The sequence below is a fragment of the Novosphingobium sp. genome, assembly GCF_039595395.1.
GTDB lineage: Bacteria > Pseudomonadota > Alphaproteobacteria > Sphingomonadales > Sphingomonadaceae > Novosphingobium.
In genome coordinates this window covers 55309-109512 of record NZ_JBCNLP010000001.1, presented here as the reverse complement: position 1 = coordinate 109512, position 54204 = coordinate 55309, and the positions used below count along the sequence as shown (strand labels likewise).

The 54204-nt window shown below is 65.3% G+C and carries 59 protein-coding genes and 1 pseudogene (1 of these 60 only partly in view); 32 read left to right on the top strand and 28 right to left on the bottom strand.

The genetic code is table 11. The features are described from left to right. The 3 genes from rsmG to ABDW49_RS00575 all read left to right on the top strand — a co-directional run. Positions 1 to 622, top strand: partial view of a 16S rRNA (guanine(527)-N(7))-methyltransferase RsmG gene (rsmG, locus tag ABDW49_RS00585; RefSeq protein ID WP_343608909.1) — the 3' portion only. It extends 56 nt beyond the left edge of the window; the window shows 622 of its 678 coding nt (coding positions 57-678); its start codon lies off the left edge, out of view; its stop codon occupies positions 620 to 622. A gap of 67 nt (positions 623 to 689) precedes the next feature. After that, complete coding sequence (locus ABDW49_RS00580; RefSeq protein ID WP_343608907.1) at positions 690 to 1481, top strand: ParA family protein; 792 nt, start codon at positions 690 to 692, stop codon at positions 1479 to 1481. Continuing rightward, complete coding sequence (locus ABDW49_RS00575; RefSeq protein ID WP_343608905.1) at positions 1478 to 2473, top strand: ParB/RepB/Spo0J family partition protein; 996 nt, start codon at positions 1478 to 1480, stop codon at positions 2471 to 2473. Before ABDW49_RS00580 ends, ABDW49_RS00575 begins: the two co-directional genes overlap by 4 nt. Positions 2474 to 2476: 3 nt before the next feature. On the opposite strand, the gene ABDW49_RS00570 is transcribed toward ABDW49_RS00575, so the two are convergent. After that, a complete protein-coding gene (locus tag ABDW49_RS00570; RefSeq protein WP_343608903.1) occupies positions 2477 to 2869 on the bottom strand; it encodes a hypothetical protein in 393 nt (130 codons plus the stop codon). 278 nt (positions 2870 to 3147) lie between these two features. Beyond that, positions 3148 to 3630: a GAF domain-containing protein gene (locus ABDW49_RS00565; RefSeq protein WP_343608901.1), complete on the bottom strand. Its 483-nt coding sequence runs from the start codon at positions 3628 to 3630 to the stop codon at positions 3148 to 3150. Between the two features lie 60 nt (positions 3631 to 3690). Here ABDW49_RS00565 and ABDW49_RS00560 point away from each other — a divergent pair, with 60 nt between their 5' ends. Next, positions 3691 to 5166 (top strand): PQQ-dependent sugar dehydrogenase, encoded by a 1476-nt coding sequence (locus ABDW49_RS00560; RefSeq protein ID WP_343608900.1) that lies wholly within the window; start codon positions 3691 to 3693, stop codon positions 5164 to 5166. A gap of 254 nt (positions 5167 to 5420) precedes the next feature. Here the strand turns inward: ABDW49_RS00560 and ABDW49_RS00555 are convergent, their stop codons facing one another. Next, positions 5421 to 6251, bottom strand: coding sequence for an ATP-binding protein (locus ABDW49_RS00555; protein WP_343608898.1), 831 nt, complete (start codon positions 6249 to 6251; stop codon positions 5421 to 5423). Positions 6252 to 6350: 99 nt separating this feature from the next. Between ABDW49_RS00555 and ABDW49_RS00550 the strand changes: the two genes are divergently transcribed. Further along, positions 6351 to 7292 (top strand): L-threonylcarbamoyladenylate synthase, encoded by a 942-nt coding sequence (locus ABDW49_RS00550; protein WP_343608896.1) that lies wholly within the window; start codon positions 6351 to 6353, stop codon positions 7290 to 7292. Between the two features lie 13 nt (positions 7293 to 7305). On the opposite strand, the gene ABDW49_RS00545 is transcribed toward ABDW49_RS00550, so the two are convergent. The 6 genes from ABDW49_RS00545 to ABDW49_RS00520 all read right to left on the bottom strand — a co-directional run bounded on the left by ABDW49_RS00545 (position 7306) and on the right by ABDW49_RS00520 (position 12859). Continuing rightward, positions 7306 to 8022 carry a head GIN domain-containing protein gene (locus tag ABDW49_RS00545; RefSeq protein ID WP_343608894.1) on the bottom strand — a complete coding sequence of 239 codons (717 nt, stop codon included), beginning with the start codon at positions 8020 to 8022 and terminating at the stop codon, positions 7306 to 7308. 356 nt (positions 8023 to 8378) lie between these two features. After that, positions 8379 to 8909: a CarD family transcriptional regulator gene (locus tag ABDW49_RS00540; protein WP_343608892.1), complete on the bottom strand. Its 531-nt coding sequence runs from the start codon at positions 8907 to 8909 to the stop codon at positions 8379 to 8381. Positions 8910 to 9151: 242 nt separating this feature from the next. After that, complete coding sequence (locus ABDW49_RS00535) at positions 9152 to 9508, bottom strand: hypothetical protein (protein ID WP_343608890.1); 357 nt, start codon at positions 9506 to 9508, stop codon at positions 9152 to 9154. A 122-nt stretch (positions 9509 to 9630) separates the two neighbouring features. Then, a complete protein-coding gene (fdxA, locus tag ABDW49_RS00530; RefSeq protein WP_343608888.1) occupies positions 9631 to 9969 on the bottom strand; it encodes a ferredoxin FdxA in 339 nt (112 codons plus the stop codon). Beyond that, on the bottom strand, positions 9966 to 10295 hold the full coding sequence (locus ABDW49_RS00525) for a S4 domain-containing protein (RefSeq protein WP_343608887.1): 330 nt from the start codon (positions 10293 to 10295) through the stop codon (positions 9966 to 9968). Before ABDW49_RS00525 ends, fdxA begins: the two co-directional genes overlap by 4 nt. Positions 10296 to 10297: 2 nt before the next feature. Continuing rightward, positions 10298 to 12859 carry a helicase-related protein gene (locus tag ABDW49_RS00520; RefSeq protein ID WP_343608886.1) on the bottom strand — a complete coding sequence of 854 codons (2562 nt, stop codon included), beginning with the start codon at positions 12857 to 12859 and terminating at the stop codon, positions 10298 to 10300. A 421-nt stretch (positions 12860 to 13280) separates the two neighbouring features. On the opposite strand from ABDW49_RS00520, the gene ABDW49_RS00515 reads away from it, so the two are divergent. Further along, positions 13281 to 14729 (top strand): M23 family metallopeptidase, encoded by a 1449-nt coding sequence (locus tag ABDW49_RS00515; protein WP_343608884.1) that lies wholly within the window; start codon positions 13281 to 13283, stop codon positions 14727 to 14729. Positions 14730 to 14986: 257 nt separating this feature from the next. Here ABDW49_RS00515 and ABDW49_RS00510 read toward each other — a convergent pair whose 3' ends face one another. Together ABDW49_RS00510 and ABDW49_RS00505 are read right to left on the bottom strand one after the other, a co-directional pair. Beyond that, a complete protein-coding gene (locus ABDW49_RS00510; protein ID WP_343608882.1) occupies positions 14987 to 15319 on the bottom strand; it encodes an iron-sulfur cluster assembly accessory protein in 333 nt (110 codons plus the stop codon). A gap of 63 nt (positions 15320 to 15382) precedes the next feature. Further along, the gene (locus ABDW49_RS00505; protein WP_343608880.1) at positions 15383 to 15814 is read right to left on the bottom strand and encodes a CBS domain-containing protein; all 432 of its coding nucleotides are present in this window, start codon (positions 15812 to 15814) and stop codon (positions 15383 to 15385) included. 55 nt (positions 15815 to 15869) lie between these two features. Between ABDW49_RS00505 and ABDW49_RS00500 the strand changes: the two genes are divergently transcribed. Beyond that, positions 15870 to 16289, top strand: a complete 420-nt coding sequence (locus ABDW49_RS00500) for a hypothetical protein (protein ID WP_343608878.1) — start codon at positions 15870 to 15872, stop codon at positions 16287 to 16289. Here ABDW49_RS00500 and ABDW49_RS00495 read toward each other — a convergent pair. From ABDW49_RS00495 to ABDW49_RS00480, 4 genes are read right to left on the bottom strand one after another with little or no spacing between them, the layout of a single operon-like run. Then, positions 16286 to 16654 (bottom strand): (2Fe-2S) ferredoxin domain-containing protein, encoded by a 369-nt coding sequence (locus ABDW49_RS00495; RefSeq protein ID WP_343608876.1) that lies wholly within the window; start codon positions 16652 to 16654, stop codon positions 16286 to 16288. The genes ABDW49_RS00500 and ABDW49_RS00495 overlap by 4 nt on opposite strands. Before the next feature lie 13 nt (positions 16655 to 16667). Beyond that, complete coding sequence (locus ABDW49_RS00490; RefSeq protein ID WP_343608875.1) at positions 16668 to 17150, bottom strand: DUF2497 domain-containing protein; 483 nt, start codon at positions 17148 to 17150, stop codon at positions 16668 to 16670. A 55-nt stretch (positions 17151 to 17205) separates the two neighbouring features. Further along, complete coding sequence (locus ABDW49_RS00485) at positions 17206 to 18663, bottom strand: TolC family outer membrane protein (RefSeq protein ID WP_343608873.1); 1458 nt, start codon at positions 18661 to 18663, stop codon at positions 17206 to 17208. Next, the gene (locus ABDW49_RS00480; RefSeq protein ID WP_343608871.1) at positions 18664 to 19284 is read right to left on the bottom strand and encodes a protein-L-isoaspartate O-methyltransferase; all 621 of its coding nucleotides are present in this window, start codon (positions 19282 to 19284) and stop codon (positions 18664 to 18666) included. A gap of 279 nt (positions 19285 to 19563) precedes the next feature. On the opposite strand from ABDW49_RS00480, the pseudogene ABDW49_RS00475 reads away from it, so the two are divergent. The 3 genes and pseudogenes from ABDW49_RS00475 to ABDW49_RS00465 all read left to right on the top strand — a co-directional run bounded on the left by ABDW49_RS00475 (position 19564) and on the right by ABDW49_RS00465 (position 22157). Then, positions 19564 to 21092: pseudogene (locus tag ABDW49_RS00475) on the top strand (fumarate hydratase). Between the two features lie 34 nt (positions 21093 to 21126). Further along, positions 21127 to 21393, top strand: a complete 267-nt coding sequence (locus tag ABDW49_RS00470; protein WP_343608869.1) for a hypothetical protein — start codon at positions 21127 to 21129, stop codon at positions 21391 to 21393. Between the two features lie 32 nt (positions 21394 to 21425). After that, positions 21426 to 22157 (top strand): metallophosphoesterase, encoded by a 732-nt coding sequence (locus ABDW49_RS00465; RefSeq protein ID WP_343608868.1) that lies wholly within the window; start codon positions 21426 to 21428, stop codon positions 22155 to 22157. Between the two features lie 76 nt (positions 22158 to 22233). Here ABDW49_RS00465 and rpsI read toward each other — a convergent pair whose 3' ends face one another. The 4 genes from rpsI to ABDW49_RS00445 all read right to left on the bottom strand — a co-directional run bounded on the left by rpsI (position 22234) and on the right by ABDW49_RS00445 (position 24740). Next, a complete protein-coding gene (gene rpsI / locus ABDW49_RS00460; protein ID WP_343608866.1) occupies positions 22234 to 22737 on the bottom strand; it encodes a 30S ribosomal protein S9 in 504 nt (167 codons plus the stop codon). Further along, positions 22737 to 23216 (bottom strand): 50S ribosomal protein L13, encoded by a 480-nt coding sequence (rplM, locus tag ABDW49_RS00455; RefSeq protein ID WP_068088181.1) that lies wholly within the window; start codon positions 23214 to 23216, stop codon positions 22737 to 22739. The genes rpsI and rplM overlap by 1 nt, the downstream gene beginning before the upstream one ends. Positions 23217 to 23397: 181 nt before the next feature. Then, the gene (gene cutA, locus ABDW49_RS00450; protein ID WP_343608864.1) at positions 23398 to 23709 is read right to left on the bottom strand and encodes a divalent-cation tolerance protein CutA; all 312 of its coding nucleotides are present in this window, start codon (positions 23707 to 23709) and stop codon (positions 23398 to 23400) included. Further along, on the bottom strand, positions 23706 to 24740 hold the full coding sequence (locus tag ABDW49_RS00445) for a COX15/CtaA family protein (RefSeq protein WP_343608863.1): 1035 nt from the start codon (positions 24738 to 24740) through the stop codon (positions 23706 to 23708). The genes cutA and ABDW49_RS00445 overlap by 4 nt, the downstream gene beginning before the upstream one ends. A 133-nt stretch (positions 24741 to 24873) precedes the next feature. On the opposite strand from ABDW49_RS00445, the gene ABDW49_RS00440 reads away from it, so the two are divergent. The 3 genes from ABDW49_RS00440 to ABDW49_RS00430 all read left to right on the top strand — a co-directional run bounded on the left by ABDW49_RS00440 (position 24874) and on the right by ABDW49_RS00430 (position 27170). Further along, the gene (locus ABDW49_RS00440; protein WP_343608861.1) at positions 24874 to 25245 is read left to right on the top strand and encodes a MerC domain-containing protein; all 372 of its coding nucleotides are present in this window, start codon (positions 24874 to 24876) and stop codon (positions 25243 to 25245) included. A gap of 19 nt (positions 25246 to 25264) precedes the next feature. Continuing rightward, positions 25265 to 26263 carry a sulfur carrier protein ThiS gene (thiS, locus tag ABDW49_RS00435; RefSeq protein ID WP_343608859.1) on the top strand — a complete coding sequence of 333 codons (999 nt, stop codon included), beginning with the start codon at positions 25265 to 25267 and terminating at the stop codon, positions 26261 to 26263. A 379-nt stretch (positions 26264 to 26642) separates the two neighbouring features. Then, positions 26643 to 27170 (top strand): hypothetical protein, encoded by a 528-nt coding sequence (locus ABDW49_RS00430; protein WP_343608857.1) that lies wholly within the window; start codon positions 26643 to 26645, stop codon positions 27168 to 27170. Between the two features lie 267 nt (positions 27171 to 27437). On the opposite strand, the gene ABDW49_RS00425 is transcribed toward ABDW49_RS00430, so the two are convergent. Then, positions 27438 to 28709, bottom strand: coding sequence for an alginate export family protein (locus tag ABDW49_RS00425; protein ID WP_343608855.1), 1272 nt, complete (start codon positions 28707 to 28709; stop codon positions 27438 to 27440). A 106-nt stretch (positions 28710 to 28815) separates the two neighbouring features. Beyond that, positions 28816 to 29676, bottom strand: coding sequence for a DMT family transporter (locus ABDW49_RS00420; RefSeq protein WP_343608853.1), 861 nt, complete (start codon positions 29674 to 29676; stop codon positions 28816 to 28818). A 111-nt stretch (positions 29677 to 29787) separates the two neighbouring features. Here ABDW49_RS00420 and ABDW49_RS00415 point away from each other — a divergent pair, with 111 nt between their 5' ends. Both ABDW49_RS00415 and ABDW49_RS00410 read left to right on the top strand, forming a co-directional pair. Continuing rightward, on the top strand, positions 29788 to 31176 hold the full coding sequence (locus tag ABDW49_RS00415; RefSeq protein WP_343608851.1) for a PLP-dependent aminotransferase family protein: 1389 nt from the start codon (positions 29788 to 29790) through the stop codon (positions 31174 to 31176). A 161-nt stretch (positions 31177 to 31337) separates the two neighbouring features. After that, a complete protein-coding gene (locus ABDW49_RS00410; protein ID WP_343608850.1) occupies positions 31338 to 33368 on the top strand; it encodes a TonB-dependent receptor in 2031 nt (676 codons plus the stop codon). Positions 33369 to 33432: 64 nt separating this feature from the next. On the opposite strand, the gene ABDW49_RS00405 is transcribed toward ABDW49_RS00410, so the two are convergent. Both ABDW49_RS00405 and ABDW49_RS00400 read right to left on the bottom strand, forming a co-directional pair. Then, positions 33433 to 33927, bottom strand: coding sequence for a hypothetical protein (locus ABDW49_RS00405; protein WP_343608848.1), 495 nt, complete (start codon positions 33925 to 33927; stop codon positions 33433 to 33435). Between the two features lie 60 nt (positions 33928 to 33987). Next, positions 33988 to 34899: a LysR family transcriptional regulator gene (locus tag ABDW49_RS00400; RefSeq protein WP_343608846.1), complete on the bottom strand. Its 912-nt coding sequence runs from the start codon at positions 34897 to 34899 to the stop codon at positions 33988 to 33990. Between the two features lie 112 nt (positions 34900 to 35011). Between ABDW49_RS00400 and ABDW49_RS00395 the strand changes: the two genes are divergently transcribed. The 4 genes from ABDW49_RS00395 (at position 35012) to ABDW49_RS00380 (ending at position 37437) form a co-directional block, all read left to right on the top strand. Next, the gene (locus ABDW49_RS00395) at positions 35012 to 35710 is read left to right on the top strand and encodes a pirin family protein (protein ID WP_068088204.1); all 699 of its coding nucleotides are present in this window, start codon (positions 35012 to 35014) and stop codon (positions 35708 to 35710) included. Between the two features lie 66 nt (positions 35711 to 35776). Further along, entirely contained in the window at positions 35777 to 36694 is a 918-nt protein-coding gene (locus ABDW49_RS00390; RefSeq protein WP_343608843.1) for a pirin family protein, read from the top strand. A 12-nt stretch (positions 36695 to 36706) separates the two neighbouring features. Continuing rightward, a complete protein-coding gene (locus tag ABDW49_RS00385) occupies positions 36707 to 37129 on the top strand; it encodes an OsmC family protein (RefSeq protein ID WP_343608841.1) in 423 nt (140 codons plus the stop codon). Further along, the gene (locus ABDW49_RS00380; protein WP_343608839.1) at positions 37126 to 37437 is read left to right on the top strand and encodes a hypothetical protein; all 312 of its coding nucleotides are present in this window, start codon (positions 37126 to 37128) and stop codon (positions 37435 to 37437) included. The genes ABDW49_RS00385 and ABDW49_RS00380 overlap by 4 nt, the downstream gene beginning before the upstream one ends. 267 nt (positions 37438 to 37704) lie before the next feature. Here ABDW49_RS00380 and ABDW49_RS00375 read toward each other — a convergent pair whose 3' ends face one another. Continuing rightward, entirely contained in the window at positions 37705 to 39531 is a 1827-nt protein-coding gene (locus ABDW49_RS00375; RefSeq protein ID WP_343608838.1) for an AMP-dependent synthetase/ligase, read from the bottom strand. A 308-nt stretch (positions 39532 to 39839) separates the two neighbouring features. Next, positions 39840 to 40895, bottom strand: coding sequence for a quinone-dependent dihydroorotate dehydrogenase (locus ABDW49_RS00370; RefSeq protein WP_343608837.1), 1056 nt, complete (start codon positions 40893 to 40895; stop codon positions 39840 to 39842). A gap of 463 nt (positions 40896 to 41358) precedes the next feature. Between ABDW49_RS00370 and ABDW49_RS00365 the strand changes: the two genes are divergently transcribed. From ABDW49_RS00365 to ABDW49_RS00330, 8 genes are read left to right on the top strand one after another with little or no spacing between them, the layout of a single operon-like run. After that, positions 41359 to 41841: an Rrf2 family transcriptional regulator gene (locus tag ABDW49_RS00365; RefSeq protein ID WP_343608835.1), complete on the top strand. Its 483-nt coding sequence runs from the start codon at positions 41359 to 41361 to the stop codon at positions 41839 to 41841. Further along, positions 41838 to 43340 (top strand): Fe-S cluster assembly protein SufB, encoded by a 1503-nt coding sequence (gene sufB / locus ABDW49_RS00360; RefSeq protein ID WP_343608834.1) that lies wholly within the window; start codon positions 41838 to 41840, stop codon positions 43338 to 43340. The genes ABDW49_RS00365 and sufB overlap by 4 nt, the downstream gene beginning before the upstream one ends. A 50-nt stretch (positions 43341 to 43390) precedes the next feature. After that, on the top strand, positions 43391 to 44143 hold the full coding sequence (gene sufC / locus ABDW49_RS00355; RefSeq protein ID WP_343608833.1) for a Fe-S cluster assembly ATPase SufC: 753 nt from the start codon (positions 43391 to 43393) through the stop codon (positions 44141 to 44143). Continuing rightward, the gene (locus ABDW49_RS00350) at positions 44140 to 44571 is read left to right on the top strand and encodes a hypothetical protein (RefSeq protein WP_343608832.1); all 432 of its coding nucleotides are present in this window, start codon (positions 44140 to 44142) and stop codon (positions 44569 to 44571) included. Before sufC ends, ABDW49_RS00350 begins: the two co-directional genes overlap by 4 nt. Beyond that, positions 44568 to 45305: a SufD family Fe-S cluster assembly protein gene (locus tag ABDW49_RS00345; RefSeq protein WP_343608830.1), complete on the top strand. Its 738-nt coding sequence runs from the start codon at positions 44568 to 44570 to the stop codon at positions 45303 to 45305. Before ABDW49_RS00350 ends, ABDW49_RS00345 begins: the two co-directional genes overlap by 4 nt. Further along, positions 45302 to 46513, top strand: a complete 1212-nt coding sequence (locus ABDW49_RS00340) for a cysteine desulfurase (RefSeq protein WP_343608828.1) — start codon at positions 45302 to 45304, stop codon at positions 46511 to 46513. Before ABDW49_RS00345 ends, ABDW49_RS00340 begins: the two co-directional genes overlap by 4 nt. Beyond that, positions 46510 to 47016: an SUF system Fe-S cluster assembly protein gene (locus ABDW49_RS00335; RefSeq protein WP_343608826.1), complete on the top strand. Its 507-nt coding sequence runs from the start codon at positions 46510 to 46512 to the stop codon at positions 47014 to 47016. The genes ABDW49_RS00340 and ABDW49_RS00335 overlap by 4 nt, the downstream gene beginning before the upstream one ends. 1 nt (position 47017) lies before the next feature. Continuing rightward, positions 47018 to 47383 carry an iron-sulfur cluster assembly accessory protein gene (locus ABDW49_RS00330; RefSeq protein ID WP_343608824.1) on the top strand — a complete coding sequence of 122 codons (366 nt, stop codon included), beginning with the start codon at positions 47018 to 47020 and terminating at the stop codon, positions 47381 to 47383. A 53-nt stretch (positions 47384 to 47436) separates the two neighbouring features. Here ABDW49_RS00330 and ABDW49_RS00325 read toward each other — a convergent pair whose 3' ends face one another. Together ABDW49_RS00325 and ABDW49_RS00320 are read right to left on the bottom strand one after the other, a co-directional pair. Next, positions 47437 to 47784 carry a hypothetical protein gene (locus ABDW49_RS00325; protein WP_343608822.1) on the bottom strand — a complete coding sequence of 116 codons (348 nt, stop codon included), beginning with the start codon at positions 47782 to 47784 and terminating at the stop codon, positions 47437 to 47439. A 169-nt stretch (positions 47785 to 47953) separates the two neighbouring features. Further along, entirely contained in the window at positions 47954 to 48388 is a 435-nt protein-coding gene (locus tag ABDW49_RS00320) for a hypothetical protein (RefSeq protein WP_343608821.1), read from the bottom strand. Between the two features lie 228 nt (positions 48389 to 48616). Between ABDW49_RS00320 and ABDW49_RS00315 the strand changes: the two genes are divergently transcribed. Continuing rightward, entirely contained in the window at positions 48617 to 49615 is a 999-nt protein-coding gene (locus ABDW49_RS00315) for an adenosine kinase (protein WP_343608819.1), read from the top strand. Positions 49616 to 49934: 319 nt separating this feature from the next. After that, entirely contained in the window at positions 49935 to 50132 is a 198-nt protein-coding gene (locus ABDW49_RS00310; protein WP_343608817.1) for a hypothetical protein, read from the top strand. Positions 50133 to 50135: 3 nt separating this feature from the next. Here ABDW49_RS00310 and purD read toward each other — a convergent pair whose 3' ends face one another. Further along, positions 50136 to 51425, bottom strand: a complete 1290-nt coding sequence (gene purD / locus ABDW49_RS00305) for a phosphoribosylamine--glycine ligase (protein ID WP_343608816.1) — start codon at positions 51423 to 51425, stop codon at positions 50136 to 50138. Between purD and xseA the strand changes: the two genes are divergently transcribed. From xseA to ABDW49_RS00290, 3 genes are read left to right on the top strand one after another with little or no spacing between them, the layout of a single operon-like run. Further along, positions 51424 to 52914, top strand: a complete 1491-nt coding sequence (gene xseA / locus ABDW49_RS00300) for an exodeoxyribonuclease VII large subunit (protein ID WP_343608814.1) — start codon at positions 51424 to 51426, stop codon at positions 52912 to 52914. The two genes, purD and xseA, sit on opposite strands and share 2 nt — an antisense overlap. A gap of 49 nt (positions 52915 to 52963) precedes the next feature. Further along, positions 52964 to 53164 carry a DUF2093 domain-containing protein gene (locus ABDW49_RS00295; RefSeq protein ID WP_343608812.1) on the top strand — a complete coding sequence of 67 codons (201 nt, stop codon included), beginning with the start codon at positions 52964 to 52966 and terminating at the stop codon, positions 53162 to 53164. Next, positions 53161 to 53991: a M23 family metallopeptidase gene (locus tag ABDW49_RS00290; RefSeq protein ID WP_343608811.1), complete on the top strand. Its 831-nt coding sequence runs from the start codon at positions 53161 to 53163 to the stop codon at positions 53989 to 53991. Before ABDW49_RS00295 ends, ABDW49_RS00290 begins: the two co-directional genes overlap by 4 nt. The last annotated feature ends 213 nt before the right edge of the window (positions 53992 to 54204 follow it).

The following is a 54204-nucleotide window of genomic DNA, read 5'->3' as shown; positions in this document are numbered from 1 at the left end:
TGCTGCCGCGAAGGGCAGGGCCGAGCGTCTGGTCGCCATGCTGGCCGAAGAGAATGAGCATCAGAACCTCGTCTCGAGCGGATCGCTCGCCGAAGTGTGGCGTCGCCATATCGTCGATTCCGCGCAGCTTCTGGCGCATCTGCCGTCCGCCGATGTTTCACGTGAAACATCGGGCCCATGGCTCGATCTGGGGACGGGGGCGGGGTTCCCTGGTCTGGTGATCGCGCTGCTGCGTCCGGACATGGATGTGTGGATGGTCGAATCCCGCGCGCGGCGAGTCGATTGGCTTCAGCGCGTTTGTGATGAGCTGCAACTGACCCGCACCAGAGTGATCGGTAGCCGGCTGGAGCTGGTGGATTCGCAACCCGTATCGGTGATTTCGGCCCGTGCCTTTGCACCATTGCCGCGTCTGCTCGAACTATCTGCCCGGTTTTCCACAAAGGCGACCACATGGCTGTTGCCCAAAGGGCGGTCGGCAGGGCAAGAATTGGCAGAGCTGACCGGATGGCAGCATATGTTCCACGTGGAACCATCGATCACCGATGGCGAAGCGGGGATCATCATGGGGCACCTTGAGGGGCCCACGGAAGGAAAACAGCGCGCAAAATCCAAACGTGCCTAAGAACCGGCCGCCCTATCCGCCGATGCAGATACCCATGGCGCTCCACGCCACAGACGAGGATAAACCGATGATCCGCGTTGCCATTGCCAATCAGAAGGGTGGAGTGGGCAAGACCACCACCGCCATCAACATGGCCACGGCGCTTGCCGCCACCGGCTGGAAAACGCTGTTGATCGATCTGGATCCGCAGGGCAACGCTTCCACGGGCACCGGCATTGCGACCGAACAGCGCGAATGGTCCTCCTATGATTTGCTGATGGGGGAGGCGCAGTTGAACGACTGCATTCTCCAGACGCGCATTCCGGGGCTCGATATCGTGCCCGCCACGGTGGATCTTTCGGGCGCCGAAGTGGAGCTGGTGGCGGTCGATCACCGTACCGACCGGCTGCGCCATGCCTTGTCGCTTGAGGCGGTGACGGCGGCGGGTGGCTATGACATCTGCTTTATCGATTGCCCGCCCTCGCTGGGCCTGCTGACTCTGAATGCGCTGACGGCGGCCGATACGCTGCTGGTGCCTCTGCAATGCGAGTTCTTCGCGCTGGAAGGTCTGAGCCAGTTGCTCCAGACCGTCGAGCGGGTGCAGCAGCGATTCAATGCCGAACTGGGCATCATCGGCGTGGCGTTGACCATGTTCGATCGCCGCAACCGCCTGACCGATCAGGTCTCCACCGATGTGCGTCAGGTGCTGGGCGGGCTGGTGTTCGACACGGCGATTCCGCGCAACGTCCGCCTGTCCGAAGCGCCCAGCCATGGGCTGCCGGCGCTGATCTACGACCAATATTGCGCGGGCAGCAAAGCCTATATGGCGCTCGCCCGCGAATTGATTGCCCGCCTGCCAGAACAAAGGAAAGCCGCATGAGCGAGGACACCACCCGCGCGCCCAGCCCGGAAGCCTCCGCCCCGCCCCGTCGCAAGCCGCCCGCTCTGGGCCGTGGTCTGCAGGCGCTGCTGGGCGAAACCCGGCGCGAGGAGCCGCTGGTGCAGGCCTCGCCCTCCAACGGCAGTCTGCCCGTCCGTGTGGAAAGCCATGAGGGCGTGCGGATCGATGGTGGGCTGGCGATGCTGCCGGTGTCTTCGATCGAGCCGCATCCCGATCAGCCGCGCCGCCATTTCGACGATGCAGCGCTGGACGAACTGGCCGCCTCGATCGCCGCGCGCGGGGTGATTCAGCCGGTGATCGTCCGCCCGCTGGGGCAGGGGCGTTTTCAACTTGTCGCGGGTGAACGCCGCTGGCGCGCTTCACAGCGTGCGCAGGTGCATGAGATTCCCGCGCTGGTCCGCACGCTGACCGAGCGTGAGGTGATGGCCCTTGCGCTGATTGAGAACCTGCAGCGCGAAGACCTCAACCCCATCGAAGAGGCGCGTGCCTATCAGCGCCTCGCCGAGCATGAGAGCATGACTCAGGCCGACATCGCCCGCATGGTCGACAAGAGCCGCAGCCATGTTGCCAACATCCAGCGCCTGCTCAGCCTGCCCGATCCGGTGATTCTGCTGGTGGAGAAGGGCGAACTCTCCATGGGCCATGCCCGTGCGCTGATCGGCGCCGAGGATGCCACGGCGCTGGCGACTCAGGCCGTGGACAAGGGTCTCTCCGTGCGTGATGTGGAAGGCCTGATCCGCCGCCGCAACAAGGGCGAGACGACCGCCGCGCCCCGCCGCGCGCGTGATGCGGGTGAAGCCGCGGACAATGCCGATATCGCCGCCGTGCAGGCCCATCTGGAAGATTTTCTGGGCCTGTCGGTGAAGATCACCGCCGATACCGATCCGCGTTCGGGCACGGTGACGATCCGTTATCGCACGCTCGATCAGCTCGATCTGGTGTGCCAGCGGCTGACGGGCGGCGGGATCTGATCCCTAGAGTTTGATCCGCTTGTCATACACCACACGGCGGTGCGGGCGCGGTCTGGCTGGCGGCGGGCAGGGGATGCACTCCATGCCGCCGCTGACTTCCACGGGCACCACATAGCCATAGGTGGGATCAGGCGCGCCGCCGGATTCGTAATAACGCAGCCATGCCTCGCAGCCCTGATCGATGGCGGCGAAATTGGGGTTTTCACCGCGAGTCAGGCGGTTGTGGCATTCGTTCAGCCAATTCATGCGCTGCTGCGGGGCGAAGGGCGCCAGATAGGCCGCCGTCATCGGTGCAGGCGGTGGGGGCAGGGGGCGTTCTATCGTCGCGGCGTGAGTCAGAGTTGGCGTCGCGCTCAGCAAGGCCAGAACCATCAATCGAACAGAAGGCGAAGGCATGGGCCATCTCCTCTTTTGCGGGATGATGGTTAACAGAATGCGCGCTTTTCTGGCGTTAGGAAAGAGAAGAGAGATAAAGCGAGGGCCGTCGCCCTCGCGCTCCCTTTAATGTCTGCGTTGCGCCTAGGGTTCGGCGTTGTGCTCAGTTTCGCTGACTCTGATTGCCTGCGGCGCGGAGAGGTTGGGCACAAGGGTCGGGTGCCACCACCCTTGCGTCGGGAGACGTCATGGGAGCGCGAGGGGGTAACCCCCTCGCATCTTTCTTCCCTCAAAACCTCTTAAATCGCCCCGGCAATTGCCAAAGCCAGAGCCTCGATCCCCTGAGCGTCTTCCTCATCGAAGCGCGCCTTCTCGGGGCTATCGAGATCGATCACCGCGATCACCTTACCGTCGCGCACCACCGGCACCACCAATTCCGACTGGCTAGCGGCGTCGCAGGTGATGTGGCCGGGGAAGGCATGCACATCGGCGATCAACTGAGTCAGGCCGCTGGCCGCTGCCGTGCCGCACACGCCCTTGCCGAAGGGAATGCGGATGCAGGCGGGCTTGCCGATGAAGGGACCAAGCACCAGCTCGCCATCGACATTGCGGTAGAAGCCCGCCCAGTTCAGCGTGGGCAGCATCTGCCACAGCAGCGCGGCCACATTGGCCATATTGGCCACGGGGTCGGGTTCGCCGTCGATGAGGGCTTGGGCGGCCTGGGTGAGGTCGCGATAGGTTTCGGCCTTGGGCTGGCCGGGGGTGGGGGCAAAGTCGAACATGGCGGATACATAGTGCTTCTGGTGCTTGCCGCCTAGGGCGTGCTGTCCTATCCAAAGCGGATGAGCCCTTTTCTTCGCAAATTGCTGATCGGCACGGGCATTGCCGTGGTCGGTCTCGGCGCCTTCACTGGCTGGGTGTGGTATGGGAATCCGACTTCGGAGCCCATCGAGCAGTTCGAGGGCACCAAGCCCCGCATTGTCGATCCGCAGCCCGAAAAGATCCCCAGCATCGCGGTCTTCAAGCCGATTGGCTGGGATGCGGGCGCTGCGCCTCAGGCCGCGCCGGGCATGCAGGTGACTCGCTTTGCCGAGGGGCTGGCGCATCCGCGTACCCTCTACACGCTGCCCAATGGCGATGTGCTGGCCGCGCTGACCGGCCCGCCCAAGGGCAATGATGCGGGGGGCATTATCGGTTTCTTCCAGCGCACGCTGGTCGGTTTCGTGGGCGGCGGCGACACCTCGGCGGATGAGATCGTGCTGCTGCGTGACAGCAAGGGCACCGGCAAGGCGGACCAGCGCTTCGTGCTGCGCCATGACGATCTGCACAGCCCCAGCGGCATGGCCTATGCCGATGGCAAGCTCTACATCGCCAATGACAATGCCGTCCTGGCCTTTGACTACAAGATCGGCGACACCACGCTGACCGGCAAGCCGCACAAGGTCATGGACCTGCCGGGTGGCGGCAATCACTGGATGCGCAATCTGCTGATGGCGCCGGATGGCAAGACGATGTTCGTCGCCATCGGCTCGGCCTCGAACATCGGCGAGCGTGGCATGCAGGCCGAGGAAGGCCGCGCCATGATCGAGCAGATCGACATCGAGAAGATCCCCACCGGCAAGTGGCCCGCGCGTCGCTATGCGGCGGGTCTGCGCAACCCCAACGGCATGGCCTGGAATCCCGCCACCGGCGAGATGTGGACCGTGGTGAACGAGCGTGATCAGCTCGGCCCGAATCTGGTGCCGGATTATCTGACCAACGTTCCTGCGGGCGCGCATTACGGTTGGCCCTGGTACTATTGGAAGGACAAGCAGGACGACCGCGTCGATGCGCCAATTCCGGAATATCTGACTGATTACGTTCGCAAGCCGGAATATGCGCTTGGGCCCCATGTGGCGGCTCTGGGGCTGGTGTTCGGGCAGGATGGCGCGCATCTGGGCGAGCAATATGCCGGTGGTGCCTTTATCGCCCGCCACGGTTCGTGGAATCGCCGCCCGGCGGTGGGTTACGATGTGGTCTATGTGCAGTTCGACGATCACGGGAATCCTCAGGGCCTGCCCAAGCCGATTCTGACGGGCTTCCGCGATGCCAAGGGCGCGCACGGCCGCCCCGTCTGGCTGCAGTGGGCCAAGGATGGCGCCCTGTTGGTCAGCGATGATACGGCGGGGATTATCTGGCGCGTGTTCGCTCCGGGGGCCAAGCCTGCGGTGGCGCCCAAGCCTTTGCCGACCGAGCATCTGCCTGCGCCCAAGGATCTGAAAGACCCGAACCGGCAGTATAGTGCTGATTTTCAGGCTGATTCGAAGGTTAAGCAGTAAGGAATAAGTGCGAGGGTGTTACACCCTCGCGCTCCCATTAATGTCTACGTTGCGCATCGGGTTCGGCCATGGGGCTAAGGTCGCTGCGCCGCAGGCATGAAGGATGAAAGGCGCCGGGGCTTACTGCCTGCGGCGCCTTTTCATTGCTCTGGTGGAGAGTTCAGGCACCACGATCGGGCGCCCCTGCCCATGCGTCGGAAGACGTTCCGGGAGCGCGAGGGGGTAACCCCCTCGCATCTTCTTCCTTCCAAACCTTAAATCTGCTTCCCCACCCGTCCTGCCAGCTCCGTGATATAGTGCGAAGCGATACGCCCCGACCGCCCACCGCGCCGCTTCGACCATTCCAGCGCGTCGGACACTTCCCATTCCAGCCCATAGGCCGCCGCATAGCCTCGGATGATCCCGAGGTAATCATCCTGGCTGCAATTGTGGAAGCCGATCGACAGGCCGAAGCGGTCGGCCAGCGCCAGTTGGTCATCCACGGCGTCACGCGGATTGATCGGGTCGTCCTGCTCGGACATATGGCGCGAGACGATAGCACGGCGGTTGGCGGTGACCGCCAGGCGCACATTGCGCGGGCGGGCTTCCACGCCGCCTTCCAGCCAGCTTCGCAAAGCGCGGGGGCCTGCTGAATCGCCTTCCTCAAAGCCGAGGTCGTCGATGAAGACAAGGAAGGGGCGGTCCACATCGCGCAGCACGGTGAACAGCGTGGTGAGCGAGGAAAGGGCGTCGGGCGCGACCTGCACCAGCGCGAGGTCGGTGCCCTGGTCCTCGCGGGCATGCCGCAGGCTGGCGCGCAGCAGGGCGGATTTGCCCATGCCGCGCGATCCCCACAGCAGCATGTCATGCGCGGCGTGGCCATGGGCGTGGCGCAGGACGTTGTCGACCACCTTGGCCTTCTGCTCGTTCACGCCATAGATCAGGTCGAGCGAGGGCGCTTCGATGGCGGGCACGGCGCGCGGCTGGATGCCGTTCCACACATAGGCGGGGGCGGCGGACCAGTCGATGGGGGTGGCGGCGGGGGCGGCGATGCGCTCCAGCGCGGCAATGACGCGCTCGATCTGGGCAGTGAGTTGATCGCTCATGGTTCTCTCTTCGCAGCGGGGGCGTTCACCTTGCAAATTCGTGAGCGTAGGGGAAGCCTCTCTCTTGGAGCTTGCGATGCCTGTGCCTATAGCGATGCGATGAGCATCCCTATCCTTCTGCCCGCCGATGAGGCCGGGCTGGCGCAGGCCGTCGCGCGTCTGACTGCGGGTGAGCCCGTCGCCGTGCCCACCGAGACGGTTTATGGTCTGGCCGCGCGCGCGGATCGCGCCGAGGCGGTGGCGGCGATCTATCGTGCCAAGGGGCGGCCCGATTTCAACCCGTTGATCGTGCATGTCAGCGATGTGGCAGCGGCCGAAAAGCTGGCCGTGGTGGATGTGCGGGCGCGGGCTTTGGCGCAGGCTTTCTGGCCGGGCGCTTTGACGATGGTGCTGCCGCGCCGGGACGGGGCTCCGCTGGCCGAGGCGGTGACGGCGGGTTTGCCCACTGTGGCGCTGCGTTGCCCGGCGCATCCGGTGATGCGGCAGGTGCTGGCGCAATCGGGGCTGGCGCTGGCGGCGCCCTCGGCCAATCGCAGCGGTGGCGTCAGCCCGACGCGGGCCGGGCATGTGGCTGAATCGCTGGCTGGCCGTATCGGGCTGGTGCTGGATGGTGGAGCCTGTGCCCAGGGGCTGGAATCGACCATTGTAGCGCTGCGAGAGGGCGGGGGGTGGCAGGTGCTGCGTCCCGGCCCGATCACCGCTCAGGCGATCTGTGAGGCGCTCGGGGAGGACGAACTGGCGCCGTCGGGGGATGCAGGCATCGAAGCGCCCGGCCAGATGACCAGCCACTACGCCCCCGGCAAGCCTGTGCGCCTGAATGCGCGGGACGCCGAGGCTGATGAATTCCACATCGGCTTTGGTGCGATTGCCGGGGCGATGAATCTGTCGCCCTCCGGCGATCTGGCCGAGGCGGCGGCGAATCTTTACACGGCGCTGCATGCCTCGGCACAGGCCGATCAGCCGCGCGTGGCTGTGGCGCCCGTGCCGAACAGCGACATCGGCGAGGCGATCAACGATCGCCTGCGCCGCGCTGCCGCCTGACGTGTAAGCGTTTTTAGGGCACGCACACCACCTTGCCGGTGCCCATGGCATGGACCTCGCACTTGGCGCGGCCCTTCACATGCACCGAGCCTGTTCCCAGAATGCTGGCCTTGATGTCGCCGTCCGAGGCGAACTCGGCATCGCCCGTGCCGGCGATGTTGATCTCCGCCTTGTCGACCTTCAGATCGGCCATATGCGCGTTGCCGGTGCCCGCGATGTTCAGTTCAAGCCCGCTCGCCGTGCCGCCCGCCTTGTAATTGCCGGTGCCGGCGATGTTCACCTCCAGCTTGGCAATGGCGATATGCGGCGTCTCGATGTTGCCCGAGCCTGCGACCGAGATCTTGGCATCCTGAGCCAGCTCTTCAGCGTTGATCTGGCCCGAGCCGGCCATCGTCAGCGCATTGGGGGCGGGCATGGTCACATCCACAGTGATCGGCCCGTTGTTGCTGACACCCGACTTGCGCAGAATGCCCAAAGTGCCATCCTTGAGCGTGAAGCGCAGCACATTGTCAGGGTCGCTGTCGACATGGATCGCCAGTCTGTCGCCCTTGTGCAGGCGCACCGTGTCCGGGCCGAGCAGCACCAGCTCCTTGGCCTCACCATGAGTCAGGTCCAGCTCGGAGAGCGGCTTGCCCTTCTCGCCATTGATCGAAATATCGGCTGAATCGCAGGCTGAAAGCGCCAGCATCAGCCCCAGCGGAACGAGCGCGCCAAATTTGCGGATATCCATCTTGTGGCTCTCCTGTGGTGTGTATTGGTAATGTAATACACATGGGGAGGAAGGGCAAGAGAGGGAAAAGACGAATGCGAGGGCCATCGCCCTCGCGCTCCCTTTAATGTCTGCGTTGCGTTAAGGGTTCGGCGTTGCGCTCAGCTTGCGGCGGTGCAGGGAGTTTGGGCACGACAATCGTGAGCCACTGCCCTGTCGTCGGGAGACGTTATGGGAGGGCGAGGGCCCGGAGCCTTTCTCTTGAGAAAGGCGACCAACAAGGACTCCCCCCTCGCATCTTCCCTTTTTCCAAACCCTGAAACGAAAAAAGGGCCACCCTTGCGGGCAGCCCCTTCTTCACACCTTGATCCGAAAAATCAGACCACGGCGGCTTCGTAGTACTTCGGCGCATGCTCATTGAGGATCACGAGGATCTTCTTGAGCGCTGCAGGCTCGTCAGTCTTTTCCATGGCGGCCAGTTCACGGGCGAGGCGGCTGGAAGCAGCCTCGAAGATCTGGCGCTCGGAGTAGGACTGCTCGGGCTGATCGTCGGCGCGGAACAGGTCGCGGGTCACCTCGGCGATCGACACGAGGTCGCCCGAGTTGATCTTGGCTTCATATTCCTGGGCGCGGCGCGACCACATGGTGCGCTTGACCTTGGGCTTGCCCTTCAGCGTATCGAGCGCCTCGCGCAGCGTCTTGTCCGAGGACAATTTGCGCATGCCGATGGCTTCGATCTTGTTGACGGGCACGCGCAGAGTCATGCGTTCTTTTTCGAATCGCAGCACATAAAGTTCAAGCTTCATGCCGGCGATTTCCTGCTCGAGCAGTTCGATCACCCGACCGACACCGTGCTTGGGGTAAACGACGTAATCTCCAACATCGAAGGCGTGAGCCCTGGCGGTCATCTATCGTCCTTTCGCGCGGCAGAGATGCAGACAAGGGGTTGACTCTGCAAGAGAATGGCGCCGTAAAGGCATGGGAGCCCACAGCGCCTCGTCAACAAAGGTCAGCAAATCTGCCTTTCATGGTGTTTGGGTTTCGACCCGGATATGCGATGGCTGTAGACCGGTTTTGGGAGACGGTTCCAGTCGCGCGGGTTATTATATAACCCATCTGCAACAAAATTGCCAGAGGCAGAACGCAACTCTCAGCGAAAACGCGGAGTAGGGGCCAGATTGTCCATCTCCGGCATGCCGGCTCCGGGCATGGCGGGGGCCATGGAAAGCGTCATCAGCCGCTCAAGCTGGGCCAGCGCTTCGGTGCCCGGCAGTTGGGCGGCGCCGCTGGCGACCTGACCCGACATCTGCCTCACCAGCGTGGCCATTTCGCTCAGCAACACCATCTGGCGTTGGTAGAGCGTTTCGACATGGTCGAGACGGTTGTAAAGCCTTGAAACCTTTGTGGCCGACAGCACGCCGTTCACCACAAAGCCAAGCGAGGCGAACACCATTGCCGTCACAACATAGGATGCAATGATACCAACCGGCAGAAACACGAAAGCCACCTCTCAACTCGTCGTAAAACGAGGTGAGAGTATCGCGTTTCTGTCGATTGCTCAACGCCTTCCGGCGTAATTTTCATTTAAGAGCGTAAAATCTTCTACGTTCATTGAGGAACGTGAAGGATTCAGTCGCCCTCGCCGGGGGCTTCCGAGAACTGGGTTTCGAACTTGCCGTCCTTGCCCTTCCACTCGTCGGCGTCCTCGGGGACGTCCTTCTTGGCGGTGATGTTGGGCCATTCGGCCGAGAACTTGGCGTTCAGCTCCATCCACTGCTCAAGACCGCTCTCGGTGTCGGGCAGGATGGCTTCGGCCGGGCACTCGGGCTCGCACACGCCGCAATCGATGCACTCGCTGGGGTTGATGACCAGCATGTTCTCGCCTTCGTAGAAGCAGTCCACGGGACACACTTCCACGCAATCCATGTATTTGCAGCGGATACAGGCGTCGGTGACGACATAGGTCATGGCTGCAAATCCCCTTTCGAATGGTAAGCCAAATCAGCAGTAATGCTTTGGCGCGCTGCTAGGGCCGAAACAGGCGTTTCGTCAAGCGCCCGATAACAGGCTTGTGCCTCGGGCGCGGGGCCGCGGCGTGCGGGCAACACCAGAATCTCGATCACGCGCACCCCGTGAGGCAGCGGCAGCACCAGAATATCGCCGGTTTTTACCGCGGTGCCGGGCCGCTCCACCCGCCGTCCGTTGAGGCGCATATGGCCTTCCAGCACCCAGTCATGCGCGCGGGGCCGCGTGGGCGAGAGGCGCAGGAACCACAGCAGCTTGTCGATGCGCATGCTCATCCGGTCACCAGTTGTTTGGCCATCAGATGGTGGAGGGCGGCAAAGGCGCCACCGCTGTGGACCGGTTCCGGGCCTGGTGCTGTTTCCGTGCGCGGCGGCTGCCAGCGCCAGACCACCGGGGCAGGGGGGCCGGCGACGGCCTCGCCCAGCATGCGGGGCATGATCGCGCGGAATCCGGCAAGGCGCAGCAGATGGGCATAGGCCTTGGTGCTCAGCCCCATGCGCAGGGCGGGCGCGGGATCGAGCATGAAGGGCCGGTTGCGCGCGGCGACACGGCGGCCATGGGCTTCGCGCAGCAGGGACTCGGCGCGGTCGATCCGCAGCGCCTGAGGGCCCAGCAGGCGATAGAAGGGCAGGGCGCCCTTGCGCGGCGCGGGGATCAGCACGGGCATGGATTCGACCGGCGGGCGGCCATGCAGCGCGGCCCAGGCGCTTTGCGCGCTGGCTTTCAGCATGGCGGGCAGGAAGATGTCGAGCGCGCCCGCCTTCACGCCCAGATGCCGCAACCTTTCGCGCTGCGCCTTGTCGAGCCTTTCGATTCCGGAGGCGGCGCGTGTTACCATGCCCCCCGCCTCGACCAGTCGGATCAGCAGCGCGCGCAATTCGGGCCCGGCCTTGGCTTCAAGGCTGGCCGCCTCCAGCCGGGTGAGCGGCGCCAGAGGGGCAAGGCGACGTTCGAGCCAGCCCTGCACGGCGGCGATCAACGCTTGGCGCTCTGCGGAGGGCATGGGATCGAGCAGCGGCGTCGGCGCCAGATGCGGGGCCAGAATGCGCCGCGTGGCCGACAGCTTCACTAGCGCCTCGCCCTGCCAGAGGATCGCGCCGCTTTCCAGGACAAGGCCGGTGTCCTCGCCTTCCGTGAGTCTGGTGGTGAGATCGCGGGCTCGACTGGCGATCAACGCGGGCAGATGCTTTTCGGCGGCGGCCAGCAGCAGCTTGCGGTCGGCAAGGCGTGTGGTGGGGTCCACCCGGAAACGGAAACCGGCCAGCGTGCCGATGGCTTCCTCCTCCACCAGCACCGTGTCGCCGTCCAGACGCACCGGCAGCAGCCCCGCGTCCGGCCCCAGTTTACGCATCAGCACGGCGGTACGGCGGTTGACGAAACGCTCGGTCAGGCGGCCATGCAGCGCGTCGGAGAGGCGGGCCTCCACGGCGCGGGCGCGCTCGGCCATTTCCTCCTGAGCCAGCACCCAGTCGCGGCGCTGGCAGATGTAGGACCAGCTACGGATCGCGGCGATGCGGCCCTGCAGCGTGTCGATATCGCCGCTGGTGTTGTCGAGCTGGGCGATGGCGCGCGGCGCGTGATCGCTGGCCAGAGGGCCATGCGCCAACTCCTGCCACAGCCTTTCGACAAAGCGCGCATGGGTTTCGGCCCCCTGCTGGCGGAAATCGGGCAGGCGGCACACATCCCAGAAGCGCCGCAGCATGCCGGGGGATTTCAGCGTATCGGTGACAGCCGGGTCCTCCGAAAGCCGCTTCAACACTGCCAGATCGATGGCCTGAGGGGCGGGCATCAGCTCCTGGCGCTCCGGAGGCGCTTCCAGATCGGCGATCAGCGTGGCCAGAGAGTCGAAACGCGGCTCGGCCTCGCGCCAGAACAGGCGGGTGATCGGCGGGAAGCGATGCTCCTCGATGGCGTAGATTTCTTCATCGGCGAATTCGGCCTCATGCGCGCCGCCAGCCAGCGTACCGAAAGTGCCGTCGCGCTGATGTCGCCCCGCGCGCCCGGCGATCTGCGCCATCTCGGCTGGAGTCAGCCGCCGCTGCCGCACCCCGTCGAATTTCGAGAGCCCGGCAAAGGCGACATGGGTGATGTCCAGATTCAGCCCCATGCCGATGGCGTCGGTGGCCACCAGATAATCGACCTCCCCGGCCTGATAGAGCGCCACCTGCCGGTTGCGGGTTTCCGGCGACAGGGCGCCCATCACCACCGCAGCGCCGCCGCGAAAACGGCGCAGCATTTCGGCCACGGCATAGACCTGCTCGGCACTGAAGGCGACGATCGCGCTGCGCGGCGGAATGCGCGACAGCTTCTTGGCCCCCGCATAGCTCAGCGTCGAAAAGCGCGGGCGGCTGACGATCTCCACGCCGGGGACCAGCGCCTTGATCAGCGGCTCCATCGTGGCCGCGCCCAGGAACATCGTCTCCTCACGCCCGCGCGCATGCAGCAGGCGGTCGGTGAAGATATGGCCGCGCTCGCGATCGGCGCAGAGCTGAATCTCGTCCAGCCCCACAAAGGCGACATCGCGCCCCACGGGCATCGCCTCCATCGTGCAGAGCAACCAGCGGGCGTTCTTCGGCTCGATCCTTTCCTCGCCGGTGATCAGGGCGACCTGCTCGGGCCCCTTGATCGCCACGACCTTCTCATAAACCTCGCGCGCCAGCAGGCGCAGCGGAAAGCCCATCATGCCGGAGGAATGAGCGCAAAGCCGTTCAATCGCGAGGTGAGTCTTGCCCGTGTTGGTGGGGCCAAGCACCGCCTTCACACGGGATTGACCGGTGTCGCGGGCCGGTGATGTGCCGAGGCCGCGAAAGGGAGCAGGGGAATGCTTCGCCATCAGCATTCTAAATGGCAGTGCAGGGGGCATGGGACAAGGGTTGGGGGTAGTTTTTCACAGAGAAGTAAGGTGAAAAGAGAGAATGCGAGGGCCATCGCCCTCGCGCTCCCTTTAATGTCTACGTTGCGCCATGGGTTCGGCGTTGCGCTTAGCTTGCAGCGCCGCAGGCAGAAATGAATGCCTGCGGCGCGGCGAGTTAAAGCGCATGGATGGGGCGCCACTGCCGCTTCGTCGGAAGACGTAATGGGAGCGCGAGGGTGTAACACCCTCGCATCTTCCTTCCTTGAATCCCCTGCACTCTACCCCGTCCTTATCCATTGATTAACCCAACTCATGCAGGGCTAAAGCGGCATCACGCACACAGGCAGACGAAGTGTACGCATTCCGCCATAGCGACGACTTGCAGGCCCAAGGCGGAGCCGTGTCCGCCGCCGTGGCCGAGCAAGGCCTGTGGCCGCGTTTCCTGACTCATTACCGCAAACTCGACATCGCCCATGATCTGGCCGAGGACATTGGCACGCCCCGCTGGTGGCGGGGCATGGGTGTGCTGGCCACCGGCATCGCCTGCGCGCTGAGCTTCTGGCCCGGCCATGCCCGGCTTGAGGCGGCGATGGCCATGCCGATGGACGCCGCTTCCACTGACGAATGGCGCAGCCAGACCTTGCGTCCGCTGGCGCTGGGCGCGGAGATCGGCCAGCGCATGGCGCCGACACATGCCGTCACGCCCATCGCCGCCGTGCCGGAGAGGCCGAGCATCTCGCTGGTGGCCACTCTGGCGCAGGGGGATTCGCTGGGACGGATGCTGGAGCGGGCAGGCGTCGGCGCGGCAGATGGCACGCGGGCGCTGTCTCTGATTGCCTCGACCATGCCGACGGGGGATATCGCGCCGGGCACGCGCTTCGATATTACGCTGGGTAAGGCGGCAGGCCCCGGTCAGCCGCGTCCGCTGGACAAGCTTGATTTCCGGGCTCGGATGGATCTTGATCTGGCCGTCAGCCGGGGTGTGGGTGGCCTGACTCTCGGCAGCCATGCCATTGCGGTGGACACCACGCCTCTGCGCATTCGCGGCCCTGTCGGCACCAGCCTCTATCACGCCGCGCGGGCGGCAGGCGCGCCGATGAAGGCCATCGAGCAGTACCTCCACGCCATCGACGCCCATTTCAGCCTCGACGAAGTGGCGCCGGGCGACACCTTCGACATGATCGTCGCCTACAAGCGCTCCGCCCGTGGCGAGACCGAAGTGGGCGATCTGCTTTATGCCGGCATCGAGCATGACGGCAAACCGCGCACCCAGCTCTTGCGCTGGAGCGGGGCGCATGATTCAGGCGATGCGCAATTCTTCGACGCCCAGTCCATGACCGAGCAGCGCACCTCCAACGCGCTGATCATGCCGGTGGCGGGCGCGCGCATCACCTCCAGCTTCGGCATGCGCTATCACCCGATTCTGGGCTTTTCGCGCATGCATTCGGGTACCGATCTGGCCGTGGCCTGGGGCTCGCCGATCTATGCGGTGGCCGATGCGCTGGTGACTTATGCCGGCTGGCGCGGCGGCTACGGCAATTACGTGAAGCTGGAGCACGGCGGGGCTCTCGCGACCGCCTATGGCCATATGAGCCGCTTTGTGGTCTCGCCGGGTATGCGCGTGCAGGCCGGGCAGGTGATCGGCTATGTCGGCAGTACAGGCATGTCGACAGGCGCGCACCTGCATTACGAGGTGTTCCGCGATGGCGTTTCGGTCGATCCCATGTCGATGCACTTCACGGTGCGGGCAGGCGTGGACAAGGCCGAAATGGACGCCTTCAAGGCGAAGCTGGCGCGCGTGCTGACGGTGAAGCCAGGGGCGGCTTTGCAGAGGTTTTCGGGCGGGTAAGAAGGAAGTGAAGATGCGAGGGGGTTACCCCCTCGCGCTCCCATTCCGTCTTCCGACGAAGCGGCAGCGGCGTCCAATCCTTGTGCCGAAACTCTCCACCTGCTGGCGCCGCAGGCAATGAATCTTATGATCGCGGGGCTGTGCAGGTGTTTTCAAGCCTGCGGCGTGGCAAGCTGGGCGCAAGGCTGAACCCGATACGCAAGGCAGACATTAAAGGGAGCGCGAGGGCGATGGCCCTCGCATTTATTCTTCCTTCTTCAAACCGCGAAGGAAGACCCGCACCCGCACCCTGCGACCGCGTTGGGGTTCTCGACCTTGAAGGCCGCCCCGCCCAGAGACTCGACGTAATCCACCACGCAGCCTGAAACCAGATCAAGGCTCGCCGGATCGACCACCAGAGTCACGCCATCGGTTTCCGTTACCGAATCCTCGGCATCGGGGGCATCGGCCAGACCGAAGCGGTATTGGAACCCCGAGCATCCGCCGCCCTCGACGGACAGACGCAGGATCGCGGGCTTGGCCTGCTTGGTGGCGATAAAGGCCACGCGCGCGGCTGCCGAGGGGCTGAGGGTGATGGGCACTGCGGTCATGCTTGCCTATTTAGGCATGGCGAGCCCGCCCTGCAAGGCGGGCCCTCCGTTTCTGGCCGCGTTTCAGGCCGTCTGGATATAGTCGCGCATGGCTTGGGCCTCGCTCTGAATCCGCTCGATGCGGTATTTCACGAGGTCGCCGATGGAGACGAAGGCCACCATCCGCCCGGCTTTCAGCACGGGAAGGTGGCGGATGCGCCGCACGGTCATCAGCTCCAGCGCTTCGAGGGCGCCGGTGGAGGGCTCGACGGTGATGGCCGGTGAGGTCATCACCTGGCCGACCAGCTTGTCGAGCATGGAGGGGCCGTGGGCGCGCAACTGGTGGATGACATCGCGTTCGGAGAAGATTCCGGCGATGGCATGGCCATCCATCACCGGCAGGGCGCCGATGCGTTGCGAGGCGAGTAGGTCGACAGCTTCCTGGACAGGCGTAGTGATAGAAACATGGATGATGGGGCGGTCTTTGTGCCCTTCAATGAGACGCGCAATCGTCACGGCGACTCTCCCTGTTTATCTTTTGGGACTCGGACTATGACATGAGTCGCAAGCCTTGGCGAGGGGCCGTGTATGGGGTGTGGCGGGGGCGCGGCAGCGCGTGAAAGCGGGCCGTAAAGCCCTTGCCAAGCCCCTTGCCATCACCCGTGGGCAGGCGCATGACGCGCGGATGACGCGGCCTTCCTCACCCTTGGACGATCCGGCAACGGCGGTGGCGATCTGGGCGCGTTTCCGGCGGTTGATGCGCTGGATGTTCCTGATCACGCTGGCCACGGTGATCGGTGCGCTGACGGTGCTGTACCGGCAGGAGGGGCGGGTCTCGATCCATTTCTACATCGCGGTGGCGGTGGGCGTGTCTTTTGCGATGCTGCTGACGTCGGGGCTGATGGGGTTGGTGTTTCTGTCCAACGCCAGCGGGCATGATGCCGCGGTGGCCAAGCCCGACGAGTCGGAAGACGATCAGTCGAAGCCTTAGTCCTTGGCGGAGGGCCGCAACCGGTAATCCTCAACCGGCACGCCGCCGATCAGATGTTCCTGAATGATGCGCTCCAGCACCTCCTCGGTGCAGGAGTGATACCACACGCCATCGGGCCAGACGACCGCGACCGGCCCGGCAAAACACACCTTCAGGCAATCGGCCTTGCTGCGGTGGATGCCCTTTTCGGGCAGGCCCAACTGCTTGGCGCGTTTCTTGAGATAGGACCACGCCGCGCTGCCCACCGCGTGCGAGCAGCATTCGCCCTTCTGCGGCTCGGCGCAGAGGAAGATGTGGCGGTTGATGGGATCATGCGCGACCTTGGCAAGGGCGCGGGCTGCCAGAGCCACCTCATCCTTGCTCATGGGCGTCGAGCCTTCAGAACTTCTTGCCGACGATGCGGGCGATTTCCTCGGCGACCAGGCGTTCCACCATGGCGGGCAGATGGGCGTCGAGCCAGGCCGACAGCGCCGGGCGCAGCAATTCGCGAGTCAGCCCTTCAAGCGAGGTTTCGCCGCTGCGCACGATCTGCGGCTGGGCGGCGGGCTGCGCCATCATCGCCAGAGCGGCCAGCGATTCGCGCATCGAGGAGCGGACATGGTCCTGCACCAGCGATTCGATCGGCACCTCATCCGCCTCGGCATCGACATCGTCGAGGAAACGCGCGCTGGCGGCCAGATCGAGGACATCATCCTCATAGGACTCCTCGACCGGCTGCTGCGCCACAGGGGCCGGGGCGGGAGCGGGCACCACGGTCTCCGCACGCTGACGGCGCGTCTCACCGGCGCGCGTGTCATGCGCGATCACCTTCTTGATCGATTCCAGAATTTCCTCGACCGAAGGTTCGCCAGGCTGGCGCATTGCCGTCATCTCCATAGGGGCCACCCAAGGGTGAATCCCTAGGAAGGCTGACTTGTCAGGGAATTGAGCCTGTCTGGGCCGGTGTGTCAACGGTGCGGGTGGCGCTGGGCCCCATTTTGGGGTCTGTGGCCCAATCCCACAGCGTGCCCTTCACATGCTTGTAATGGGCATCGGGGTCGTAGATCGCGTCTTTCTCGAAGCCCAGATCGCGCGCCTGCGCCCGGCCCATGGTCACCAGCAGGTTGAAACCGGCGACATAGGCGTTGCGCCGCGCCGTCACCAGAGTCACCTGCGCATTGACCAGCTCCTGCTCGGCATTGAGGATGTCGAGCACGGTGCGGTTGCCCACGGTGTTTTCCGCGCGCACGCCCTCAAGGCTAAGCTGCGCGGCATCCACGGCGGTCTGGCTGCTGGTGATCACATCATTGGCCGCGGCCCAGGTCGCCCAGGCTGAGCGGGCATTGGCGATCACCTGACGCTCGGTGCCGATGGCGGTTTCCGCCGCCTGATCCTCACGCGCCTGCGCCTGCCTCACCTGCGCGGCGGGGCGGCCGCCCTGAAACAGCGGGATACGGGCGCGCACGCCGACATCGGCGGCGACGTAACGCTGGGGCACCCCGCCCGAGACAAAGCCGATGTAGCTCAGCGAATTGAGGTAATCGGTGTAATTGCCATCGGCGAACAGGCTGACCGTCGGCATGCGGCTGGCCTTGGCGGAGGATACATCATGCCCCGCCGCCGTCACCCGCTGGCGCGAGGCCGAGAGGTCGGGATTGTTGTCCAGCGCATAGCCGACCGCTTCGTCCACCGTTGCGGGCAGATCGGGCAGGGGCGGGGGCGATTCCAGCACGCCCGCAGGCTCGCCGATCACCTGAATATAGGTTTCGCGCGCGGAGACCAGATTGGCCTCGGCGGTGCGCAGATTGCCGCGCGCCACGGCCAGGCGGCTCTGCGACTGGGCGACATCGGTGCGGGTGAGATCGCCGATCTGGAACCGGTCCGAGGTCATCGACAGGTCAAACTCAAGGGTTTGCACCTGCGCCTTGTTCAGCCGCACGATGGCCTCGGTGCGCATCACATCGAGATAGGCCGCCACGGTCTGGGCGAAAACAGTGCCTTCGGTGGAGCGCAGGTCGTCCTTGCCCGCCCCGACGCGGATTTTGGCGGCCGAAATTGCATGGCGCACGCCGCCGCCGGAATAGACCGGGACATTCAGCGTGGTGCCCGCGGTCAGCATGCGGGGCAGATCGGTGCCCGAGGCCGGGCTCTGGCGGACAAATTCGGTTTCGCTGACGGTGGTGATCAGGCTGGGCAGGCCATCGGCGCGGGCCAGCGGTACGCCTTCATCGGTGGCGCGTTGTCCGGCGCGGGCGGCCGTCAGCGTGGGATTGCTGCGATAGGCGGCGCCCAGCGCGCCGCGCAAATCGTCAGCCGCCGCATGGGAGGCCGGGAAGAGAGCGCCGATGGTAAGCCAACCGGCCAGCAGTCGTGATACGCGCTCTCTTCCCGTCACTCAGAAACTCCAGCGTTTGGGGGCGGCAAATTCGGGCAGCAGCGGAACATTGTCGTCCGCCACGGGGTCGAATGCCACGGTTTCGGCATGCTTGGTGCCGCGCACGATGCGCGTCATCACCTTGTTGACCTGACCCGTGATGATGCGGCCACCGGCGCCCAGCGCCAGAGTCAGAGCCTCGGGCAAGGCCTCGATGGCGCCGTCGATCACGATCAGCGAATAGGGCGAATTGGGCAGGCCATTGTCGATCTCGGCGGCGTCCACCACGGTCAGCGTGCCGACCAGCGGGCGCAGCACCTCGGCGAAATAGTTGCTGCCGTTGCTGACGATCAGGACGTTGTCGTCTTCCTTGGGCGCGGCGGCGGCCAGCATCTTGCCATGCACCGTGGGGGCGGGCAGGAAACGGCCATTGCCCAGCGGCAGGGCGCGGTCGATATAGGCGGCATCGCGCAGCGCCTCGGGCACGAAATCCTCGCGGGCGACGCGGGCCATGGCGCCCAGCACATAGGGTTCGTTCACCCCGCTGGTGCGCAGCTGGCTGTCGATCATGGCACGACGGGCCGAGCCCGGAGCGGCACCCGACACAGCGGCAACGGCGGTGGTGTATTGCGTGGTGGTCATCAGCGTTTCCCTGGCCCTGTATTGCATGCCTAATACAGCAATGCAATGCCTGTGATAGAGGCCCGCGCGTGGGTGACGCGGGTTTGCGCGCGCTATTAGGGCAAGCCGGGGGGCAAAGCCAAGAGGGCACGTGGGGGGCAAACGCCCAACTTTGGTGGCATTCGGGGGGTTTGTTGTTGGCGATGGGCCGCAAAGGCGCCTATGGGGCTTGCCACAAGGGACAGGCGGCGCCGAACCGGGCGCGCATCAGACTCAAAGGACCCGCATATCATGGCCGATATGGTGACCATTCGCGAAGACGATCTGATCGAGAGCGTGGCCGACGCGCTGCAATATATCTCCTATTATCACCCGATGGATTACATCCGCGCGCTGGGTGATGCCTATGAGGTGGAGCAGGGCCCGGCGGCCAAGGATGCCATCGCGCAGATCCTGACCAACAGCCGCATGTGCGCTGAAGGCAAGCGCCCGATCTGCCAGGACACCGGCATCGTCACCGTGTTCCTGAAGGTCGGCATGAACGTGCGCTGGGACGGCGCCACGATGAGCCTCGAAGACATGGTCAACGAAGGCGTGCGCCGCGCGTACAACGACGTCGACAACAAGCTGCGCGCAAGCGTGCTGGCGGATCCGGCCGGCAAGCGCACCAACACGAAGGACAACACCCCGGCCGTGATCAACATGTCGATCGTGCCGGGCGACACGGTGGACGTGATCGTCGCGGCCAAGGGCGGCGGCTCGGAAGCCAAGTCGAAGTTCGTGATGCTGAATCCGTCCGATTCCATCGTCGACTGGGTGCTCAAGACCGTGCCGACCATGGGCGCCGGCTGGTGCCCGCCGGGCATGCTCGGCATCGGCATCGGCGGTACCGCGGAGAAAGCAGCGGTGATGGCGAAGGAGGTCCTCATGGACCCGATCGACATCCACGAACTGAAGGCCCGCGGCCCGCAGAACCGCATCGAGGAACTGCGCCTGGAGCTGTTCGAGAAGGTCAACCAGCTGGGCATCGGTGCCCAGGGCCTGGGCGGCCTGACCACCGTGCTCGACGTCAAGATCATGGACTACCCGACCCACGCCGCCTCGCTGCCGGTGTGCATGATCCCCAACTGCGCCGCGACCCGCCACGCCCACTTCGTGCTCGACGGCTCCGGCCCCGCCGAACTGGAAGCGCCGTCGCTCGACGCCTACCCGGAGATCGTCTGGGAAGCCGGCCCGTCCGCGCGCCGCGTCGACCTGGACAAGATCACCCCGGAAGAGGTGCAAAGCTGGAAACCGGGCGAGACCCTGCTGCTCAACGGCAAGATGCTCACCGGCCGCGACGCCGCGCACAAGCGCATCGTCGACATGCTGGCCAAGGGCGAAACGCTGCCGGTGGACTTCAACGGCCGCGTCATCTACTACGTCGGCCCGGTCGATCCGGTGCGCGACGAGGTGGTCGGCCCGGCCGGCCCCACCACCGCCACCCGCATGGACAAGTTCACCCGACATGATGCTCGAGCAGACCGGCCTGCTGGCCATGATCGGCAAGGCCGAGCGCGGCCCGGCGGCCATCGAGGCGATCAAGAACCACAAGGCGGCCTACCTGATGGCCGTGGGCGGCGCCGCCTACCTGGTGTCGCAAGCAGGCGATCAAGAAGTCGCACGCCAAGGTCGTCGCCTTCGAGGACCTGGGCATGGAAGCGATCTACGAGTTCGACGTGAAGGACATGCCGGTGACCGTGGCGGTCGATTCCGAGGGCAAGAATGTCCACCAGCTCGCGCCGCTGGTGTGGAAGGACAAGATCGCCAAGGAAGGCCTGCTGGTCTGATGCAGCGGATCGGCGCCATGGGTGGAGATGATCCATGGCGCTGATCCTGCTGTTCGTGCTGGGGATCGTGAATTTCGCGATCCACCGTGCGGTGAGCGACAGCGGCCACCCGCTGCTGGCGCAAATGCCCTGGACGCGCAGTCCACTGGGGGGCACCTTCGGCCTCCTCACCGAATATCTGATGCTGCTGGCCTGCATGCTGATGACCGATCGCGGGGCAGGCGGTTGGGTCTGGGGTTATGGCCTCTATACGGCGGCCAATGGCGTGGCGATCTGGCTGATCCTGTCGCGCCGTATCTAGCGCGGTTTGCCCGCAGCGCTTAAGACCGGCCTATGGCCACGCTTTTCCATATCAGCGACATTCATTTCGGGGCGCAAGACGCTCATGCGCTCGACTGGTTCGCCCGCTCGGTGAGCGAGCAGCGCCCCGATGCGGTGATCTGCACCGGTGACCTCACCATGCGCGGCACCCCGCGCGAGTTCGAGGCGGCGGTGGCCTGGCTCTCCGCGCTGGAGGCCCCGGTCAGCATCGAGCCGGGCAATCACGACATGCCCTATTATTGGGAGATGTGGCACCGCCTGCGCCGCCCCTTCGACCGCTTTCAGGCCGCGCGTGCCAAGGCTCAGAAGGATGTGCAGGTGCCGGGTGTGGCGGTGGTCTCGCTCTCCACCATCGTGCCCGCGCAATGGCGGTTGAATTGGTCCAAGGGCCGGGTGACTCAGCCGGTACTGGCGCGCGCCTTGCAGGATCTGAACGCGGCATCGGCGGGGCTGAAGCTGGTGGCCTGCCATCATCCGCTGATCGATGCCGACACCCATGGCTCGGGCCAGACGCGCGGCGGCAAGGCGGCGCTGGCGCAACTGGCGGCAGCGGGGGCCGATGCGGTGCTCTCGGGCCATGTGCATGACCCTTTCGACATGACCATCGATGCCGGAGGCCGCCCGATCCGCATCATCGGTGCGGGCACCCTGTCGGAGCGGGTGCGCGCCACGCCGCCCAGCTACAACCGGCTGGACTGGACTGCCGAGGATGGGCTGCAGGTGCGGGTCGTCACCGCCAGTTGATTGCTCCACATGGAACGCAGGCACAAAAAAGGGGGCTGAAAAGCCCCCTTTTCCGTATCGGCAGTTGCCGAACCGATTAACGCTTCGAGAACTGGAAGCTGCGGCGAGCCTTGGCGCGGCCGTACTTCTTACGCTCGACGACGCGCGGGTCGCGGGTAAGGAAGCCAGCGGCCTTGACGGCGCTGCGCAGGGCGGGCTCGAACTTGGCCAGAGCCTGGGCGATACCGTGCTTCACGGCACCGGCCTGACCCGACAGACCACCACCCTTGACGGTGCAGACGACGTCGTACTGGTCGGTACGGTCGGCCACGCCGAAGGGCTGGTTGATCACCAGACGCAGGGTCGGGCGGGCGAAGTACACTTCCTGATCGCGACCGTTGACGGTGATCTTGCCCGAGCCGGGCTTGATCCACACGCGGGCCACGGCGTCCTTACGACGGCCGGTGGCATACGAACGGCCCTGGGCGTCGATCTGCTTCTCGCGCAGCGGAGCGGCGGGAGCGGCAGGGGTGACGACGCCGGTGTCTTCGGCAACGGTGGTGCCGGCCAGATCGGCGAGAGTGTTCAGAGTCTCAGACATTATGCGCCAACCTTGTTCTTGCGGTTGAGGGCAGCCACGTCCAGCAGCTCGGGCTGGGTGCCGCCGTGCGGGTGCTCGCTGCCAGCGTACAGGTGCAGGGCGCGCATCTGATCGCGACCCAGCGGGCCACGGGGGATCATGCGCTCAACAGCCTTCTCGAGCACGCGCTCGGGGAAGCGACCGGCCAGAACCTTGTCGGCGGTGACTTCCTTCAGGCCGCCGGCATAACCGGTGTGCTTGTAGTAGGTCTGCTGCTTGAGCTTGTTGCCCGTGAACTTCACCTTCTCGGCGTTGATCACGACGACATGGTCACCGCAATCGACGTGGGGGGTGTAGCTGGGCTTGTGCTTGCCGCGCAGCAGGTTGGCGATGATCACGGCGACGCGACCAACGACCAGACCTTCGGCATCGATGAGATGCCACTTCTTTTCGACCTCGGCCGGCTTGGCCGACGCGGTCATCTTGGAAAGAGCCTTCATGGCTTTACGATTCCCGTTTTTGAAGGGGAGGGCCCCTATGAACAGTAACCCCGCCAGCGCATGCCGATGGGGAATTGGCGTGCCCAATGTGCGAAAGGCCTTCCGGAGTCAAGGTTTCCGGGCGTTTTTCGTGGAGGTAAAATAATACCTCTGCAATGTGAGGTGTGCCGAAAGGGGATATTCAGCCCGCCAGAGCACCCAGCCAAGCGGCGGTCGCCGGGGCGGCGGCATCGCAGCGCCAGCCCAGAATCGCGGGCGTCTCATAAGGATGGATCGTGGAAAGGCGGGTGATGGCCGCCTCCAACAAGGTGGCATCGGTTTTCAGCAGCACGCCCACTTCAGAGTCGCGATGGCGCTCGCCCTGCCAGACATAGAGCGAGGTCATGCCGGGCAGGATGTTGCCACAGGCCACCAGTCTTTCATCCAGCAGCGTCCCGATGGCGGATTCGGCGCGGACGGAATCGGGGAAGGGGCACCAGATCAGCGCGCTCATGCCCGGCGGCCCACGGCATGCGCGCCCCAGGCGGTGGCGGCCACCAGCAGCGCGCCTACCAACTGATGCAGCACGGCGATGCCGATCGAGACATCCGTCATCACCGTGGCGATGCCCAGCAGCACCTGTGTGCCGAAGGCGCTGTGGATGGCGATGGCGGCGCGGCGGTCTCCGGCGGCCTTCACCTTGCGGGCCAGCATCACCAGCAGCGCCACCACGCCCCAGGCCCACCAGCGATGGATAAAGTGGACGATGGCGGGATCGGCGGTGAGGGCATGGCCCAGGCTCTCGCCATTCTGGCTGGCGCCGGGCCAGAAGCTGCCGTTCATCAGCGGCCATTCATTGGTGACACGCCCCGCGCGCAGCCCCGCCATCAGGGCGCCCCACACCAGCTGCACCGCCAGAGCCAGGCCGGTCAGCGCGGCGAAGCCGGTCAGTCGGGCAGGTTTGGCGGCGGGATTTCTGGAGAGCGCCAGCAGATCCAGCGCCGTCCACACCATGCCCGCCAGCGTGAACAATGCGGTGATCAGATGCGTGGCCAGCCACATGGGCGCGACCTCGGTCATGCCCTTCTGCAGGCCGGAATGCACCATCAGCCAGCCCAGCGTGCCCTGCAGCCCGATCAGCGCCAGCAGCGCGAACAGGCGTGGCTTATAGCCCGCCGGGATCCGCCCGCGCACCCAGAACCACGCCAGAGGCAGCGCCACGGCCATGCCGATGATCCGGCCCAGCACGCGGTGGATATACTCCCAGAAGAAGATGCCCTTGAACTCGGACAGGGTCATGCCTGCATGCACGGCGGCATATTGGTCGATCTGGCGGTAATGGGCGAATTCCTGATCCCAGGCTTCCTGAGTCAGCGGAGGAATGGTGCCGCTGATCGGCTTCCACTCGGTGATCGACAGGCCGGATTCAGTGAGGCGCGTGATGCCGCCCACCACCACGATCAGCACCACCAGCGCGGCCACCGCCAGCAGCCAGCGCGCCATCAACCGCGCCTGAGTGGAGGGTGAGGTGGCTGTCGCCGCCATTTGCGTGTCCTTTCGAAGAATGCCGCAAAACGGCGGGTTTGCGCGTTACTGACGGCAGTTCGCAGGCGAGGCAAGGTGAAAGGATGTCCAACCCCTCTTGCGAAATGTGATGTTATTACATAAATGGCCCCGCATGAGCACTCTTGCTATCATGATTCGTGGCCGCCTCGATCGCGTCGGTGTGTTGCTGTCGGCGCTGTGCATGGTGCATTGCGTTTCGGGTGTGGTGCTGGTCGCGCTGCTGGGAGTCGGCGGCGGTGTGCTGATGAACCCGCATATTCACGAAATCGGGCTGGCGCTGGCGCTGGTGATCGGTGCCATCGGGCTGGGCATGGGCATGCTGCGCCATGGCAAGCGCGGACCGCTGCTGCTGGGCGGCTTCGGGCTGGCGCTGATGGGCATGGGTCTGCTCGCGCCGCACGGTCTGGCCGAGGCGGCGCTGACCATCGCGGGTGTGACTCTGCTGGCGACTGGACATATCGCCAACTTGCGCCACGGCGACTAACGCGGCATGGGCTTGCCCCATGGCTGAGCAAAACCCCCTCATCGCAATCACCGTCAATGGCGAGCAGCGCCGCATCGCATCGGGCGCCAGCGTGGCCGATCTGGTCGCGGACATTGGTCTCAACCCCGCCAAGGTCGCCGTTGAGCGCAATGGCGAGATCGCCCCGCGCTCGACTCTGGCACAGGTGCTGCTGGGCGAGGGGGATACTCTTGAAATCGTGCATTTTGTAGGAGGTGGCGACGTGGTGGCTGATGATTCCTGGACGGTGGCTGGGCGCACCTTCAACTCGCGGCTGATCGTGGGCACCGGCAAGTACAAGGACTTCGCCCAGAACGCCGCTGCGCTGGAAGCCTCGGGCGCAGAGATCGTTACCGTCGCCGTGCGCCGCGTGAATGTGTCGGACCCCAAGGCGCCGATGCTCACCGATTTTATCGACCCCAAGAAGGTCACCTATCTGCCCAACACCGCCGGCTGCTTCACCGCCGACGATGCCATCCGCACCCTGCGCCTGGCGCGCGAGGCGGGCGGTTGGGATCTGGTCAAGCTGGAGGTGCTGGGCGAGGCGCGCACGCTCTATCCGGACATGCGCGAGACCCTGAAGGCGACCGAGGTGCTGGCCAAGGAGGGCTTCCACCCCATGGTCTATTGCGTGGATGACCCCATCGCCGCCAAGCAGCTTGAGGAAGCCGGTGCCGTGGCGATTATGCCTTTGGGCGCGCCGATCGGTTCGGGGCTGGGTATCCAGAATCGCGTCACCATCCGTCTGATCGTTGAGGGTGCCAAGGTGCCCGTGCTGGTCGATGCCGGTGTGGGCACCGCGTCCGATGCTGCCGTGGCCATGGAACTGGGCGTTGACGGCGTGTTGATGAACACCGCCATCGCCGAAGCCAAGGACCCCATTCGCATGGCCCGTGCCATGAAGCTGGCGGTGCAGGCAGGGCGTGATGCCTATCTGTCGGGCCGGATGGCGACTCGGAAATATGCTGATCCCTCGAGTCCGCTCGCCGGGATGATTTAAGGCAGGAAAGGTAAATGCGAGGGCCATCGCCCTCGCGCTCCCTTTACTGTCTTGGTTGCGCGCCAGCTAAGCGTTGCGCCCAGATTGAGGGCGCAGCAGGTGGCTGAAATTCCCTTGCGCAATCGTTTGAAATAGCGATTGATTGCCTGCGGTGCGATCCCATAACCCTTGTGGAGAGGCTGGGCAGAGCAACCGGGAGCCCTTGCCCATGCATCGCAAGGCATGCCGAGAGGGCATCGGCGTTAACCCTCGGCTTTCACCTTTTTCTGCCCCTTATCCCGTGATTCCCCGGATAATGGTTAAGCTGCCGATAACCGAATCTGTGCAATCCTTTGGCATCGACTCCGAAGCGGGATCTTTGGTGAGGGACTTGACGATCATGGCGACAACATCTTCTGCGCCACTGGCCATCGCGGAACTCCGTGAGTTTGCCGGTTTTACCCCTTGTGAACAGCGCTACATCAAGCGCAGCCTGGATGTGGGCCTCGGCCGCCAGGACGCGTTCAAGCTGTGGGCGCGTGATGTTGACGAAATCGGCAGCATCCGCAGCCAGTACGTCGCCTATCAGGATCTGAAGGTCCTGCGCAGCGCCGCCCCGACCGATGAAGGTTTCGAGGCGCTCGACAGCTATCTTGGCGCACTGATCCGTCTGGCGGCTTTCGATCTGGCTCAGGAGCGCCTCTCGGGCTTCTCGGCCTTCCGTTTCCTCTATGAGCGTTTGCTCGGCGCCACGGCCCGGCCATGGCTGCCCGCCGCGTTTTGCGCCGCCGCAGCCCTGCCGCAGATCCGCCCGGAGCGTCGCAAGAAGCTGCTCCAGTCGATCAGCGAGGCTGCTGCCACGGCGCCGGGTTGGTCGACCAAGGAACCGCAGTTCTTCCCCGAGTGGGTGGAGAAGGAAGCTGCTTAAGGTTTAAAAGGAAGGTGCGAGGGGGTTACCCCCTCGCGCTCCCATGACGTCTTCCGACGCACGAACAGCGGCACCCGAACGGCGTGCCCAAGCTCTCCACCAGCACAAGGAAAGGCGCCGCAGGCAGGCATGCCGAGGCGCCTTTTTTCGTTCAAAGGCCTGCGGCGCGGCAAGCTGGGCGCAAGGCCGAACCCGAAGCGCTACGTAGACATTAACGGGAGCGCGAGGGCGATGGCCCTCGCATTTCCTCTCTTCAAACCCCTTGAATCAGAAAACAAACTCCGCCTGCACCCAGATCTTGCGCGTATCCAGACCAAACCCCCGCGCCTCATACTGGGCAAATTTCAGCAACCAGTTGATCGGCTTGGTCGAAAACCCCAGCGAGGCGTTGATTTCCTTGCCGTAATGCGCCCCGCCCAGATCGGCATCGAACCAGTGATGCGCCACGGTATAGGTCAAGCGGGGCAGGGCTTTGACCTTGGGCAGCTTGCCCGTCAGAGTCACGGAATGGTCGCGCAGGCCATTGGCGGGGGTGGTCAGGAACATATCGGCCCAACCGTTGAACTTGTGCAGGCTGGAGAGCGGCGTCTGGAACGACCACGCCCCGCCTTGGGCCCCGGCATCGGCGCCCAGCACCTCACGGGTGAGGGTCAGCGTGTGCTGGCCCAGAGTCAGCGCGGGCTCGATGCTGGAATAGGTCGCGGCATAGGCGTTGGGGTTGCGGCCATAGCTGCTCTGCCACGCCACACTGCCTGCCAGAGCCAGCGAGGCGCCATGCCCCAGCGGCAGCGAGCCATTGGCGCGCAATCCATAGGTCTGCGAACTGTCCAGCTGGGCGCGGGCGCCGGGCTGATTCAGGAAAGGCGCGGCATCGTAATCCAGCAGATAGGCAAAGCCTTTCAGCGTGGCGCGCTTGGTGGCGATGCCGCCGTTCACGAAGGTGAAGTCGCCGCGCAGATGGGCGCGTGGGGCACCGTCGCCGCCGTTGACGGTGTTCTGGCGGATGGCGTGGGTCGCCTCCAGTTGCAGCGGGCCCCATGCGGTCTGCACGCGGGCGGCATCGAAGGTCTGCTCGGTCTGGCGCCAGGGGCCGTTGCCGACGAAGCGCTGATCGTCCAGCACGATGCGCTGGCGGCCTATCGTGACCGTCAGCGGCTTGGTGGCATAGCGCAGTTGCAGGCGGTTGAGCGCCACCGCCGAGCCATCGGCGATGGTGGCGCGGTGGGGGCGGTACTGGTCGCTGGGCGCGGCATAGGAAAAGCCGCTGAAGCCCGATCCGAAATGGGTGGTGCCGGTGCCCTCGGCCAGAAAGGAGATATGGCTGGGGGTGTGAGTCAGCTCGGCCCCGGCGCGCAGGCGCAGGCTTTCGGCATGGGCATCGCGGCTGGTGGCATCGACATCCTCCCAGCGCAGCCGGGCGTCGATGATCGGGGAGAGAGTCAGTTGCTCATCCAGCGCGATGGGGTGAGTCTGGGCCTGAACGCTGGTGGCGCAGGTCGTCAGAGACAGGGCGAGGATGGCAGGGCGAAAGCAAGTCATCCGCCCGCCCTGCCTGTGGGGTCTGTGGGGCTTCAAGCCCGATCGGAAGGCCGAAACGATTTGTCACGGATCAGCATTGTTCAGGCAAAGCGCTCAGGCAAAACGCTCAGGCAAATCGCCGGGCCCCGCCCACGCATAGAACCACGGCGGCGGTGGCGGCGATCATCGAGGGCGCCACTGTCTCGCCCAGGAAGAACGCCGAGAGGCCGAGGCCCATAAAGGGCTGCAAAAGCTGCAACTGCCCGATCCTGGCGATGCCGCCCAGCGCAAGTCCGCGATACCAAAAGATAAAACCCAGCAACATGGTGAAGACCGAAACATAGACCAGCCCGCCCCAGGCCATCATCGGCAAGCCGCTGAATGTCGCGGGCCAGGTCAGCGCGCCCAGCAGGGCCGCCACCGGAGAACACACCACCAGCGACCAACTGATCGCTTGCCACCCGCCGAGCCTGCGCGAGAGCACCGCGCCCTCGGCATAGGCCAGCCCGCAGAGCACCACGGCCACCACCATCAGCCCATCGCCCAGCACCGAGCCATCCGCGCCGCGATTGAGCGCAAAGCCCGCCACCGCGCCCGCGCCCGCCAGCGCAAAGACCCAGAAGGCGGGGTGAGGGCGCTCGCCGCCGCGCAGCACGCCGAAGATCGCGGTGGAGAGCGGCAGCAGCCCCAGAAACACCAGCGAGCGCCCCGCCGTGATATGCTGGAGCGCAAAGGCCGTCAGCAGCGGAAAGCCGATCACCGCCCCGCCCGCCACAATGGCCAGCGCGGGAAGATCGCTGCGTGCCGGGCGTTTCTGCCTCAGGGCCAGCAGCAAAAGCCCCCCGAGGGCAGCGGCAATCAGCGCGCGGGCAGCGGTGAGGAATATGGGGGAAAAGCCCATGATGGCGGCGCGCGTGGCGGGCATCGACCCGCTGAACAGCACCACCCCGATCATCCCGTTCACCCAGCCCGACGAGCTGACGCGCATTGTGTCCTCCTTAAAAAAAACCTGCGCTCTGGTTAGGGCGAGGGGGCTGGCGAACACAGGGACAGATCGATACAGTTGGCGTAATCTGTATCATCAGAAAGGCCCATACAGATGAGCGAAGCCCCACTCACCCGCACCCAATCGGTGATGGCCGCGATCCGCGCCCGTATCGAGGGGCGCATGCTGGGGGCAGGGGACAAGCTGCCCTCGATCCGCCGGCTGGCGGGCGCGATGGGCGTCTCCCCCGCCACGGTGGTCGAGGCTTATGACCGGCTGGTGGCGGAAGGGCTGATCCGCGCCGTGCCCAAATCGGGCTTTTTCGTCGCACGCCGGGGCGTGGCGCCGATGGCTCTGGCCGAACTGGCCCCGGCGCGCCCGCCCGAGATCGATCCTTTCTGGGTCTCACGCCAGGCGCTCGATACGCCGGAGGACACGATCAAGCCCGGCTGCGGCTGGATGCCCGCCGCGATGATGCCTCAGGAACCCCTGCGCCGCGCCATGCGCGAGGTGCTGCGCGGTGCCGACAGCCTGCTCACCGATTACGGCAGTACGCGGGGCAATCCGGCGCTGCGCCGTCATCTGGCGCTGGGCTTTGCGGGCGAGGGGCTGGTGGTGGATGTCGACCAGATCATGCTGACGGCCTCGGGCACGCAGGCGATCGATCTGATCTGCCGCTTCCTGCTGCGCCCCGGCGACACGGTGCTGGTGGATGATCCCTGCTATTTCAACTTTCAGGCCTTGCTCACGGCGCATCAGGCGCGGATCGTCAGCGTACCCTACACCGCCACCGGCCCCGATGTGGCGGTAATGGAGCAACTGGTGCAGGCCGAGCGGCCCCGGCTCTACATCACCAATTCGGCGCTGCATAATCCCACCGGCGCCAGCCTGTCGCCGCGCGTGGCGCATCGTGTGCTGGGCATCGCGGCCAGCGTGGGCATGACCATCGTGGAAGACGACATCTTCGCCGATTTCGAAAGCCAGCCCTCGCCGCGTCTGGCGGTGCTGGACGGGCTGGTCGATGTGATCCGTATCGGCAGCTTTTCCAAGACGCTCTCGGCCGCCGCGCGCTGCGGCTATATTGCGGCGCGGCCCGATTGGGTGGATGCGCTGGTCGATCTGCAGGTGGCGACCAATTTCGGCGGGCCCAGCCCGGTGGCCAGCGCGGTGGTGGCGCATGTGCTTTCCAGCGGCACCTATCGCAAGCATATGGACGATCTGCGCCGCAAGCTCACCCGGTTGCGCGGCGAGGTCGTCGCCAAGCTGACGGCTTTGGGCATCGAGCCATGGCTGATGCCTCAGGGCGGCTTCTATGTGTGGTGTCGCCTGCCCGAGGGCGTGGAGTCGCGCGGCCTTGCCCGCGCCGGGCTGGAGCGGGGGCTGGTGCTGGCTCCGGGCAATGTCTTCAGCCCCAGCGAAACGGCGGAACGCTTTATGCGCTTCAACGCCACGCAGATGCCGGACCGGGCATTTGACGTATTAGCGGGCCTGCTATCGGCGTAATGATATAAAATTTCATCATAGGGACTGGCCTTCCTAGCCATCGTGATATAACGTCACATTCATTCGCGGCGGAAACAATCGGTCCGACCGTGCGGAGCTTGGGGGGGCATCCGCGCGGACGATGCTCCGCGCGCCGCGAAGATGTGAACAAGGGAGTTTCTATGCGTTCGATTCACCTGGCCGGCGCGGCCGTTCTGGCGCTGGCCTATGCCGGTGCAGCCCCGATGGCGCTTGCCGATACGGCGACCGATGCCGCCACCACCGAGTCCGGCAGCCCCACCACGCACGGCAATGACATCATCGTCACCGCGACTCCCTTCGGCCATACCGCCGACGAAACCCCCACGCTCTCCACCAAAGTGAATGCCGACCAGATCCTCGCCGCCGGCGGCGCCAGCATTGGCGATGCGTTGCGCGATGTGCCCGGCGTCTCGGTCAGCGGCTTTGCGGCGGGCGCCAGCCGCCCGATCATCCGCGGCATGGACGCGGCCCGCGTGCGCCTGCTGGAAGACGGCACCAGCTCCTCGGACGTCTCCGACATCGGCCCCGACCATGGCATTCCCATCGACCCGCTCGCCGCACGCAGCATCGAGGTGGTGCGCGGCGCCGCCACCTTGCGTTACGGCAGTCAGGCGATCGGCGGCGTGGTCAACACGCTGAACAACCGCGTGCCCATGAGCCTGCCCGACAAGGCCTTCAGCGCCGAGGCCACCGTGGCTCACACCACCATCAATGATTCCAACGAGGCTTCGGGTCTGGTCGATGGCAAGGTCGGCAATCTGGCGCTGCATGCCGATGGCTTCTTTCGCCACAGCGACGATTACGGCACGCCCGATGGCGTTCAGACCAACAGCTTCTTCCACGGACGCGGCGGTTCGGTTGGCGGCTCCTACTTCCTGGGCGGCGGCGACAGCCATGTCGGCCTGGCGGTGACGCATTACGATGCGCAATATGGCATCCCCAGCGACACCACCTTCATCGACATGCGCCAGACCAAGATCATGAGCCGCAACAGCTTCGATCTGGGCACCGGCCTGCTCAAGACGCTGAATGTCGACGGCAGCTATGCCAATTACACCCATGACGAGAAGAACCCGGACGGTTCGATCAACACCACCTTCAAGAACAAGGAAGGCAATGCCCGCGCCGAGCTGCTGCTCAACCGCATCGGTGCGGTGCGCAACACGGCCGTGGGCTTCGAGTATCAGCACCGCGATTTCTCTGCCATTGGCGAGGACAGCTCCTACCTCAATCCGGCGACCAGCGAGAATGTCGCGGGCTATGTCTTCACCGAGGTCGAGCTGGCCAAGGCGCTGCATCTGGAAGCCAGCGGCCGCGTCGAGCATGTCAGCGTGACGGGCACGCCCTCCACCGATGTGTTCACCAGGCGCAGCTACACGCCGGTCAGCGGCGCGATCGGCGCGCTGTTCACCGCCACGGAAGGCGTGAAGCTGGGCCTGAACTTCTCCAGCACGGGGCGCGCCCCGGCGCTGACCGAGCTGTTCGCGCGCGGCGGGCATGATGGCCCGCAGACCTTCGAGACGGGCGATCCGAATCTGAAGATCGAGCGCGCCAACTCGCTGGAGCTGAGCCTGCGCATCCGCAAGGGCCCCTTCCGCTTCGACGGCAGCCTCTACAACACCTGGTACAAGAACTACATCTATGGCGATCTGACCGGCCGCACCTGCGACGACGATGGCGATTGCATCGTGGGTGACAGCGAGGAGTTGCGCGAGGTGATCTACCGCCAGCAGGGCGCGCGTTTCCGTGGTCTTGAGGCGCAGGCCACCTATGATCTGCTGCAAGGTCCTTCGGGCACGCTGACCGCCAAGGTGCTGGGCGATTACACCCGCGCCACGCTGGACAGCGGCAGCAATGTGCCGCGCATTCCGCCCTATCGCGTCGGCGGCGGGCTGAACTGGCAGAGCAAGCTGGTGGATGCCGGGGTGACCTTCATCCACTACGGCCGTCAGGACAAGTTCGGCGATTTCGACACCGCCACCGCCGGCTACAACTCGCTGAGCGCTCAGGCGGCGGTGCGGCCCTTCAAGCAATATCCCGGCGTTGAGCTGGCCCTGATCGGCCAGAATCTGACCAATGACGTTCAACGCCTCGCCACCTCCTTCAACAAGGATCTGGTGATGATGCCCGGTCGCTCCCTGCGTGTCGTGCTGAAGGTCGCAACCTTCTAAGGCGCGAGCGCAGTACCATGAGCCGGGGCGGAGAGATGGTCGCACCCCGCCCCGGCTCATTCCTTTAAGGTGCGGGTTTTACCCCGCGCGGCAGTTTCATGGCGATGAGGATCAGCCGACCGTTGATCTGGCTGAACCAATGCGGGGTGCCTTCGGGCACGATCAGCATATCGCCCTTGGTGACCTGACGTGTGCTGCCCCCGATGATGCCCGTTGCGGCCAGCTGGGTCGGGCCGGTGCGATGGGCGTCTTGCAGCGTGCCGCCGGTGATCAGCGTGCCGCTGCCATCCACCACCTGAAAATACTCCGCCTCGGCTTCATGGATGGCGGCTCCGGACGGGGCCTGACGATATTCCAGCGTGGCGCGATAGCTGCCCAGCCCAATCAGTGGCTGGGCAACGATCGGCTGATCCGGCTTGATGCGTGAAGCGAGCAGGGCGATGGTCTGCTCGATCCCGGCCTGATTCATGAAGAGGCCGGGTGGAGCGCCCTCCTGCGCCATGGCGGGTGTTGCGATCGCGGCCAAAGCCGCCAGCCAGAACCGGTGTTTCCCACGCATGCCTATCCCCCTTTTGTGATGCTGGGCGGACTATGCCAGATCGGCGGCGGGCAGCAAGAATCAGTGCTGCGCGGCCCATGGCGCGGCGGAGAGATGCTTGGCCAGAAACTCGATCAGCACCCGCACCCGCGCCGGACGCAACTGCCCCGGCGGCGTCACCAGATGCAGCGCGATATCGGGGATGCGCCAGTCGGGCAGCACCTCGACCAGAGCGCCGCTGGCCAGATGCTCCCACACCATGAAATCGGGCTGCAGGGCCATGCCCTGCCCGGCGAGCAGGGCAGGGGCCAGGGCATCGGCATTGTTGGCACCCAGTCGCCCCTTGATGGTCACCATATAGTCGCCCTGCGTGGCATGGCTGAAGCGCCATGTGCCCGGGGCCTCCAGATTGGTGTAGAGCAGCCCGGTATGGCCTGAGAGATCGCGCGGATGGGCAGGAGCCCCGTGTTCCGCCAGATAGGCAGGGCTGGCCACCAGCGGACGGCGCACGGTGCACAGGCGCCGCGCGCGCAAGGATGAATCCTCCAGCCCGCCGATGCGCAGCACCACATCGTGCCCGCCGCCGACCACATCGACCAGCGAATCGGACAGGTCCACATCCACATTCACCTGCGGAAAAGCGCCCAGAAACTCCGGCAGGATCGGGGCGACATGGCGCAGGCCAAAGCTCATCGGCACCGCCAGACGCACGAGGCCGCGCGGCGTATCGCCCTCGGCGCTGGCCTGTGCTTCGGCGGCTTCGCCATCGGCAAGGATGCGGCGGGCCTTGTCGAGCACGCCGCGCCCGCTTTCGGTCAGCGCCAGGCGGCGGCTGGTGCGGTGGAGCAAGGGCACGCCAAGCCGGGCTTCCAGCCGCGTGACGGCCTTGGAAACCGTGGGCTTGGACAGCCCCAGCGCTTCGGCGGCGGCGGCGAAAGAGCCGGTGTCCACCACGCGGGCGAAGATCGCCCAGGCTTCAAGATCGGGCAGCATTGATAAAATTCCTTCACCGGTATCATTCTATCATTGCCATTTCTTTCCTCCGCGCAATCTCTAAATTGGCCTCAACAGCCGCAGAGACACTCTGGCGGCACGGAGATACCCCATGATCGAACTGCGCCCCTTCGCTTCCATCGGCCATGCCAACCATGGCTGGCTCGATGCCCGCCACCACTTCTCCTTCGCCGATTATTACGAGCCCGACCGCATGCACTGGGGCAACCTGCGCGTGTGGAATGACGACACCATCGCGGCCAAGAGCGGCTTTCCCCCGCACCCTCACCGCGACATGGAAATCATCACCTATGTCCGCAAGGGCGCGATCAGCCACCGCGACTCGCTGGGCAACCAGGGCCGCACCGAGGCGGGCGACGTTCAGGTGATGAGCGCGGGCACCGGCATCACCCATGCCGAATACAATCTGGAGGATGAGACCACCACGCTGTTCCAGATCTGGATCCAGCCCACCCGCACCGGCGAGCAGCCGAGCTGGGGCGCCCGCCAGTTCCCCAAGGGCGAGCGCGCCGGTCAACTGGTGGTGCTGGCCAGCGGTTACGGCGACGATGGCGATGCCCTGCCGATCCGCACCGAGGCCCGCATCGTGGGCGGCACCATCCGCGCCGGTGAAACGGTCGATTACGTGCTGGGCACCGAGCGCAAAGGCTACCTTGTCCCCGCCACCGGCGCGATCGAGGTCAATGGCGTGAAGGCCAACACCCGCGACGGTGTGGCCATCGCCGAGGTCGAAACGATCAGCATCACCGCCCTTGAAGATGCCGAGATCGTTCTGGTCGATACGCTGTAATATCCCCCGGCGCGGAGGCCCCCGACTCCACGCCACCCTTTTTCTCCACCCACGGAGTAGCCCGCCATGAGCCTGTCCCCCGCTGAAAACCCCGTCGATTCGGTCATCCTGCCCCCGGTGCGCGATCTGGGTGACGGCTTCTCCGTCCGCCGCGCGCTGCCCAGCCCCAACCGGCGCATGGTCGGCCCCTTCATCTTCTTCGATCAGATGGGCCCGGCGGCCTTCTCGGGTGAGCAGGCTCTGGATGTGCGCCCGCACCCCCATATCGGCCTCGCCACGGTGACCTTCCTGCTCGATGGCGAGATCATGCACCGCGACTCGCTGGGCAGCCTGCAGGCGATCCGCCCCGGCGAGGTCAACTGGATGACGGCGGGCAGCGGCATCGTCCATTCCGAGCGCACGCCTGACAATCAGCGCGGCGTGGGTGGCAGCTTGTTCGGTCTGCAGACCTGGGTGGCCCTGCCTAAAAAGCACGAGGAAACCGCCCCCTCCTTCCGCCATTACAAGGCCGACGAGATCCCCGTTGCCGAGGACAAGGGCGCCAAGCTGACACTGATCGCGGGCACCGCCGATGGGCTGACCTCCCCGGTCGAGACCTTCTCGGACATGATCTATGGCGATCTGATGCTGGCCCCCGGCGCGCGTTACGCCTTCGCCCGTGATCATGTGGAGCGCGCGGTCTATGTCGTCTCCGGTTCGCTGCGGATCGAGGGGCAGGAAGGCTCCTTCGGTCAGACCCAGCTTGTGGTGCTGAAACCGGGCGCCGAAGTGGTGCTGACCACCGAAGAACACACCCGCCTGATGCTGGTGGGCGGCGAACCCTTCCCCGAAAAGCGCTATATCTACTGGAACTTCGTCTCCTCCGACGCAGACCGCATCGAGCAGGCCAAGGAAGACTGGCGCGAGGACCGCTTCGCCCATGTGCCCGGCGAGGACGAATTCATCCCGCTGCCCCCCGACGTCCCCGGCGTGAAGCTGAAGTAAGGAGCCCGTGCCATGGCCGAGACCCACACCCCCAACGCCAGCGCCACCTCCACCGGCGCCGGCCTGTTCCAGAGCCAGCTCGACATCGCCGGAACCCCGCTGATCGCTGATGAGCCGGTGGATCTGGGTGGTCTTGGCACCGGCCCCGGGCCTTACGATCTGCTCTCCGCCGCACTGGCCACCTGCACCACCATGACGCTGCGCTTTTACGCCCAGCGCAAGGGTTGGGACATCGGCGAGGTCAGCACCCACGTCACCCACCATCGCGACGCCAAGCAAAGCCCCGCCGACCGTTTCGAGCGCTCGATCACGCTGGCGTCCGGTCTGGATGCGGCGACCCGCGAGGAACTGCTCTCGATCGCCAACCGTTGCCCGGTCCACAAGACCCTGACCGCCGGTTCCGCCGTCAACACCGCCCTTGTGGGAGACGCATGATGAGCACCCTGACTCGCGAAGACTGGCTGGCGGCGTCCATCGGCGCTCAGGACTTTCAGCGCTACGGCTGCCGTCAGCCGAGCGTTCCACGTGAAACGCTTGGGTTTTTTGGGCAGCTGGTGACGTGGGTGTTCGGGGAAGGGGATGCGCCCCGGCCTCTGGCTCATCCCCGGTTGGAGGCTTTGCGCCGGTTTGCCTGTGCCACGCGCGCCGGGCATCAGCCGGGCGTGGCTCTGGTGAGCGAATTGCACCGGTTGGGCGTGCAGCCCAAGCATCTGGCAGCGATTGAAGGTTTTTTGATGGTTTAATCGTTTTTAGGTTCAAAAGGGAAATGCGAGGGGGTTACCCCCTCGCGCTCCCATAATGTCTCCCGACGATAGAGCAGTGGCGCCGAATTGTTGCGCCCAGCCTTTCCACCTGCACTACTTAAAGGCGCCGCAGGCAGGAATGCAGTGGCGCCTTTTTTCGTTCAAAGGCCTGCGGCGCGGCAAACTGAGCGCAAGGCCGAACCCTGTACGCAACGCAGACATTAAAGGGAGCGCGAGGGCGATGGCCCTCGCATCTTCTCTTCTTTCTTACCGATTATAAAGCGCATCCAACCGCGCCCCATACCGCTCCTTCAGCTTATGGCGCCGGATCTTCATCGAGGGGGTCATTTCCTCATTGTCGATGGCGAAGGGTTCATCCGCAAAAGCGAACTGGCGCACCTTTTCCACCACGGACAGATCGGCATTCACCCGGTCCATCGCCTCGCGCACGGCGGCGCGGAAGGCGGGGTCGCCTTGCAGGGCCTTGATATCGAAGGGAACATGGTTGGTTTGTGCCCAATCCAGCGTCCATTCGCAATCGGGTACGATCAGGCCCACCACATAGGGACGGCGGTCGCCGATCACCATGGCCTGCGCGATTTCCGGCTGCAAGGTCAGCATGCCCTCGACGCGCTGGGGCGAGATGTTGTCGCCCTTGTCGTTGACGATCATGTCCTTTTTGCGGTCGGTGATCTTGATGCGCCCGGCGGAATCGATCAGCCCGATGTCGCCGGTATGCAGCCAGGGGCCCTTTTCCGGTTCGGCGGGGTCGATCTTGAGGACCTTGGCGGTTTCGGCGTCATTGCGCCAATAGCCATGCATCACCAGCTCGCCGCGGACCAGAATCTCGCCGTCTTCGGCAATGCGGATTTCGGTGTCGTGCAGGGGCGGGCCGACGGTGTCCATGCGGATGCCCGCGCTGGGCCGGTTGACGGCGGCGACGGGCGCGCATTCGGTCTGGCCATAACCTTGCAGCAGAGTCAGCCCCATGGCCTGGAAGAACAGGCCGATCTCCGGGTTGAGCGGCGCGCCGCCCGAAACCAGCGCCTTCATCCGCCCGCCGAAGCGCGCGCGGACCTTGGGGCGCAGCGTGCGGTCCAGCACGGCCTCTAGGATCGGATCGCTGAGGTGCTTTTTGCCCTCGGCGCGGCGCGAGGCCAGATCGATGGCCTTGTCCATCAGATAGTTGGGCAGGCGGCCCTGCTTCTCGATGCCCTTGATGATGCGGGTGCGCAGCACCTCGAACAGGCGGGGGACCACCACCATGATGGTGGGGCGGATTTCCTCGATGTTGGCGCCAAGCTTTTCCAGCCCTTCCGCATAGGCGATCTGGCCGCCCATGCCGATGGGGAGGAATTGCCCGCCGGTATGCTCATAGGCGTGGCTGAGCGGCAGGAAGGACAGAAACACCTCATCACCCCAGCCGAAGTCCTCGGCCAGAATGCGCGCGGCGCCCGCCACATTGTGCAGGATGGCGCCGTGATGCTGCATCACCCCGCGCGGGGCGCCGCCCGTGCCGCTGGTGTAGATGATACAAGCGGTGTCAGCGCGGCCGATGGTTGCGATGCGGGCTTCCACCGCCTTGCGCGCGGCCTCGGCATCGCCTTCCAGCAGCGAATCCCAGTCGTGATAGTTGAGCGCGCCCGCCTGAGTCGCCCCCAGCGGCTCCATGCCGATCACATGCCGCCCATGGCCGGAGCGCAGCACGGCGGGCAGCAGCGTCTTGCCCAGCTTCGCGCCCGAGACGATCACCGCGCAGGCGCCGGAATTTTCCAGAATATGGGTATGATCACGCTCAGTGTTGGTGATGTAGGTCGGCACGGTGACGCAGCCTGCCGCCATGATCGCCAGATCGGCAATCGCCCACTCCGGGCGGTTCTCCGACACCAGCATCACCGGATCGCCACGGTGCAGGCCAAGCCTTATCAGCCCTTCCGCCAGCAGGCAGACCTTTTGTGCGGTGTCCTTCCAACTGATCGACTGCCACTGCCCGTTGCGTTTGGCGCGCAGGAAAGGCGCATCGCCCTTCTCGTCCGCGCGGGCCAGAAACAGCGCGACCAGATTCGGTGTGGCGGTAAATTCGGTAAGCTGCACGGTAATGATCCTATCCCCCTTGGTTTGAGGTTTTAGGAGCGTGGGAAGGGGGTGGCAAGTAAGGGGAAGATGCGAGGGGATTATCCCCTCGCGCTCCCATAACGTCTCCCGGCGATGGGTTGGCGCTGTCGGTGGCCTTACTGTTGCAACTCTTGAACTGTGCCTGGGTTGCGCCGCAGGCAGGATTGTTTGGCGCTGTGCAGGGTGTTGAAAGCCTGCGGCGCCGCGACGTTGCTCCATGGCCGAACCCGTGGCGCCACGTAGACATTAAAGGGAGCGCGAGGGCGATGGCCCTCGCATTTCCTCTTTTACTTTCCCGTCCCCACAGCGTCCTGAATCGAGACAAACCCGTCCCGACGCATCAGCTCCAGCAGCCCCTTGTTGATGGCCCGCGCGATTCCCGGCCCTTCATAGACCATCGCGCTGTAGAGCTGCACCAGCGAGGCCCCTGCGCGAATCCGCGCCCATGCATCCGCGGCATTGGCAATCCCGCCCACGCCGATCAATGGCACCGCGCCGCCCGTGGCCTTGCGGAAATCGGCGATGCGCTGCTGGGCCATATCGCGCAGCGGCGCGCCCGACAGGCCACCGGTCTCGCCCGCGTGGGGGCTGCGCAGGGCAGGCCGCTCGATGGTGGTGTTGCTGACGATCAGCGCGCCGAGTTGCTTGTCGATGGCGATGCGGGCGATGGCATCGACATCGGCGGGCTGCAGATCGGGCGCGACCTTCAGGAAGACGGGCGGGCGGTGGCCGGTCTCGTCGCGGGCTGCGATCACGCCGTCGAGCAATTCCTCCAGCGCGGCGGGGTCCTGCAGGGCGCGCAGACCGGGCGTGTTGGGGCTGGAGACGTTCACCGCCAGATAGGAGGCCAGCGGGGCGAACATCTGCGCCCCCGTGGCGTAATCGGCGATGCGATCGGTGGCATCCTTGTTGGCGCCGATGTTGATGCCCAGAACGCCGCCGCGATGGCGACGTTCGGCGAGGCGCGCGTGAGCGGCCTGCGCGCCGCCATTGTTGAAGCCCATGCGGTTGATGACGGCGCGGTCCTCCACCAGGCGGAACAGACGGGGTTTCGGATTGCCGGACTGGGGCAGGGGGGTGATTGACCCGACCTCGGCAAAGCCGAAGCCCAGACCCAGCAGGGCGTCGGGCACCTCGCCATCCTTGTCGAAGCCTGCGGCCATGCCGACGGGGTTGGGGAAGGCTAGGCCCGCCACATTGCTGGCCAGCGCCGGATCGCTGACGGGCGGACGGGTCGTGCCGCCGTTGCGCAACACGTTCAGCGCCAATCCGTGCGCTTTCTCGGCGTCGAGTCGGAACAGCAGGGGGCGGATCAGCGCATAGGCGGCGGGGCTCAGGGTCATGGGGTGCCTATGGCAAGGCGGGGCTTTCCTGTCGATGGCCCAGATTGTGCCGGAGATTCTGATGGTGGATGGCCGGCAACAACGGCCTATCGCAGATTACCTAGGGACTCATCGCAGGTCGTGACGGATCCTTACAATTATTTGTTCATCTTGCCGCCTAACTCGGGTTTGCGACCCGAAGGGCTCGACGGTTTTTACCGCGAGACCTCGAACTTGATGGCGGCCTCCTTTCCAGCGCTTGCGCGGCAAAGGGGCCGCCTTTTTTCTTGGCCATCAGCGGCTTGTTTGCGGCTTTCGTCTGATGCACGGCGGCCACAGCGAGGATTCCTGTGCCCATGCATAGCTTTGCCCCCATTGCGCGAAGAAAAGACTGGGCCTAGGGGGCTCGAAATCGGAACGATTCGATCTTATTTAGATCCCGAAGCGTTTCGAGCCGTTTTTTCCAGCCCAGCGGGGTGCCCACATGCGTTTGTCCAGCATGGCTGATTATGCCGTGGTTGCCATGACGGCAGCGGCGCGCCATGGCGACACCGCCGTGGCGGGCGCCAAGCGCTCATCGATGAACGCCGCGCTGCTGGCCGAGGAATCGGGCCTGCCCGCGCCCACGGTGCAGAAGCTGGTGAGTCGGCTGGTGGCTGCCGGGCTGCTGCGCTCCACGCGCGGGGCGGGCGGCGGGCTGGCGCTGGCGCGCACGGCGGACACGATCTCGCTGGCCGAGATCGTGGAAGCTGTCGAAGGGCCGATCGCGCTGACTCCTTGCGTGGACAAGGGGCGGGCCGATTGCCTGCTGGAACCGGGCTGTGCGGTGCGTCCGCATTGGCCGATCGTGAATGAGGCGCTGCGTGGAGCGCTGGCCAGTGTGCCGCTGAGTCGGCTGGCCGCGTTGCATGAAGCGGAACATGAGGCAGTCGTGGCAAATGTCGCGACGATGGAGTTGAGCGAATGAGCGAGCAGAGTGTGCCCGAAGCCGAGGTCGTCGAGATCCGCGATCAGGCCGCGCGCGATGCGGCGGCCCGCGTGGCCGAGTATGAACACGGCTGGTCCTCCGACATCGAGCAGGAATATGGCCCCAAGGGCCTGTCGGAAGACACCGTGCGCTATATCTCGGCCAAGAAGGACGAGCCCGAGTGGATGCTCGAATGGCGCCTGAAGGCTTATCGCCACTGGCTGACCATGCCCATGCCCGACTGGGCCAAGCTGAACATCCCGCCGATCGATTATCAGGCCGCCTATTACTGGGCCGCGCCCAAGACCAAGGATGGCCCCAAGTCGCTGGACGAGGTCGATCCCGAGATTCTGCGCGTCTATGAAAAGCTGGGCATCCCGCTGGAGGAGCAGAAGGTGCTCGCCGGGGTTGAGGGTGCGCGCAAGGTCGCGGTGGATGCGGTGTTCGATTCGGTTTCAGTCGCCACCACCTTCCGCAAGGAGCTTGAGGCGGCGGGCGTGATCTTCCGCAGCATCAGCGAGGCCATCCGCGAGTACCCCGAACTGGTGCGCAAGTGGCTCGGCAAGGTCGTGCCCATGGGCGACAATTACTTTTCGGCGCTGAATTGCGCGGTCTTTTCCGACGGCACCTTCGTCTATGTGCCCGAGGGTGTGCGTTGCCCGATGGAGCTCTCCACCTATTTCCGCATCAACGCGGAAAACACCGGCCAGTTCGAGCGCACGCTGATCGTCTGCGACAAGGGCGCCTATGTTTCCTATCTGGAAGGCTGCACCGCCCCCCAGCGCGACGAAAACCAGCTTCACGCCGCCGTGGTGGAACTGGTCGCGCTCGACGATGCCGAGATCAAATATTCCACCGTCCAGAACTGGTATCCCGGCGATGCGCAGGGCAAGGGCGGCATCTACAATTTCGTCACCAAGCGCGCGCTGTGCCAGGGCAAGCGCAGCAAGGTGAGCTGGACCCAGGTGGAAACCGGCAGCGCCATCACCTGGAAGTATCCGTCCTGCGTGCTGAACGGCGAGGACAGCGTGGGCGAGTTCTACTCGGTCGCCGTCACCAACAACCATCAGCAGGCCGACACCGGCACCAAGATGATCCACAATGGCAAGGGCAGCCGCTCCACCATTGTCAGCAAGGGCATCAGCGCGGGCAAGTCGCAGAACACCTATCGCGGCATGGTCCGCGTGGCGGCCAATGCCGAGGGCGTGCGCAACTTTACCCAGTGCGACAGCCTGCTGCTGGGCAAGGAGTGCGGCGCGCATACCGTGCCCTATATCGAGGTGCGCAACCCCAGCGCCACCATCGAGCATGAGGCCACCACCAGCAAGATCTCCGACGACCAGCTGTTCTACGCCATGCAGCGCGGGCTGGATCAGGAGGCCTCGGTGGCGCTGATCGTCAATGGTTTCGCCAAGGAGGTGCTGCAGCAGCTGCCCATGGAATTCGCCGTGGAAGCGCAGAAGCTGCTGGGCATCAGCCTTGAGGGGAGCGTGGGCTAAACCCACTGCCACCCGTTTGTTTTCAGCCCGTTAAAAGGCCTATTTTGACCATGTTGCAGATTTCCGATCTTCACGCCACCGTCGCGGACAAGCCGATCCTCAAGGGTCTGTCGCTCACCATCAACGCCGGTGAGGTGCATGCCATCATGGGCCCCAATGGCGCGGGCAAGTCCACGCTGGGCTACACGCTGGGCGGCCGTCCGGGCTATGAAGTCACCGGCGGCTCGGCCACGCTGGAGGGCGCCGACCTGCTGGAGATGGCGCCGCATGAGCGTGCCGCCGCCGGGCTCTTTCTGGGCTTCCAGTATCCGGTGGAAATCCCCGGCGTCTCCAACCTGCAGTTCCTGCGCGAGGCACTCAACGCCCAGCGCAAGGGGCGCGGTGAGGCTCCGCTCTCGGGCGGCGAGTTCCTGAAGATCGCGCGCGAAAAGTCGGCGCTGCTCAAGATGGATATGGAGATGCTCAAGCGTCCCGTGAACGTCGGTTTCTCGGGCGGCGAGAAGAAGCGCGCCGAGATGGTGCAAATGGGCATCCTCGACCCCAAGCTGGCGATTCTCGACGAGACCGACTCGGGCCTCGATATCGACGCCCTGCGCATCTGCGGTGAGGGCATCAACGCCATCATGCGCCGCCCCGACAAGGCCGTGCTGCTGATTACCCATTATCAGCGCCTGCTCGATTACGTGAAGCCCGATTTCGTCCACGTTCTGGCCGGTGGCCGCATCGTGAAGAGCGGGGGCCCCGAACTGGCGCATGAACTCGAAGAGCGCGGCTATGAGGCTGTCGAGGGAGCCACCGCATGATCGTGCTGGCGGCCCTGCTGGCCCTTCAGGGCTTTACCGCCGACGCCGGGGAGGCGCCCAAATCGGCGGCGCAGACCATGGCTCAGGCGGCGGACACCGAGGCCGGTACCGATCTGTCGGCGCTGGAGAAGAAGCTGGAGGTCTGGAAGGGCCGTTGGGGCTACAATGACGGCAAGTTCGGCTGCGAAACCCGCAACTCCAGTGGCGATTCGGCGGTGGATTCGGTCGGCTGTCAGGCGCTGATGGCATGCCTGAGCCCCGAGGAAACCCGCCTCAACGCGATCGCTCAGGGCGCCGGTGATGACCGGACCCGTGGCGCCGAAATGCAGGCGATCGTCGCCAAGGCACAGCCCTGCATCGCCGAGAAGCGCCATCAGGGTCTGATCGCTCTGGCCCAGCTCCGTAATTTTGGTGGAGGCGTGAAGTGAGCGCTGTGGCTGACATTCTGCCGACCCGTGCCGAAGAAGATTGGCGCTATGCCGATGTGAAGGCATTGGCCGATCTGTGGCCGCTGCCCGAGCGTGAAACCGTCACCGTTCCGGCTGGCGGCACCTTTGCGCGCTCCATTGTGCAGACCGAAGGCGGCGTGACCCGCCTGTCGCTGGTGCTGGAAGCCAAGGCCAGCGCTGCGCTGCATGTGCTGAACGCCGGTGGCCCCTATGCCCGCGTCGAGATCGATGTGCTGCTGCATGAGGGCGCCGATTTCACGTTGGGCGGCGCGCAATTGGCGCAGAGCGGCCAGACGGTGGAGATCGTCACCAAGGTTACCCATGCTCATCCCGATGCTGTCAGCCGCCAATTGGTGCGCTCGGTGGCGGGCGGGCAGGGCACCGTCACCTATCTGGGCAAGGTCAAGGTCGAGCCCGGCGCGGACGGCACCGATGGCGAGCAGAGCGTGCGCGCCATGCTGCTGGACCGCACCGCCACGGCCAACGCCAAGCCCGAGCTGGAAATCTACGCCGACGATGTGAAGTGCGCCCATGGCTGCGCCGTGGGTGAGCTGGACGCCAATGGGCTGTTCTATCTCGCCGCGCGCGGGCTTCCGCCTGCGCAGGCCAAGGCGCTGATGCTCTCGGCCTTTATCGCCGAGGCTTTCGATGGCGCCGAGGAAGGCGACCATCTGCAGTCGCTGGCGCAGAAGCTGCTGGAGGACGCGCTGTGAGCCGTTCGCTCGCCGAGATCCGCGCCGACTTTCCGGGCCTGAAAACCCGCGAGGGCGGCGTGTGGCATTACCTCGACAGCGGGGCCACGGCGCAGAAGCCTAGGCAAGTGATCGATACCATGGCCCGCGCGATGGGGGCGGATTACGCCACCGTCCATCGCGGCGTCTATGCCCGCAGCGCCGAGATGACTCTGGCCTATGAGGCGGCGCGCCGCACCATCGCCAGTTTCATCGGCGGCGACGAGCATGAGATCGTCTTCACCCGCGGCGCCACCGAGGCGATCAATCTGGTCGCCCAGAGCTGGGGCGCGACGAATCTGAAGGCGGGCGACCGCATCCTGCTGTCCACGCTGGAGCATCACTCGAACATCGTGCCGTGGCAGATCCTGCGCGAGCGGATCGGTTTCGAGATCGATGTCTGCCCGCTGACCGAGGATGGCCGCATCGATCTGGATGCTGCCGAAAAGCTGCTGACTCCGGCGTACAAGCTGGTGTCGCTGGCGCATGTCTCCAACGTGCTGGGCAGCGTGCTGGATGTGGAGCGCGCCGTGGCGCTGGCCAAGTCGGTCGGTGCCAAGGTGCTGATCGATGGTTGCCAGGCCGTGCCGCGCCTGAAGGTCGATGTCGCCGCGCTGGGCTGCGATTTCTACGTCTTTTCCGCGCACAAGCTCTACGGCCCCACCGGCATCGGCGCGCTCTGGGCGAAGGCCGAGATTCTCGACGCCATGCCGCCATGGCAAGGCGGCGGTTCGATGATCGACCGCGTGACCTTCGAAAAGACCACCTGGGCCCCCGCGCCCACCCGTTTCGAGGCAGGCACCCCCGCCATCGTCGAGGCGATCGGCTTTGCCGAGGCGGTCGATTACATTGAGGCCATCGGACTGGATGCCATCCATGCCCATGAGCTCTCGCTGGTGGACACGCTGCGTGGCGAGCTGCGCGCCTTCAACTCGATCCGCCTGTTCGGGCCCGATCATTCGGCGGGCATCGTTTCTTTTTCCATGGACGGGGTGCATCCGCACGACCTCGGCACTATCTTGGATGAGGAAGGCGTGGCGATCCGCGCCGGGCATCATTGCGCCCAGCCTTTGATGGACCATCTGGGCGTGCCCGCCACCGCCCGCGCCAGCTTTGGCCTTTACAGCGATGACAGTGATATTGCCGCTCTGCTGCGCGGCATCGAGCGAACCAAGAGGATTTTCGGATGAGCACGCCCGCAGCCGGAAACGGCGCCCCCCGCTTCACCGTGGAAGAGGTTGACGCTGCCCCCACCCCGCCGCGCGCGCGGGTGGAGGATGTGACGCCCGCCCCCGAGGAAACCCCGGCCGAGATGCTGGAGCGCAAGCGCGACTACCTCGACGGTTTCCTCAGCCAGCAGCCCACCGGCATGGCGCCCAACGAGCCGGGCGGCGCGCTGTATGAGGCGGTGGTCGATGCGCTGAAAGAGATCTACGACCCGGAAATCCCGGTCAACATCTATGAGCTGGGCCTGATCTATGGCGTGGACATCACGCCCGATGGCGCGGTGGCGATCACCATGACCTTGACCACCCCGCATTGCCCGGTGGCCGAATCGATGCCGGGCGAGGTCGAACTGCGCGTCGCCAGCGTGCCCGGCATTCGCGAGGCCGAGGTCAATCTGGTGTGGGACCCCGCCTGGGATCCGGCCAAGATGAGCGATGAAGCCCGCCTCGAACTGGGGATGCTGTGACATGAGCGAAGTCGAAACCAAGGTCCGTCGCGCCCGCCCCGCCGCCGTCACGCTGACGGCCACGGCGGAAGCGCGCATCGCCCATCTGATGGCGAGCGCCCCCGAAGGTTCGGTGGGCGTGAAGCTGTCCACGCCGCGCCGGGGCTGTTCGGGTCTGGCCTATTCGGTGGATTATGTCAGCGCGGCCAACGCTTTCGACGAGAAGATCGAGACGCCGGGCGGCGTGCTCTTCATCGATGGGGCCAGCGTGCTGTATCTGGTGGGCTCGGTGATGGACTGGGTGGAGGACGATTTCACCGCCGGTTTCGTCTTCAACAATCCCAATGCCAAGGGTAGCTGCGGCTGCGGTGAGAGTTTCACGGTTTAAGGTTAAGGTTCAAACCTCAGGCGAGAGTCCCTCATCACTCTCGCCCGCAGCGATCAGGCGCCGGTCATCAGGCGCTCGTCATTCTCTGTGATCGCTTCGGAATCCACCAGCCTGATCTGCATCTCCTGCTGCCGCAGATAGGCCAGTAAAGCCGCCGGCACCGCCCGCGCCTTCACACAGCATTGCCGCAGCAGCGCCAGGGCGGCAGGCGAACTCGCCCCGCCCTCATCGATCCGGGCCAGCAGCCAGTGCGACTTTGTGTCGTCCATCACGCCTGCAGGCGCGCGTTGCTCCACCAGCCAGGTCGAGATCGTCTCGCCCAGAAATTCCACCCACTCCGGGGAAGGCGAGCGCACATGCATGTTGATCGCCAGCAGCGCCTCGGCATCGTCAGGGCTCATGCCTGGCCTGTGCGGGTCGGCGGGGCGGCCCAGAGTGCTATGACTCGGGCAGCGATTCGTCTCGTTCATCCCGTGCGTCCTTTCGGTTGCGCCCCCAGCGCCGAGATGACGGGTAAACCCTTGCCGCAGAGTGAACCAAAAATTCAGCTACTTCGCGGGCCTGCGACGATTAGCGACGCTTCAGCGCCGCCACGCAGGCCGCCCGGTCCACATCGCGCGCATCGGTGCCGCGCCGCGCATCGACATAGGACGCGCGCGGCGCCTGACCCGGCGCTGGCGGATAGAGATAGACATCGAGCACGCAGGCATTGCCGCTGAACTGCAGCTTGTGCGCGTCGCCCTCCACCACATCGAGCCGGGGCGGGCCGAACAGGCGCTGCAACTCGGGCGCGCTGGCCCCGATCACGCCCTGCAGTCCCGGCAGCGACTGCACATGCGCGGCCGGCGGCGGCGTGCGCGTGATGGCGGCAGGCGGCGTGGCGGTGGTGCCCGGACGATGCGGCGGGCGCTGGATGGAGACAGGCCGCGTCTGCTCGGTGCCGCAAGCGGCCAGAAAGGCGAGCAGGGGCAGGACGAGCAGCGAGCGATTACCGGGCAGGATCATGGCGCATCTGATGGACCGGGCACGCCGGGCGGTCAATTGCCCCGCTGCGGGCGGCGTCGCGCCCTCGGGCCGCTTTGTCGCCCCATCTTTGGCTTCATCTTTCCATTGCCCTTGTTTGCGGGCATCGCTAGGCGCCGAACGTTTGTTGCTCGTTTTGTTTGACCGCGTTTTCGCCAGATGCCGCATGCTGATGCCCGGCCCGAAGACGCTCCACCGAAAGGCCCTTTGATGACCCAGCCCACCACCGATGTCATCGCCATCGGCAATGCCATTGTCGATGTGATGGCCCCCTGCGCCGACGAGCTGATCGCTCAACTGGGCCTGTCGCGCGGCGGCATGACCCTGGTCGATGCCGATCAGGCCAAGGTTCTCTACGACGCCATGGGCCCGGCGCGCGAAATCTCCGGCGGTTCGGCGGCCAACACGCTGGCCGGTCTGGCTCTGCTGGGCGCGAAGTGCGCCTTCATCGGCCAGGTCGCGCAAGACCAGCTGGGCGAGGTCTTCGCCCATGACATCCGCTCTGGCGGCATCTCGTTCGACACGCCCGTCGGCCCCGCCAGCCCGCCCACCGGCCGCTGCCTGATCTTCGTGACGCCCGACGGCCAGCGCACCATGAACACCTTCCTGGGTGCCAGCCAGTTCCTGCCCGCCAGCGCGCTGGACGACAAGGCCATCGCCGACGCGCAGGTCCTCTACCTCGAAGGCTACCTCTGGGACCCCGAGGAACCCCGCAACGCCATGCGCCGCGCCATCGCCGCCGCCAAGAACGCCGGTCGCAAGGTGGCCTTCACCCTCTCGGCCGTCTTCGTGATCGACCGCCACCGCGACGATTTCAACGCCCTGATCAACGAGGGCCTGATCGACATCCTCTTCGCGAATGAGGAAGAACTCGCCGCCCTGACCGGTCTGGAAGATTGCCACGAGGGCCTCGCCTCGCTGACCGGCAAGGTGCCCACGGTGGTCGTGACGCGCGGCTCGCAGGGCGCGCTGGCCGTGTCCGAAGGGCAGCAGGCGCAGGTCGCGGCTCAGCCGATCGAGCGCGTGGTGGATACCACCGGCGCGGGCGATCTCTTTGCCTCGGGCTTCCTCTTCGGTTTCGTGCGTGGGCGTTCGCTGGAGGAATGCCTGACCCTGGGTTCGGTCTGCGCGGCCGAGATCATCAGCCATTTCGGCGCCCGGCCCGAGGTGGATCTGAAGGCCTTGGTTTCCGAGAAGATCGGGGCTTAAGGTTTTAAGGGAAGGTGCGAGGGGGTTACCCCCTCGCGCTCCCATAACGTCTTCCGACGAGAGGGCAGGGGCGCCGCAATGGAGCGCCTCGGCTCTCCACCTGCGCCAGCTAAAGCGCCGCAGGCAGTGAATCTTCTTTAAAGGCCTGCGGCGCGGCAAGCTGGGCGCAACGCCGAACCCGATGCGCAACGCCGACAATTAAAGGGAGCGCGAGGGCGATGGCCCTCGCATCTATTTTTTCCTTTAACCCCTTAAACACCCGGAGCCTCTACCGTCCTGCCGTTCAAGCATAGTACGCCTGAGCGCAGGAGGCAGAACCATGGCCATTTCCACGAGTGCGGTGACATCGGGCACGGTCACCCGCATCCAGTATGATTCGCAGCCGCAACAGCTCCGTCAGCAGCCCGAGCAGAAGACTCAGGCGCAGAAGGAGCAGGAGAGTCCGGCCCCGAGCTACAACAGCGATCTCAACCTGCCGAATGACGGGACCGGGGCCAGCTACAGCTTCCTCGTTTAACGATCAGCCTTCCGCCTCACGCGCCACTTCGCGCCAGCCGATATCGCGGCGGCAGAACAGGTCGGGCGCGGTGATGGCATCCACGGCGGCATAGGCGGCTTTCTGCGCCTCTGTCACGCTCGCTCCCGTCGCCGTGACGTTCAGCACGCGCCCGCCATTGATGGTCAGCGTGTCTCCATCCAGTGCCGTGCCCGCGTGGAAGACTTTCGCGCCCGTCGCTTCGGCCTTGTCGATGCCCTCGATGGTGCCGCCCTTCTTGGGCGTTTCGGGATAGTGCTGCGCGGCCAGCACCACCGTCAGCGCGGTGTCCTTGCTAAAGACCGGCGGCTTGGCAGAGGCCAGCTCGCCCGTGGCGCAGGCCAGCAGCAGCTCGGCAAGGTCCGATTGCAACCGGCGCATCATCACCTGTGTTTCGGGGTCGCCAAAGCGGGCGTTGTATTCGATCAGGCTGGGGCCGTTGGCGGTCAGCATCAGCCCGGCGAAGAGCACGCCGCAATAGGGCGTACCCTCGGCGGCCAGCGTGCTGACGGTGGGGGCGATGATGCGCTCCATCACCTCGGCTTCCAGTTCGGGCGTCAGCACGGGGGCGGGCGAGTAGGCGCCCATGCCGCCGGTGTTGGGGCCGGTATCGCCATCGCCCACGCGCTTGTGGTCCTGCGCGCTGGCGAAAGCCATGATGCTGGTACCATCGGTGAGGGCGAAGAAGCTCGCTTCCTCACCGGTCATGAACTCCTCGATCACCGCCTCGGCGCCTGCCGAGCCGAAGCGTCCGGCGAAGATGTCCTGCACGGCGGCGACGGCCTCATCCATCGTCATGGCGACGGTAACGCCCTTGCCGGCGGCCAGACCATCGGCCTTGATCACCACCGGGGCGCCGAAACGGTCAAGCGCGGCCATGGCGTCAGCCTCGCTGGAGACGCGCTCATAACCGGCGGTGGGGATGTTCGCGCGGGCGCACAGATCCTTGGTGAAGCCCTTGGAGCCTTCCAACTGGGCCGCTTCCTTGGAAGGCCCGAACACCGGCACGCCCGCCGCGCGCAGCGAATCGCCAAGCCCATCGACCAGCGGCGCCTCGGGGCCGACGACGACCAGGCCGATAGCCTGCAGATGGCAGAAGGCGACCACGGCGTCGTGATTCGTCACATCCAGCTTCACGCATTCGGCGTCTTGCGCGATGCCCGGATTTCCGGGCGCGGCGAAGAGCTTTCCACCGCTGCGCACCGCTTGGGATTGCGCCAGCTGCCACGCCAGCGCATGTTCGCGCCCGCCCGAGCCCAGGAGAAGGATGTTCATGCCCGCTTACCCGCCTTATGCCGATGATGATGGTCCTGGCGGGCTGGTAGCGAAGCAGACGCCCGGCGACAACGCAGAGCCGCTCTCCATCACCGAGATTTCTGCGCTTTTGAAGCGAACGGTGGAAGATCGCTTCGGTTTTGTGCGGGTGCGGGGCGAATTGTCGGGCGTGAAGCGCGCGGCATCGGGCCATCTGTATCTGGCGCTGAAGGATGAGGGCGCGCGGCTCGATGGCGTGATGTGGAAGGGCAGCGTGGCGCGTCTGGGCTTTCTGCCCGAGGATGGCGTCGAGGTGATCGCCACCGGTAAGCTGACGACCTATCCGGGCCGCTCGAACTATCAGATCGTGATCGAGCGCATGGAGATCGCGGGTGAGGGCGCCCTGCTGGCCCTGCTGGCGAAGACCAAGGCGCGTCTTGAGGCGGAAGGGCTGTTCGCCAGCGAGCGCAAGCGCGCTCTGCCGTTCCTGCCCCGCGTGATCGGCGTGGTGACCTCGCCCACCGGCGCGGTGATCCGCGATATTCTGCACCGTCTGGCGGACCGTTTTCCCAGCCATGTCATCCTCTGGCCGGTGCTGGTGCAAGGGCAGGGGGCGGCGCAGCAGGTGGCTGCGGCGGTGCGCGGCTTTGGCGCTCTGGAGCCCGGCGGTCCGGTGCCGCGCCCCGATGTGCTGATCGTCGGGCGCGGCGGGGGCAGCATCGAGGACCTCTGGTGCTTCAACGAGGAAGAGGTGGTGCGCGCCATCGCCGAGAGCCCGATCCCCGTGATCAGCGCCGTCGGCCATGAAACCGACACGACTCTGGCCGATTTCGCTGCCGACCGCCGCGCGCCGACCCCCACCGCTGCCGCCGAAATGGCGGTGCCGGTGCGTGAGGACCTGCTGGCCACGGTGGGCGAATTTGCCTTGCGTCAGCGGCGCGCCGTGACGCGGGGGCTGGATCTGTCGCGCGAAAGACTTTTGGTGCGGGCGCAGCGCCTGCCCTCGGCGCGCACGCTGCTGGAAGAGCCGACTCAGGCGCTGGACGAGGCTGGGGAAAGGCTGCGTCGTGGCCTGGCTGGCCGGGCTCAGGTGGCCGGGGTCCAGTTGCAGAGCGTCGCCGGGCGACTGTCGCTGCCGCTGCTGGCCGCGCGGCTGGAGCGGGCACGCGAAAGGCTGGCGGCGCAAAGGCTGAACCCCGCGCTGCTTTCGGCGCGGCTGCGTGAGGATGGGCGGCGGCTCGATGGCGTCACGCGGGTGATGGCCAGCCTCAACCCTGATGCGGTGCTGGCGCGCGGCTATGTGCGGGTGACGGGCGAGGATGGCCGCACCCTGGTGGGCAGTTCCCAAGCCTCAGCTGAGGCGCGGCTGACTCTGCATTTCCGTGATGGGTTGCTGGACGTTACACCCTTGGATTCAGAGGCGGTTCAGCACAAGGCGCCGCTCCGCAAGGCACAGGCGCGGCGCCCGGATTCAGCGGCAAAACCGGTTCAGGACGACCTGTTCGGTTGACGCGCCCGACCGCATTGGAGCGCGGCGGCAAAGGTGGTAGGAGTGTGACATGTTGATGAATTCTGCCGAACGCGCCGCCGTGCTGCGTTACGAACCCAGTGGATTCCGCATGGTCAGCCCTGGCAGCCATGTGGTTTGTGCCGTCACGGGCGAGAAAATCCCCCTCGACTCTCTGCGCTATTGGAGCGTGGAGTGGCAGGAGGCCTATGCCACCCCGGAAATCGCCACGAAACGCATGCTTGGACTGTGATTTCGCGCCGTCTGGCGTTGGGCGGGCTGGGCGCGGCGCTGATCACGGCGCGCGCCGGGGCGACCAACCCGGTCGCCGCGCCTGAGGTTGCCGGAGCCCTGATTCAGGGCGGCTGGGCCCGCGGCAAGGTGGTGGGCCGCCCGAGCCTGTCGCTGGACGGGCAGGCGCTGACCTATGATGCCGATGGCAGCTTTTTCCTCGCTTTCGATCGTGACGCTGGCCCTCAGGCGGTGCTGGTCGCCGATTATGGCCATGGGTCGCTGAGCCGGACTCTGGCCATTGCGCCGCGCGGTTGGCCGATCGAGCACATCGACGCGCCCTTCCATCCGCCAGCCATGCCCGATGCTGATTTCATGCGGATTCGGAGCGACGAACTGGCGCGGATCGCGGCGGCGCGCGCCCAGCAGACCGGCGCGCAAGGCTGGCGACAGAGCTTCATCTGGCCCGCGCATGGGCGGGTTTCGGGGCGTTTTGGCGCGCAGCGGATCTATCGCGGCACGCCTGGGGCCTATCACAGCGGTCTGGACATCGCGCCCGGTGCCGGGGCGACCTATGTCGCGCCCGCTGACGGGGTGGTGGTGCTGGCGGCGCAGACGCCCTTCACGCTGGAGGGCAATCTGTTGATGCTGGACCATGGCATGGGACTGAATTCGGCTTTTCTGCATGCCCAGCGCCTGCTGGTGCGCGAGGGCGACAGGGTGTCTCAAGGGCAGCCACTGGGGCTGGTGGGGATGACCGGACGGGCCTCCGGGCCGCATCTGCACTGGAGTTTGCGGTGGCACGAGGCGCGGCTTGATCCGCTGCTGATTGTGCCGCCCGCTGGGTGAGTTCTGGTTAATCCTCAGAAATCCTGGGTCTTTTCTGTCAATTCGTCGAACGGGCTTTTTGCGAATTTTCGACGGATTTCGTTATCCACGTGTTTGCTCGTAAGGCAGCGGGTTTTTCGCCTTCTTGCAGATTTTTGTATTATTATTACAAAAATACCAGGCAAAATTCCCGGACAATACCATAATGTGACTCTTGCCTTCCGGTAAAATACC

Excerpts from the sequence above, each read along its gene's own strand:
- ABDW49_RS00580 (WP_343608907.1), top strand. The coding sequence starts at position 690 with ATGATCCGCGTTGCCATTGCCAATCAGAAGGGTGGAGTGGGCAAGACC.
- ABDW49_RS00575 (WP_343608905.1), top strand. The coding sequence starts at position 1,478 with ATGAGCGAGGACACCACCCGCGCGCCCAGCCCGGAAGCCTCCGCCCCG.
- ABDW49_RS00570 (WP_343608903.1), bottom strand. The coding sequence starts at position 2,869 with ATGCCTTCGCCTTCTGTTCGATTGATGGTTCTGGCCTTGCTGAGCGCG.
- ABDW49_RS00565 (WP_343608901.1), bottom strand. The coding sequence starts at position 3,630 with ATGTTCGACTTTGCCCCCACCCCCGGCCAGCCCAAGGCCGAAACCTAT.
- ABDW49_RS00560 (WP_343608900.1), top strand. The coding sequence starts at position 3,691 with ATGAGCCCTTTTCTTCGCAAATTGCTGATCGGCACGGGCATTGCCGTG.
- ABDW49_RS00555 (WP_343608898.1), bottom strand. The coding sequence starts at position 6,251 with ATGAGCGATCAACTCACTGCCCAGATCGAGCGCGTCATTGCCGCGCTG.
- ABDW49_RS00550 (WP_343608896.1), top strand. The coding sequence starts at position 6,351 with ATGAGCATCCCTATCCTTCTGCCCGCCGATGAGGCCGGGCTGGCGCAG.
- ABDW49_RS00545 (WP_343608894.1), bottom strand. The coding sequence starts at position 8,022 with ATGGATATCCGCAAATTTGGCGCGCTCGTTCCGCTGGGGCTGATGCTG.
- ABDW49_RS00540 (WP_343608892.1), bottom strand. The coding sequence starts at position 8,909 with ATGACCGCCAGGGCTCACGCCTTCGATGTTGGAGATTACGTCGTTTAC.
- fdxA (WP_343608888.1), bottom strand. The coding sequence starts at position 9,969 with ATGACCTATGTCGTCACCGACGCCTGTATCCGCTGCAAATACATGGAT.
- ABDW49_RS00525 (WP_343608887.1), bottom strand. The coding sequence starts at position 10,295 with ATGCGCATCGACAAGCTGCTGTGGTTCCTGCGCCTCTCGCCCACGCGG.
- ABDW49_RS00520 (WP_343608886.1), bottom strand. The coding sequence starts at position 12,859 with ATGGCGAAGCATTCCCCTGCTCCCTTTCGCGGCCTCGGCACATCACCG.
- ABDW49_RS00510 (WP_343608882.1), bottom strand. The coding sequence starts at position 15,319 with ATGACCGCAGTGCCCATCACCCTCAGCCCCTCGGCAGCCGCGCGCGTG.
- ABDW49_RS00495 (WP_343608876.1), bottom strand. The coding sequence starts at position 16,654 with ATGAGCAAGGATGAGGTGGCTCTGGCAGCCCGCGCCCTTGCCAAGGTC.
- ABDW49_RS00490 (WP_343608875.1), bottom strand. The coding sequence starts at position 17,150 with ATGCGCCAGCCTGGCGAACCTTCGGTCGAGGAAATTCTGGAATCGATC.
- ABDW49_RS00480 (WP_343608871.1), bottom strand. The coding sequence starts at position 19,284 with ATGACCACCACGCAATACACCACCGCCGTTGCCGCTGTGTCGGGTGCC.
- ABDW49_RS00470 (WP_343608869.1), top strand. The coding sequence starts at position 21,127 with ATGGCGCTGATCCTGCTGTTCGTGCTGGGGATCGTGAATTTCGCGATC.
- ABDW49_RS00465 (WP_343608868.1), top strand. The coding sequence starts at position 21,426 with ATGGCCACGCTTTTCCATATCAGCGACATTCATTTCGGGGCGCAAGAC.
- rpsI (WP_343608866.1), bottom strand. The coding sequence starts at position 22,737 with ATGTCTGAGACTCTGAACACTCTCGCCGATCTGGCCGGCACCACCGTT.
- rplM (WP_068088181.1), bottom strand. The coding sequence starts at position 23,216 with ATGAAGGCTCTTTCCAAGATGACCGCGTCGGCCAAGCCGGCCGAGGTC.
- cutA (WP_343608864.1), bottom strand. The coding sequence starts at position 23,709 with ATGAGCGCGCTGATCTGGTGCCCCTTCCCCGATTCCGTCCGCGCCGAA.
- ABDW49_RS00445 (WP_343608863.1), bottom strand. The coding sequence starts at position 24,740 with ATGGCGGCGACAGCCACCTCACCCTCCACTCAGGCGCGGTTGATGGCG.
- ABDW49_RS00440 (WP_343608861.1), top strand. The coding sequence starts at position 24,874 with ATGAGCACTCTTGCTATCATGATTCGTGGCCGCCTCGATCGCGTCGGT.
- thiS (WP_343608859.1), top strand. The coding sequence starts at position 25,265 with ATGGCTGAGCAAAACCCCCTCATCGCAATCACCGTCAATGGCGAGCAG.
- ABDW49_RS00430 (WP_343608857.1), top strand. The coding sequence starts at position 26,643 with ATGGCGACAACATCTTCTGCGCCACTGGCCATCGCGGAACTCCGTGAG.
- ABDW49_RS00425 (WP_343608855.1), bottom strand. The coding sequence starts at position 28,709 with ATGACTTGCTTTCGCCCTGCCATCCTCGCCCTGTCTCTGACGACCTGC.
- ABDW49_RS00420 (WP_343608853.1), bottom strand. The coding sequence starts at position 29,676 with ATGCGCGTCAGCTCGTCGGGCTGGGTGAACGGGATGATCGGGGTGGTG.
- ABDW49_RS00415 (WP_343608851.1), top strand. The coding sequence starts at position 29,788 with ATGAGCGAAGCCCCACTCACCCGCACCCAATCGGTGATGGCCGCGATC.
- ABDW49_RS00410 (WP_343608850.1), top strand. The coding sequence starts at position 31,338 with ATGCGTTCGATTCACCTGGCCGGCGCGGCCGTTCTGGCGCTGGCCTAT.
- ABDW49_RS00405 (WP_343608848.1), bottom strand. The coding sequence starts at position 33,927 with ATGCGTGGGAAACACCGGTTCTGGCTGGCGGCTTTGGCCGCGATCGCA.
- ABDW49_RS00400 (WP_343608846.1), bottom strand. The coding sequence starts at position 34,899 with ATGCTGCCCGATCTTGAAGCCTGGGCGATCTTCGCCCGCGTGGTGGAC.
- ABDW49_RS00395 (WP_068088204.1), top strand. The coding sequence starts at position 35,012 with ATGATCGAACTGCGCCCCTTCGCTTCCATCGGCCATGCCAACCATGGC.
- ABDW49_RS00390 (WP_343608843.1), top strand. The coding sequence starts at position 35,777 with ATGAGCCTGTCCCCCGCTGAAAACCCCGTCGATTCGGTCATCCTGCCC.
- ABDW49_RS00385 (WP_343608841.1), top strand. The coding sequence starts at position 36,707 with ATGGCCGAGACCCACACCCCCAACGCCAGCGCCACCTCCACCGGCGCC.
- ABDW49_RS00380 (WP_343608839.1), top strand. The coding sequence starts at position 37,126 with ATGATGAGCACCCTGACTCGCGAAGACTGGCTGGCGGCGTCCATCGGC.
- ABDW49_RS00370 (WP_343608837.1), bottom strand. The coding sequence starts at position 40,895 with ATGACCCTGAGCCCCGCCGCCTATGCGCTGATCCGCCCCCTGCTGTTC.
- ABDW49_RS00365 (WP_343608835.1), top strand. The coding sequence starts at position 41,359 with ATGCGTTTGTCCAGCATGGCTGATTATGCCGTGGTTGCCATGACGGCA.
- sufB (WP_343608834.1), top strand. The coding sequence starts at position 41,838 with ATGAGCGAGCAGAGTGTGCCCGAAGCCGAGGTCGTCGAGATCCGCGAT.
- sufC (WP_343608833.1), top strand. The coding sequence starts at position 43,391 with ATGTTGCAGATTTCCGATCTTCACGCCACCGTCGCGGACAAGCCGATC.
- ABDW49_RS00350 (WP_343608832.1), top strand. The coding sequence starts at position 44,140 with ATGATCGTGCTGGCGGCCCTGCTGGCCCTTCAGGGCTTTACCGCCGAC.
- ABDW49_RS00335 (WP_343608826.1), top strand. The coding sequence starts at position 46,510 with ATGAGCACGCCCGCAGCCGGAAACGGCGCCCCCCGCTTCACCGTGGAA.
- ABDW49_RS00330 (WP_343608824.1), top strand. The coding sequence starts at position 47,018 with ATGAGCGAAGTCGAAACCAAGGTCCGTCGCGCCCGCCCCGCCGCCGTC.
- ABDW49_RS00325 (WP_343608822.1), bottom strand. The coding sequence starts at position 47,784 with ATGAGCCCTGACGATGCCGAGGCGCTGCTGGCGATCAACATGCATGTG.
- ABDW49_RS00320 (WP_343608821.1), bottom strand. The coding sequence starts at position 48,388 with ATGATCCTGCCCGGTAATCGCTCGCTGCTCGTCCTGCCCCTGCTCGCC.
- ABDW49_RS00315 (WP_343608819.1), top strand. The coding sequence starts at position 48,617 with ATGACCCAGCCCACCACCGATGTCATCGCCATCGGCAATGCCATTGTC.
- ABDW49_RS00310 (WP_343608817.1), top strand. The coding sequence starts at position 49,935 with ATGGCCATTTCCACGAGTGCGGTGACATCGGGCACGGTCACCCGCATC.
- xseA (WP_343608814.1), top strand. The coding sequence starts at position 51,424 with ATGCCCGCTTACCCGCCTTATGCCGATGATGATGGTCCTGGCGGGCTG.
- purD (WP_343608816.1), bottom strand. The coding sequence starts at position 51,425 with ATGAACATCCTTCTCCTGGGCTCGGGCGGGCGCGAACATGCGCTGGCG.
- ABDW49_RS00295 (WP_343608812.1), top strand. The coding sequence starts at position 52,964 with ATGTTGATGAATTCTGCCGAACGCGCCGCCGTGCTGCGTTACGAACCC.